General features: G+C 51.5%; 49 protein-coding genes and 1 riboswitch (1 of these 50 running past the window's edge). Of the genes, 14 read left to right on the plus strand and 35 right to left on the minus strand.

What is annotated here, in order from left to right:
* Positions 1-263 precede the first annotated feature (263 nt).
* Positions 264-587: a cupin domain-containing protein gene (locus ACIDF8_RS07775; RefSeq protein WP_412010054.1), complete on the minus strand. Its 324-nt coding sequence runs from the start codon at positions 585-587 to the stop codon at positions 264-266.
* A gap of 100 nt (positions 588-687) precedes the next feature.
* Here ACIDF8_RS07775 and ACIDF8_RS07780 point away from each other — a divergent pair, with 100 nt between their 5' ends.
* The 3 genes from ACIDF8_RS07780 to ACIDF8_RS07790 all read left to right on the plus strand — a co-directional run bounded on the left by ACIDF8_RS07780 (position 688) and on the right by ACIDF8_RS07790 (position 3534).
* Positions 688-1644: an L-threonylcarbamoyladenylate synthase gene (locus ACIDF8_RS07780; protein ID WP_412010055.1), complete on the plus strand. Its 957-nt coding sequence runs from the start codon at positions 688-690 to the stop codon at positions 1642-1644.
* Between the two features lie 77 nt (positions 1645-1721).
* The gene (locus ACIDF8_RS07785) at positions 1722-2081 is read left to right on the plus strand and encodes a hypothetical protein (protein WP_412010056.1); all 360 of its coding nucleotides are present in this window, start codon (positions 1722-1724) and stop codon (positions 2079-2081) included.
* Between the two features lie 349 nt (positions 2082-2430).
* On the plus strand, positions 2431-3534 hold the full coding sequence (locus ACIDF8_RS07790) for a porin (RefSeq protein ID WP_412010057.1): 1104 nt from the start codon (positions 2431-2433) through the stop codon (positions 3532-3534).
* Positions 3535-3593: 59 nt separating this feature from the next.
* On the opposite strand, the gene ACIDF8_RS07795 is transcribed toward ACIDF8_RS07790, so the two are convergent.
* From ACIDF8_RS07795 to msuE, 8 genes are all read right to left on the minus strand, one after another.
* Positions 3594-4382, minus strand: a complete 789-nt coding sequence (locus ACIDF8_RS07795) for an ABC transporter ATP-binding protein (RefSeq protein ID WP_412010058.1) — start codon at positions 4380-4382, stop codon at positions 3594-3596.
* 113 nt (positions 4383-4495) lie between these two features.
* The gene (locus tag ACIDF8_RS07800; protein WP_412010059.1) at positions 4496-5842 is read right to left on the minus strand and encodes an ABC transporter substrate-binding protein; all 1347 of its coding nucleotides are present in this window, start codon (positions 5840-5842) and stop codon (positions 4496-4498) included.
* A gap of 117 nt (positions 5843-5959) precedes the next feature.
* On the minus strand, positions 5960-7027 hold the full coding sequence (locus tag ACIDF8_RS07805; RefSeq protein WP_412010060.1) for a branched-chain amino acid ABC transporter permease: 1068 nt from the start codon (positions 7025-7027) through the stop codon (positions 5960-5962).
* A gap of 25 nt (positions 7028-7052) precedes the next feature.
* Positions 7053-7934: a branched-chain amino acid ABC transporter permease gene (locus ACIDF8_RS07810; protein WP_412010061.1), complete on the minus strand. Its 882-nt coding sequence runs from the start codon at positions 7932-7934 to the stop codon at positions 7053-7055.
* Between the two features lie 22 nt (positions 7935-7956).
* Positions 7957-8745, minus strand: a complete 789-nt coding sequence (locus ACIDF8_RS07815; protein ID WP_412010062.1) for an ABC transporter ATP-binding protein — start codon at positions 8743-8745, stop codon at positions 7957-7959.
* Entirely contained in the window at positions 8742-9896 is a 1155-nt protein-coding gene (locus tag ACIDF8_RS07820) for an AMP-binding protein (protein WP_412010063.1), read from the minus strand. The genes ACIDF8_RS07815 and ACIDF8_RS07820 overlap by 4 nt, the downstream gene beginning before the upstream one ends.
* Before the next feature lie 22 nt (positions 9897-9918).
* The gene (gene sfnG, locus ACIDF8_RS07825; protein ID WP_412010064.1) at positions 9919-11007 is read right to left on the minus strand and encodes a dimethylsulfone monooxygenase SfnG; all 1089 of its coding nucleotides are present in this window, start codon (positions 11005-11007) and stop codon (positions 9919-9921) included.
* Between the two features lie 28 nt (positions 11008-11035).
* Positions 11036-11608 carry an FMN reductase gene (msuE, locus tag ACIDF8_RS07830; protein WP_412010065.1) on the minus strand — a complete coding sequence of 191 codons (573 nt, stop codon included), beginning with the start codon at positions 11606-11608 and terminating at the stop codon, positions 11036-11038.
* A gap of 431 nt (positions 11609-12039) precedes the next feature.
* Here msuE and ACIDF8_RS07835 point away from each other — a divergent pair, with 431 nt between their 5' ends.
* Positions 12040-13272, plus strand: coding sequence for an SfnB family sulfur acquisition oxidoreductase (locus ACIDF8_RS07835; protein ID WP_412010066.1), 1233 nt, complete (start codon positions 12040-12042; stop codon positions 13270-13272).
* A 126-nt stretch (positions 13273-13398) separates the two neighbouring features.
* Here ACIDF8_RS07835 and ACIDF8_RS07840 read toward each other — a convergent pair whose 3' ends face one another.
* The 7 genes from ACIDF8_RS07840 to ssuD all read right to left on the minus strand — a co-directional run bounded on the left by ACIDF8_RS07840 (position 13399) and on the right by ssuD (position 21715).
* On the minus strand, positions 13399-15822 hold the full coding sequence (locus ACIDF8_RS07840) for a TonB-dependent siderophore receptor (RefSeq protein ID WP_412010067.1): 2424 nt from the start codon (positions 15820-15822) through the stop codon (positions 13399-13401).
* Positions 15823-15954: 132 nt separating this feature from the next.
* Positions 15955-16953, minus strand: a complete 999-nt coding sequence (locus ACIDF8_RS07845) for a FecR domain-containing protein (RefSeq protein ID WP_412010068.1) — start codon at positions 16951-16953, stop codon at positions 15955-15957.
* Complete coding sequence (locus ACIDF8_RS07850; RefSeq protein ID WP_412010069.1) at positions 16950-17474, minus strand: sigma-70 family RNA polymerase sigma factor; 525 nt, start codon at positions 17472-17474, stop codon at positions 16950-16952. Before ACIDF8_RS07850 ends, ACIDF8_RS07845 begins: the two co-directional genes overlap by 4 nt.
* Before the next feature lie 209 nt (positions 17475-17683).
* A complete protein-coding gene (gene ribB, locus ACIDF8_RS07855) occupies positions 17684-18388 on the minus strand; it encodes a 3,4-dihydroxy-2-butanone-4-phosphate synthase (protein WP_412010070.1) in 705 nt (234 codons plus the stop codon).
* A gap of 15 nt (positions 18389-18403) precedes the next feature.
* Complete coding sequence (locus ACIDF8_RS07860) at positions 18404-19264, minus strand: amidohydrolase family protein (protein WP_412010071.1); 861 nt, start codon at positions 19262-19264, stop codon at positions 18404-18406.
* 88 nt (positions 19265-19352) lie between these two features.
* The gene (locus ACIDF8_RS07865) at positions 19353-20573 is read right to left on the minus strand and encodes an acyl-CoA dehydrogenase family protein (RefSeq protein ID WP_412010072.1); all 1221 of its coding nucleotides are present in this window, start codon (positions 20571-20573) and stop codon (positions 19353-19355) included.
* 8 nt (positions 20574-20581) lie between these two features.
* Positions 20582-21715: an FMNH2-dependent alkanesulfonate monooxygenase gene (gene ssuD / locus ACIDF8_RS07870; RefSeq protein WP_412010073.1), complete on the minus strand. Its 1134-nt coding sequence runs from the start codon at positions 21713-21715 to the stop codon at positions 20582-20584.
* A gap of 565 nt (positions 21716-22280) precedes the next feature.
* Here ssuD and ACIDF8_RS07875 point away from each other — a divergent pair.
* Together ACIDF8_RS07875 and ribA are read left to right on the plus strand one after the other, a co-directional pair.
* On the plus strand, positions 22281-23321 hold the full coding sequence (locus tag ACIDF8_RS07875) for a sigma-54 interaction domain-containing protein (protein WP_412010362.1): 1041 nt from the start codon (positions 22281-22283) through the stop codon (positions 23319-23321).
* Complete coding sequence (gene ribA / locus ACIDF8_RS07880) at positions 23308-23955, plus strand: GTP cyclohydrolase II (protein WP_412010074.1); 648 nt, start codon at positions 23308-23310, stop codon at positions 23953-23955. The genes ACIDF8_RS07875 and ribA overlap by 14 nt, the downstream gene beginning before the upstream one ends.
* Positions 23956-23998: 43 nt before the next feature.
* Here ribA and ACIDF8_RS07885 read toward each other — a convergent pair whose 3' ends face one another.
* The 8 genes from ACIDF8_RS07885 to ACIDF8_RS07920 form a co-directional block, all read right to left on the minus strand.
* The gene (locus ACIDF8_RS07885; RefSeq protein WP_412010075.1) at positions 23999-24610 is read right to left on the minus strand and encodes a hypothetical protein; all 612 of its coding nucleotides are present in this window, start codon (positions 24608-24610) and stop codon (positions 23999-24001) included.
* Positions 24611-24737: 127 nt separating this feature from the next.
* The gene (locus tag ACIDF8_RS07890) at positions 24738-26147 is read right to left on the minus strand and encodes a putative bifunctional diguanylate cyclase/phosphodiesterase (RefSeq protein WP_412010076.1); all 1410 of its coding nucleotides are present in this window, start codon (positions 26145-26147) and stop codon (positions 24738-24740) included.
* Between the two features lie 224 nt (positions 26148-26371).
* A riboswitch (cyclic di-GMP riboswitch) is annotated at positions 26372-26456 on the minus strand.
* Positions 26457-26634: 178 nt separating this feature from the next.
* On the minus strand, positions 26635-27915 hold the full coding sequence (locus tag ACIDF8_RS07895; protein ID WP_412010077.1) for a c-type cytochrome: 1281 nt from the start codon (positions 27913-27915) through the stop codon (positions 26635-26637).
* A gap of 9 nt (positions 27916-27924) precedes the next feature.
* On the minus strand, positions 27925-30141 hold the full coding sequence (locus tag ACIDF8_RS07900; RefSeq protein ID WP_412010078.1) for a xanthine dehydrogenase family protein molybdopterin-binding subunit: 2217 nt from the start codon (positions 30139-30141) through the stop codon (positions 27925-27927).
* Positions 30142-30143: 2 nt separating this feature from the next.
* Positions 30144-30602 (minus strand): (2Fe-2S)-binding protein, encoded by a 459-nt coding sequence (locus ACIDF8_RS07905; protein ID WP_412010079.1) that lies wholly within the window; start codon positions 30600-30602, stop codon positions 30144-30146.
* Between the two features lie 584 nt (positions 30603-31186).
* The gene (locus tag ACIDF8_RS07910) at positions 31187-34213 is read right to left on the minus strand and encodes an RNA-directed DNA polymerase (RefSeq protein ID WP_412010080.1); all 3027 of its coding nucleotides are present in this window, start codon (positions 34211-34213) and stop codon (positions 31187-31189) included.
* Positions 34214-34604: 391 nt separating this feature from the next.
* The gene (gene ssb, locus ACIDF8_RS07915) at positions 34605-35135 is read right to left on the minus strand and encodes a single-stranded DNA-binding protein (RefSeq protein ID WP_275357292.1); all 531 of its coding nucleotides are present in this window, start codon (positions 35133-35135) and stop codon (positions 34605-34607) included.
* A 4-nt stretch (positions 35136-35139) separates the two neighbouring features.
* Positions 35140-36537 (minus strand): MFS transporter, encoded by a 1398-nt coding sequence (locus tag ACIDF8_RS07920; RefSeq protein WP_412010081.1) that lies wholly within the window; start codon positions 36535-36537, stop codon positions 35140-35142.
* Positions 36538-36615: 78 nt separating this feature from the next.
* On the opposite strand from ACIDF8_RS07920, the gene uvrA reads away from it, so the two are divergent.
* Both uvrA and ACIDF8_RS07930 read left to right on the plus strand, forming a co-directional pair.
* Positions 36616-39444, plus strand: coding sequence for an excinuclease ABC subunit UvrA (gene uvrA, locus ACIDF8_RS07925; protein WP_412010082.1), 2829 nt, complete (start codon positions 36616-36618; stop codon positions 39442-39444).
* A 217-nt stretch (positions 39445-39661) separates the two neighbouring features.
* Complete coding sequence (locus ACIDF8_RS07930; protein WP_412010083.1) at positions 39662-40738, plus strand: AraC family transcriptional regulator; 1077 nt, start codon at positions 39662-39664, stop codon at positions 40736-40738.
* A gap of 173 nt (positions 40739-40911) precedes the next feature.
* Here ACIDF8_RS07930 and andAb read toward each other — a convergent pair whose 3' ends face one another.
* Genes andAb through ACIDF8_RS07960 form a run of 6 tightly spaced genes read right to left on the minus strand, consistent with a single transcriptional unit; the run spans position 40912 to position 46797 of the window.
* Positions 40912-41979, minus strand: coding sequence for an anthranilate 1,2-dioxygenase ferredoxin subunit AndAb (gene andAb, locus ACIDF8_RS07935; RefSeq protein ID WP_412010084.1), 1068 nt, complete (start codon positions 41977-41979; stop codon positions 40912-40914).
* A complete protein-coding gene (gene andAd / locus ACIDF8_RS07940) occupies positions 41976-42449 on the minus strand; it encodes an anthranilate 1,2-dioxygenase small subunit AndAd (RefSeq protein WP_412010085.1) in 474 nt (157 codons plus the stop codon). Before andAd ends, andAb begins: the two co-directional genes overlap by 4 nt.
* 10 nt (positions 42450-42459) lie before the next feature.
* Entirely contained in the window at positions 42460-43743 is a 1284-nt protein-coding gene (gene andAc / locus ACIDF8_RS07945) for an anthranilate 1,2-dioxygenase large subunit AndAc (protein WP_412010086.1), read from the minus strand.
* Between the two features lie 15 nt (positions 43744-43758).
* Positions 43759-44727, minus strand: coding sequence for a SphA family protein (locus ACIDF8_RS07950; protein WP_412010087.1), 969 nt, complete (start codon positions 44725-44727; stop codon positions 43759-43761).
* A gap of 55 nt (positions 44728-44782) precedes the next feature.
* Complete coding sequence (locus tag ACIDF8_RS07955; protein WP_412010088.1) at positions 44783-45568, minus strand: SDR family oxidoreductase; 786 nt, start codon at positions 45566-45568, stop codon at positions 44783-44785.
* A gap of 8 nt (positions 45569-45576) precedes the next feature.
* Entirely contained in the window at positions 45577-46797 is a 1221-nt protein-coding gene (locus ACIDF8_RS07960; protein ID WP_412010089.1) for a dienelactone hydrolase family protein, read from the minus strand.
* Between the two features lie 280 nt (positions 46798-47077).
* Here ACIDF8_RS07960 and ACIDF8_RS07965 point away from each other — a divergent pair, with 280 nt between their 5' ends.
* Together ACIDF8_RS07965 and ACIDF8_RS07970 are read left to right on the plus strand one after the other, a co-directional pair.
* Entirely contained in the window at positions 47078-48592 is a 1515-nt protein-coding gene (locus tag ACIDF8_RS07965) for a flavin-containing monooxygenase (RefSeq protein ID WP_412010090.1), read from the plus strand.
* 54 nt (positions 48593-48646) lie between these two features.
* Entirely contained in the window at positions 48647-48925 is a 279-nt protein-coding gene (locus ACIDF8_RS07970; RefSeq protein WP_412010091.1) for an Lrp/AsnC family transcriptional regulator, read from the plus strand.
* A 257-nt stretch (positions 48926-49182) separates the two neighbouring features.
* Here the strand turns inward: ACIDF8_RS07970 and mtgA are convergent, their stop codons facing one another.
* From mtgA to ACIDF8_RS07985, 3 genes are read right to left on the minus strand one after another with little or no spacing between them, the layout of a single operon-like run.
* Positions 49183-49869 carry a monofunctional biosynthetic peptidoglycan transglycosylase gene (gene mtgA, locus ACIDF8_RS07975; protein ID WP_412010092.1) on the minus strand — a complete coding sequence of 229 codons (687 nt, stop codon included), beginning with the start codon at positions 49867-49869 and terminating at the stop codon, positions 49183-49185.
* Between the two features lie 13 nt (positions 49870-49882).
* The gene (aroE, locus tag ACIDF8_RS07980; RefSeq protein WP_412010093.1) at positions 49883-50713 is read right to left on the minus strand and encodes a shikimate dehydrogenase; all 831 of its coding nucleotides are present in this window, start codon (positions 50711-50713) and stop codon (positions 49883-49885) included.
* 11 nt (positions 50714-50724) lie between these two features.
* Entirely contained in the window at positions 50725-51174 is a 450-nt protein-coding gene (locus ACIDF8_RS07985) for a rhodanese-like domain-containing protein (protein WP_412010094.1), read from the minus strand.
* Positions 51175-51540: 366 nt separating this feature from the next.
* On the opposite strand from ACIDF8_RS07985, the gene glnA reads away from it, so the two are divergent.
* The 4 genes from glnA to ntrC all read left to right on the plus strand — a co-directional run bounded on the left by glnA (position 51541) and on the right by ntrC (position 56189).
* Positions 51541-52950 (plus strand): type I glutamate--ammonia ligase, encoded by a 1410-nt coding sequence (gene glnA, locus ACIDF8_RS07990; RefSeq protein WP_412010095.1) that lies wholly within the window; start codon positions 51541-51543, stop codon positions 52948-52950.
* 126 nt (positions 52951-53076) lie between these two features.
* On the plus strand, positions 53077-53568 hold the full coding sequence (locus ACIDF8_RS07995) for a DUF4124 domain-containing protein (RefSeq protein WP_412010096.1): 492 nt from the start codon (positions 53077-53079) through the stop codon (positions 53566-53568).
* A 109-nt stretch (positions 53569-53677) separates the two neighbouring features.
* A complete protein-coding gene (glnL, locus tag ACIDF8_RS08000; RefSeq protein WP_412010097.1) occupies positions 53678-54781 on the plus strand; it encodes a nitrogen regulation protein NR(II) in 1104 nt (367 codons plus the stop codon).
* A 16-nt stretch (positions 54782-54797) separates the two neighbouring features.
* Positions 54798-56189: a nitrogen regulation protein NR(I) gene (ntrC, locus tag ACIDF8_RS08005; protein WP_412010098.1), complete on the plus strand. Its 1392-nt coding sequence runs from the start codon at positions 54798-54800 to the stop codon at positions 56187-56189.
* Here ntrC and ACIDF8_RS08010 read toward each other — a convergent pair.
* Positions 56186-56857, minus strand: coding sequence for a DUF6445 family protein (locus ACIDF8_RS08010; RefSeq protein WP_412010099.1), 672 nt, complete (start codon positions 56855-56857; stop codon positions 56186-56188). The two genes, ntrC and ACIDF8_RS08010, sit on opposite strands and share 4 nt — an antisense overlap.
* A 95-nt stretch (positions 56858-56952) precedes the next feature.
* A protein-coding gene (locus ACIDF8_RS08015) for a porin (protein ID WP_412010100.1) crosses the window boundary here: on the minus strand, positions 56953-57671 show its 3' portion. The gene runs 550 nt beyond the window's last position; 719 of the gene's 1269 nt are visible here — the last part of the coding sequence; its start codon lies beyond the right edge, outside the window; its stop codon occupies positions 56953-56955.

Below are 57671 nucleotides of genomic sequence, written 5' to 3' on the forward strand. Positions count from 1 at the left end.
TTTTAAAGAACAGTGCCTCGAAGGCTTTTTAAACTTCGCTTCGTTTCAAGCGAAGCGCGCATTATACAGAGGTTTTTATTCCGGTCAACAACTATTTAAAAATCATTTTATACAGTTATTAACCAACTCCGCAGATACGCTTTTCTTACTACACATCTTCAACTAATCTTTCGCTTCGTTGAAGTGAGCCGCGCATTTTACAGCGATCCGCTTTGCGGTCAACCCCTATTTGCGACTCTTACACTTTTGTTACAAATTGATGATTATTTCTTGAAAGCCGCCTTGATACGCAACCAAGTTTGCGTCAACACATTGCCATCCAGATGATAATGCTTATGCAGGGGTTGTTTGACCTCCCAGCTCACCTTAAGGCCTGCCGGAAAAACCACAAAGTCGCCCTTGCCAAAACTGACCGGCGCGCCACCGACCGGGGTCACTACACATTGGCCTTCTAATATATAAGCCTGCTCCTGCTCGTGAAAGATCCAATCAAACGTTGAGACTTCCTTTTTCCAGGTCGGCCACTTGGATACGCCCAAGGCCTTTAATTGTGTTTCGGCAGGATTGTGTTGAACTTGAATTTGCATAATGGACTCCTTGAATCAAAGCGGGCATTTTATAGGAAGCCCGCTTTAGCCGTCAGGGTTTTACAGAGTAAAATACATTTTTAATGATTTGTAAGAGTGCATGATGCGTATCAGCCAGATTGAGGCGATAGAACGATTGCTACGCGGTGAAGTGGTCGCCATCCCGACCGAGACGGTGTATGGCCTGGCTGCAGATGCTCGCAATGACTTGGCCGTTGCCAAAATCTATGCGACCAAAGAGCGGCCAGCCAATAATCCGTTGATTGTGCATATTGGACGAATTGAACAAGTGACTGATTGGGCCAGCACGTTTCCACCATTGGCGCAAAAGCTGGCAGCCGCTTTCTGGCCCGGCCCACTGACATTAGTGTTACCTGCCCGGGAGGAAGTCTCTATGGCTGTACGTGCTGGCGAACCGACCGTGGCTTTGCGCATTCCTGCCCATCCCGTTGCGCTTGCCCTGCTTAACGAGAGTGGCTTGGGACTGGCGGCACCGTCGGCGAATAAATACACGCAATTAAGCCCGACCACTGCAGCGCATGTGGAAGCAGGGTTGGGCGCCAACATTCCCGTGCTGGATGGCGGTGCATGCCAGGTCGGCATAGAGTCGACCATTGTGAGCGTGCATGTAGATACGTGGATGTTATTGCGGCCAGGCATGATAGACGCGGCAGCAATTGCGGCCATCGCAGGCAAGCCCGCTAAGGCACTAGCAGAGACCGATCTCCCCAAAGTACCGGGACAGCATTTGCTACATTACTCCCCACGGACGCCCTGCATGCTATTTTGCTCCACACATGCCATGCGCGACTATGCACAACAGCATCCCAACAGTGCCAGCTTATTATTTAGCGCTGACTTGACCCTCACCGCTCAGGAGATTCACCTGCCGGCAGAACCTGCGCTGGCAGCCGAACAGCTTTATGCGGCATTGCATACCTTAGATGCAGCACAGGCTGAAACCATATTAATAGAGTCGCCCCCTGCCACTGCCGCCTGGGATGCCTTACGCGACCGCCTGCAACGCGCTGCCTACCAAGCCCACGCCGCAAAATGATTGAGTCTGCCAAGCATGGCTGGCACAATAGCGTGCATAGCCGATTCTTTTAACCCCTTTAAGACCAGATTTAAATAATGAAAAACATCTACAGATTCATCATTTTGGCGGGCACCAGCGGATTATTATTTGGCTGCAAAAGCATAGAGTTACCCAGTGTGTTCGACAAAGGCACCAAAGAAGTTCCGCGCTATGGCAAAGAGGCACTGCATTACCAATGTGAAAACTATCAGTCTTTTGGCCTCAAACTTTCTGAAAATGGCGAAGAAGCCTGGGTCATGTTACCCGACCACGAAGTAGCACTGATGCGCGATGCTACCGACAAGCAACACTATCATTATGGCACCATGGATTTGCACTTAAATGGTGACCAGACCACACTGGATGACAGCGATCACTTGCACTTAAAAGCTTGCAAGGCGCCCGAACGTAAATAACCCTCATCGCCTGGCTGCCTTAATTGGCAGCTAGGCCAATTTAGGCATCTATTGGCCTCATCGCATTGCTGCAGCTATATTTCGTAACTACCGCATTTGTGCCAATTGCCACGGATGCAGCCAGCATACTTTTCATCCTCGCCGCTTGCTGATTCAAAGGCAGGCCGACAGCACCTTGCACGCACGCAAGCAAGCCACCCGCGCATAAATCAAACTAAGCAATTGATTTATATGTATTAATTTTCTGGCATAGATTCTGCAAAAGGTCACTCTGGAAAGCAACCTGCGCATCGTAGCGCGGTTGCCTGATCTCCATCTATTGATAACTGATTAATCACAGAGTGCACACATGAACACACAACCAATAAGTCCTAAGCTTCGACAAATTTCTTTATCCATCGGCCTTGCCTTGCTGAGTAACCAAGTCTTTGCCGAAGCCACCCTGCAACGCAACGAAAACCAGTTTATTAATCTCGGCATTGCCTCACGGGTCAGCTTTAGCTCAATTAAAGATGCAGCCCCTAATGGCAAAGACCGCTCAAATGACTTTGAAGTTGAAGAGGCGCGTTTATATACCAACGGTAAGGTGCATGAGAACGTTACCTTCGAGTTTAACTTTGCCCGCAACTCAGCTGACGACAAAATAGAGTTACTGGATGGCCATCTGGGCTTGGAGTTTAACAACTACGCACATTTTTGGGCGGGTCGCTTTTTGCCACCGGCCAGCCGCGCCTCCGCTGCTGCCCCGCTTTATTCCACCACGTTTGACTTCCCGATTGCCGAATTAGGCTCTTACCAGTTTGCAGGCCGTGATAATGGTGCGGTCTTCTTCGGCACCGACAAGAGCGAGGCCTTCAAATACTACGTATCGGCCACTAACGGTCGCCAGGGCGGTTCTAACCAAGCCGACAATTTGTCTTATGCCACCCGGCTGCAATATAACTTCTGGGATACCGAGCCAGGCTTTTATAACCTGGCCAGCTATGATGGTAAAAAATCGATTTTCTCTGTGGGTGGCTCTTACCGTTATCAAAAAGATGGCGCAGGGACGATCCTGAACAAAGGCGATTCCAAATACTGGAACCTGGATGCACGCCTGGAAAAACCGCTCAGTGACGGCGCCGTGCTGGGGGCAGAGGCTTCTTATTACAACTATGACAATGACAATACCGGCGACACCGTCTTACCAGAAGCCAAAGGCTTTTTTGTCAATGGCAGCTATACCTTTGCCGAAAAAGTGGGCATCGGTAAATTCCAGCCTAAAATCATTTACCAGGAATTTAATAATGATACGACAGGCCTGGACCGCAAGCGCGTGGATATCGGCGTGGGTTATTTAATTGACGGTGACAGCAACAAACGCATTGATGTGTTTTACTTCAGGGAAAACCGCAATACGCTACCGGATATTGATGGCATTAAAGCCATCTTCCATGTGGCACACTTTTTCTAGTTATACCCTGCAATAAAAAACGGCCATCATGGCCGTTTTTTATTAGCTGCTATTTTAACTTAGCGACTCCCCAGATAAGAGTCACTTAAGGCCTGGCTACTGGCTATGGTCTGCGCATCCCCTTGTTGCGTGATATGGCCACTCTCGAGCACATATGCATGGTCCGCGTAACGCAAAGCCACGGTGGCGTTCTGCTCCGCCAGCAAAAAGCTCAAGCCTTGCGTCTGCTGTAACTGGTGCACAATCTCAAAAATTTCTTCCACAATCTGCGGCGCCAGCCCCATGGAAGGCTCGTCAAGCAAGATTAGTTTTGGGTTTGCCATCAACGCACGGCCGATCGCCACCATTTGCTGCTCGCCCCCGGAAGTATACCCGGCATAGTTTTTACGCAATAACTTCAGGCGCGGAAAAAAGGCATAAACCTTTTCCAGGTCGTGCGCCAGGCTTTTACCTGAAGGCCTGCGGATAAACGCACCCGTCAGCAGGTTTTCCTCAACGGTTAAATGGCCAAAGCAATGCCGGCCCTCCAGCACCTGTACCAGACCTTGCGCCACCAACTGGCCCGGCGTGGCCCTGGTGATTTCTTTACCGGCATACACAATCCGGCCTTGCACAATTTCGCCGCGTTGTGCCGGGGCCAGGCCAGAAATCGCTTTCAGGATGGTACTTTTGCCAGCGCCATTCGCGCCAAGCAAGGCCACAATAGACTGTGGTTTAACCTCTAAAGAAATATGCTTGATGGCAAAAATGACTTTTTCATAGATCACCTCAATATTGTCCAGCTGCAACAAGGACTCAACCGCAGTCAGCGCTTGCGGCGGGAGGGTGTTTAATTGTGCTTGTGTCATGTTTTACTCCTCAATTGACTGTCGTCGGCAAGGGGCAAGACTTGCCCACGGCAGCAAACTGCAACGGCACACCGCCTAGCGGTGTGCCACGATCATCGTTCTACGATCAGTATTTAGTTGGCAGCAACAACCTCTTTACTGCAATCGCGTGGCGTGATGCCTTTTTCCTTGGCATACTCATGGGAAGATTTTTCAATAATCGGCCGCAGCAACTGGCGATCAGCCTGTACCCAGTCAGAAATCACTTTCCACTTGCTGCCATCCCACTGCTGGAAGCGGACGGCACCGCCGCCTTCATGGTCAGCGCAACTCAGTTTGAGTGGTTGCACCAGGCCTAATGCGCCCAATTCTTTCAAGCGGGCATCATCGAGTTTGAGGTTCTCAAAGCCCCAGCGTACTTCTTCACCGCTCAATGGGCGTTTACCGAATTTGGCTTGCGCCACACGCACGGCCTCCACGTTGAGGATGCCATTGACCACACCCAGGTTGTAATACACATTGCCAAAGCGTTTAGCGTCTTGCAGGTTGCCTTTACCAGCTTTGATCACGTATTGGTTGATGCCTTGCAATACCGGGAAACTGGTACCTGAAGGATGTGTCGTGATTGAGATAAACCCCTTGGCGGCGTTGCCTGCAGGTGCCGCATCATCTTCAGAGTTGCTCCAGATATTGCCGATGATATGGTCGGCCGGAAAACCGGTTTTTTGCGCGGTTTTTAAGGCCACCGGATTCATCACACCCCAGCCACGTAAAATCACCCAATCCGGCTTGATGCGGCGTATTGTCAGCCATTGCGACTGTTGCTCGTTGCCAGGATGCGGCACTTCGAGCAAGGTCAGTTCAAAGCCGTATTTCTTGGCCAGGAGTTCCAGAATCGGGCTGGTTTCCTTGCCATAAGGCGAGCCGTGGTACAAGGTGACAATTTTTTTGCCTTTGAGCTTGTCCAGACCGCCAGATTGCTGGGCAATATAGTTCACGATCGCAGACACTTCGCTGTACGGGTTTAATTGCAGCGGGAAGGCATAAGGGAACACACTACCATCGGTCGAATCGGTACGGCCGTGGTTAATCGTGATCAGCGGCAATTTGTCTGTGGTCGAGCGCTCCAGGGTCGCGTAGGCAATACCCACGGACAGCGGATTGGTCGCGGCCGCCGGTGCGCCGTTCAGGCCTTTTTTCAGGCGCTCGTAGCACTCCACGCCTTTTTCCACGACGTATTCGGTTTCGCACTCACTCCAGGTCAGTTTGACGCCATTGACGCCGCCATCCTTGGCATTAATGTACTGTAAATAATCGATAAAGCCGCCAAAAAATCCAGAACCGCCTGCCGCATAAGGCCCAATGCGGTAACTTTGCAGCGGAAAATACTGCTCATTAGCTGCTTGCACTTGCGTAGACAAGCTGGCAACCCCCAACCCCAATGCCAGCCACAGCCAGCGATGTTTGCTTAAAAATTTCACTTAAATACTCCTTATAAAAATATAGAAATCTCTCTTAATCGTTTTTTGTTATATAAAAGACCGTGTGAGGCTGTTTAACACATGGAAGTCTCCTTCAATCAATTCGTCAGGAACGGCCTAGAAACGTAGCGGCCAGACCCGCAGCCGTTGTTTGGCGGTTTGCCAGACCTTGGCCAAACCGTTGGGCTCTTTGATCAGGAAAAAGATGATCAAGGCACCAAAAATCATTTTTTGGAAATTTTCCAATTGGCCAGGATCAATCGCTCCGGCCAACAGGCTTGTCGATATCTGAGAAAGCAGAATAGGGAACAAGACTATAAAAGCCGCGCCCAGAAAGTTGCCGAGGATACTACCCATGCCACCAATAATAATGATGAATAGGATTTGGAATGAACGTGACAAATCAAAGCCATGCGGCTCAACGGTGCCCAGGTAAGTGAACGCCCACAGCGCACCTGCAATCCCCAGGTAAAACGAGCTGATCGCAAAGGCCAGTAATTTGGTTTTTGGCACAGAAATCCCGATCACGGCGGCAGCTGTATCCATATCGCGTACCGCCATCCACTTGCGTCCGAGTTCGCCACTGACGATGGTTTTTGCCAGCCAGCCTAGCGCCACCACAACCGTCAAGGTCAGCAGGTAACGTCCCGCCGGGGTACTCAAATCTGTGCCCAAGATGTGCAAGGGCGGTGCCGTAATGACGCCGGATGAAGAGTTGTTGGAAAACCAGGAGAATGTGGTGAATACCCATTGCACAAAAAACTGCGCCGCCAACGTCGCCACAATCAGGTAAAAGCCTTTGATGCGCAAGCTCGGCAACCCGAACACCAGACCGACGCCACCTGCCGTCAACCCACCCAAGATCAGGCTGGCAAGCAATGGCAAGCCTTCTAGCCGCAGATGAAAGTTGTAGGTAGCAAACGCGCCTACCGCCATAAAAGCCGCAGAGCCTAAAGACAGCTGGCCAGCGTAGCCAGTGAGCAAATTCAAGCCCAAGCCAGCCAGCGACAGCACCAGCACCGGGATGAGGATGGCGCTAAACCAGTAATCGTTGCCAATGGCGGGGACCACGAGAAAGGCGAATGCCAGTAAGGCTGCAAACGCCCAGCGCTCCTGCTTGAGGCGGAAAAACCGTTTATCCAGCCTATACTCGGTAATAAATTGTCCTGTTTCTTGATACCACATGCTAAGCCTGCCTGCTCTCTATTTTCTAAACACGTTCAATCGCTTTGTCGCCAAACAACCCATAGGGCCGGACCAGCAGAAACAACATCGCCAACACATAGGGAAACCAGTTTTCAATGCCGCCGCCAATCAGCGGGCCGATGAAGACCTCAGCAAGTTTTTCGCTGGCGCCAACGATCAGACCACCGACGATCGCACCTTCAATTGAGGTAAAGCCGCCAATAATCAGCACCGGCAACGCCTTGAGCACAATCAGCGACAGCGAGAACTGCACGCCGACGCGTGCGCCCCACAACATGCCGGCGACCAGGCCGACAAAACCGGCCACCGCCCACACAATCAGCCACAAGCGTTGCAGATGGATGCCCACCGCTAAGGCCGCCAGTTGGTCATCTGCCACGGCGCGCAAGGCAATGCCAATGCGGGTTTTATTAAATAGGACACCGAGCAGCGCGACCAGGCCACCGGCAATGGCCGCCGCGAACAAATCAAACTGTGACAGCAAAATACCAAAGACTTCATACGGCTCGTCGTTGATGCCAATCTCCAGCGCGTGCACTTGTGCGCCCCACACGGCTTGCGCCAGCCCCTCAACGATATAGCTCAGGCCCAGGGTCGCCATGAACAAGGTAATTGGCGAACGGTTCACCAGCGGCCGTAACACCAGCCACTCAATTAGCCAAGCCAGTACCGCCATGGTCAGCAAGGTCAATACAAAAGCGCCCCAGAACGGCACGCCACGCTCGACCAGGCTGACAAAGGTTAATGCCGCGAACAGCACCATAGACCCCTGGGCAAAATTAAACACGCCAGAAGCCTTATAGATCAGCACAAAGCCGATGGCGACCAACGAATACATGACACCCGCCAGCAAGCCACCAGTCAGGACTTCCAGAAAAAAACTCATCTCAATTGATCCTTGTATTGCCTCAGTGTTTGGTGCCCAGGTAGGCGGCAATCACTTCCGGGTTGACGCGCACTTCATCCGGCGTGCCATCGCCGATCTTCTTGCCATAATCCAGCACCACCACATGGTCTGACAGCGTCATCACCACGCCGATATCATGCTCAATCAGCACAATTGTGGTGCCAAACTCGCGGTTGGTTTCACGGATAAACCGGCTCATCTCCGCCTTTTCATCGGCGTTCATGCCCGCCATCGGTTCATCCAGCAACAGCAGTTGAGGCTCGGCAGCCAGTGCACGGGCAAGCTCAACGCGCTTTTGCAAGCCATAGGGCAAACTGCCCACAACGCTGTTACGCCAGGGTTGCAACTTGAGAAAAGCAATCACGCGCTCTGCTTTTTGCCGTTGTGCCAAGGCATCCGCAGGCGCGCGACCTATGTTAAATACCTGCTCCAGCCAACTGCTTTTGACCTTGAGGTTGGTGCCGGTCAGCACGTTGTCGAGCACCGACATGCCTTTAAACAAGGCAATATTTTGAAAAGTGCGTGCCACACCGCGTCTGGCGGCCCATTGCGGATGCATGGCACTACGTACCGCATCCTGGTAGCGGATGCTGCCTTCATCGGGTTGATAGACGCCATTTATCACATTCAGTAATGAGCTTTTGCCCGCGCCATTCGGGCCAATCAAGGCACAAATTTCGCCCTCATTAACTGCAAAACTGATATTGGTGATGGCTTTTACGCCCTTAAAAGATAATGAAATACCGTCTAAGGCCAGTAATGGTTTAGGTGCAGCTTGGGTAGAACTCATATCGCAGCCTTCCATTTGGAGAATCCCCAAAATGCATGGGCCTCATGTGACTCATGCGGAATGACTTGCAACTGGCTGGTTTGCCAGGCAGTGGCTTCCGGCCAAGCCCGCACGTGGATGCCAATGTCAGCAAAAAACTGTGTCGCTTCAGGTGACAAGGGTTCGCCCACCAGCAATGGCACACGGGTACGCCGCAGGCCTAGCACATCCTGCAAGGGCAAGATGACCAGCCAGCGCGCAAAGGCAGCGATCAGCGGCAGCCGGGTTTTGGCTGCACGCAAGGCCCAGGCCACAACCCGATGCTGCCAGCTGCCGGGCAAGGGCCAGCGGGATTGGGTGAGGGCATACAGGCGCTGGTAAGTGGTTGCCGTGCCAGCGACCAGCGTGGGGCCGAGTTCGCGCCTGTCGGTATCCCGGGTCGCCAGATTTTCTGGAAAATTCAGCGTAAAGCCTGCCAATAGCCACGGCGAAAGCAGGTATTTGGCATGACCGCTGGCAGCAAATGCGCGAGCGGCCAAGGCCTCTTCATGTGCTGTCAGTGCCTCCTGAGTGACCAGTTGGCGGCCATTCCTGAGTAGTTCGGCATGGCTCACCTCACTGTATTCCAGCGCATAGTTGGTACTCAAACGGTAAAAGCGGAAGGCAATTTCATCGGCCGTTACCGCAGGCGCAATGGCTTGAATTTCTGCCGTTGCCACCACCTGTGCATAGCTAACGAGCGCAGGATGCTGATACCCGGCCAAGCCGCGCGCATCGGCATAAATCACCACGGCGCTATCGGGTTTGGCAGCCAATACTTGATCCACCTGTGCCTGTGCTTCGGCAAACACAAATTGCGGCCGCAAGGTATGCAATAAATCCAGTAACTGCGGTTGCGCAAAAGCCGGGTCCAGCGGCGCCGCCACGCCGCCCAGCCAATGGGCAGCCAGTGCCAACAATAAGGCCTCGGGCCGCGGCTCACTCAACAAAAATAAAGTGTCGCCCTGGCGAAAACCTTGTTGCTGCAAATACTGTGCGGCCTTTGTGACGTCCTCTTGCACCGCGAGCCAAGAGGTCTGCTGCCAGAGGCCCAGCTGTTTATGCCTGATTGCGACATGATGCGGCCGCTCCACGGCTTGCACCGTCAGCAAGTGGGGTAAAGTCTCTGCCATTGCCTGTTTCCTGCCGTTTCAGTTAAGCCGCTTTGGCCAAGGTTTTAGCTTCCAGCTCACGCACCAATGGCAGCACTTTTTCACCAAAATAAGCGACCTCTTCCTGAAAGTGCAAAAAGCCCGCCAATACCAGATCAACCCCAACGGCCTTCAAAGCGACAATACGCTCGGCAATTTGCTGGGGGGTGCCTATTAAATTGGTTTTAAAGCCATCGTTATACTGCACCAGGTCTTCAAAGCTCGACTTCGCCCAGTTACCTTCACGCTCCGGGCTGGCAGCGCCCGCATTTTTCACTTCATGGCCAAACGCATTCACCGCTTCAGGGTTGGCTTTATCAATAATTTCCTTCAATACCGCTTTGGCTTCTTCTTCGGTATCGCGGGCAATCACAAAGGCATTGACGCCAATCTTGACGTGATGCTTATTGGCCGCCGCCTTGGCGCGTATATCGTCCACCTGGGCCTTGATCCCCTCTACCGTATTGCCGTTGGTGAAGTACCAGTCTGAGACGGCGGCCGCATTATCCCGCGCGGCACGTGAACTACCGCCCTGGAAAATTTCTGGATGTGGCTGCTGCAAGGGTTTAGGCTTGAGTGAGTAGTTACTAAACCGGTAAAAATCGCCTCTGTAAGTAAAGTTATCCTGGGTCCAGATTCCTTTGAGCGCCTCAATAAACTCGCGTGAACGGCGATAGCGTTCGTCGTGATCCAGCCAATGCTCGCCAATCGCCGTAAACTCTCCACGGAACCAGCCGGAGACGATGTTCACCGCAATCCGTCCCTGGGTGAGAATATCAATCGTCGCCAATTGTTTGGCGGCCAGCACCGGATTCCAGGGGCCAGGCAAAATGGCGGCAATCACCTTGAGTTTGGTGGTCGCTGCCAGCAAAGCATGCGAAAAAGACACCGACTCATGCTGGAACTCAGCCCCATAGCCCGCAGTAAAACGAATTTGGCTCAAGGCATATTCAAATCCGGCTTTTTCGGCAATTTGTGCCAGCTTGCGGTTGTAATCGATATCCCAACTGGTGCGCTGCTCAATGTTACTGACCACTAGACCACCACTGACGTTAGGCACCCAATAAGCAAATTTAATGTTTTCTGTACTCATCTTTATATCTCTCCAAAAGTCACTGGATTTAAATGGCTAATAATTTTTCCTGGCTCAACAGCTCGCGATGCTTGAGCAAAGGCAGCGCACGCTCTACCGCAAGATCAATGCGCGCTTTCACCGCCTCACTCTTGATTTGGTAATTTTCAAAATCCGCTTCAACCGCATATACGCCGATTGGCAACGTGACTGCCTGGAAGAAACTGAATAATGGACGCAGCTCATGATCAATAATCAAGGCATGGCGCTCTGTCCCGCCAGTCGCGGCCAGCAGCACAGGCACATCCACCAAGGCTTCGAGGTGCACCAGATCAAACAAATGCTTGAACAACCCACCATAAGAGGCGCGGTACACTGGTGTCGCCACCACCAGCAAATCAGCGGTTTCAATCGCCTGGATATCTTGTTGCACGTTGACTGGCAACGCTTTGGGGTCGTAGGAAGCGACCAGGCTGCCGGCGATTTCGCTTAACTCCACCACGTGCAGATCAATCGGGATTTGCTGCCCCAACTTTTGCGTGATCGCCTGCACCAACGCAGCGGTTCTGGAAGGTAATTTATAGCTGCCGGAGACGGCAGTGACTTTTAAAGGACGGCTCATCATGACTCCTGAAATATCGGTGACTAATGTCGTTTGCACGAAAACTCGCAACCGACTCGCTTGCTAGAGTATTAGCACCATCCATGCCAGGGAATAATATAGTTATATTTCAATGACTTATATAAAAAATCCCTTTTAATAAGTGTTGGATTCCAGCGCTAGTTGCTGATCAACTGCTGCTAAATCAGCAGTTTTCCGCTGCCATGCGGCGCTTAGTCGTGCTTTCGTCTTCCGATGGTTGCTGATTTTGCAGCAGCGATTCAGCAACAAACTGTTTCTATAGAGGCGGCTGCCGGCGCTTTAATTTATATTCTTTTTTAAATTCAATGATTTAGTTATTGGCATATTAAATGCAACAGCATTAACAGACGCGTGGCGCAAACAACATCCCCGTCACGCTTTATTGATCCCTTTTTGAACAAGGAAAGACTATGACTGCACAAGCAAATAAAATTGCGCATTTGCCTGTAAACCTGCCGCGGCAACCCGCGCATTTGATTAAAAGTGACGCCGAAGCCTTGACCGTCGCCAAGCAGGTGGCCAGCGAAATCGCTAAAGAAGCCGCCCTGCGCGACCAGGAACGCCGCCTGCCTCGCAAAGAGCTCGACCTGTTTTCAAGCAGCGGCTTGTGGGGCATTACCGTACCTAAAGAATATGGCGGCGCCTTTGTCTCTAACAAAACGCTGGCAGAAGTGGTAGCCACCGTGGCCGAAGCCGACCCCAGTGTCGGCCAGATTCCACAGAATCATTTATATATGGTGGAAGGCTTGCGCCTGGATGGCTCAGAGTTTCAGAAAAAATACTTTTTTGAGTTGGTGCTGCAAGGCGTGCGGTTTGGCAATGCTTTCTCCGAGATTGGCACCAAGAGCGTCAATGACGTGAAAACCAAACTCACGCCCACCAATAGCGGCTACTTTTTAAACGGCAAAAAATTCTATTCTTCAGGCGCCTTGCTGGCGGACTGGGTGCCAGTGGTGGCCAAAGATGAACACGACAACACCGTGGTGGCATTCGTACCCGCTGGCGCAGAAGGCCTGACCATTATTGATGACTGGTCCAGCTTTGGCCAACGCACCACCGCTAGCGGGACGACCATCCTGGAAAATATTTTTGTGCCCAGCGAATATGTGTTGCCGCATCATTTGGCGTTTGACCGCCCGACCACCATGGGGCCGATTGCGCAGATTATCCAGGCGGCGGTGGATACCGGCATCGCCCGCGCAGCGTTTAAAGATACGCTGCACTTTGTGCGCAACTACACACGGCCATGGATAGATACCGATCTGGAACACGGCTACGAAGATCCGCATACCATCAAGGATATCGGTGACTTGCAGATTCGCCTGCACGCCACCGAGGCCTTACTGGCACGCGCGGGTGAATACATAGACGAAGCGCAGCGTAACCCGAATGAAGACACCGTGGCCGAAGCTTCGATTGCGGTAGCTGAAGCCAAAGTGCTAAGTACCGAAACTGCCTTGCTGGCAGGTAGTAAACTGTTTGAACTGGCCGGCACACGCTCAACCCTGGGTGAGTACAACCTGGACCGCCACTGGCGCAATGCACGTACGCATACCCTGCACGATCCGGTACGCTGGAAATACCATGCCGTCGGCAACTACAGCCTGAACAAGGTGAAACCGCCGCGCCATCCTTGGATTTAATCCAGAACGGTTCTAGCTTAACCACGTAAACAAACAGCCCGATAAACGATCGGGCTGTTTGTTTTGAGGCCTTAGCACAGTCTGCACAAACGGCTATAAAAGACTATGCCTCGAAGTACACACCGTTTACCAGCGATAGGTGGCCGTCAGCATGGCACGCCGTGGCTCGCCATAGTAGCAACTGCCAACAGCGCAATTAGCGATATATTCTTTATTGGCCAGGTTGCGTGCATTGAATGCCAGCGTCCAGTGCTGCAGGTCATACCCGACCAAGGCATCCCATAAGGTATATGATGGAATCCGCTCGGATGCAGAATCAAAATTGCCACGGGTAGAGCCGTTATAGCGTGCACCCAAGCCCACTTTTAACCCATTATTAAAGCGGTAATCACTCCACACCGCGAGCGTGTTTTCAGGCGTGGCCAGCAAAGGCGTGCCTATCTGCTGCGGGTTGCTGCTGGCGGTGATTTCAACCTTGGGCGTATACGTATAGGCCGTAATCAGGTTCATATGTTCAATCGGCTGTGTTTGTATTTCGAGCTCCAGTCCACGCACCTGCATCTGTCCAGTTTGCCGGGGGCTAAAGTTGGGGTCGTAAGTAATAATATTGTTACGTTCCAACTCAAACCATGCCGCACTGTATCTGTTTTTGCTGCCCGGCGGCTGGTAGCGCACACCGAACTCATACTGCTTGCCGGTTTCGGGTTTAAAGCCTTTGCCTGTTTGCGGGTTGATCGTCGTGGTGGGGATAAAAGATTCTGAATAGCTGAAATAAGGCGCAAGGCCATTGTCTGCTAAATAGAGCAAGCCAGCGCGGCTGGTCAATTTATGATCATTGTAGCGATCATCCGTGCCTGCAATACGCTCTGCATTCTCAGTGGTGGCATCGTCGTAGCGGCCGCCCAAGGTTGCAATCCAATGCGAGCCCCATTTGATCTGATCTTGCAGATAAAAACCGGTTTGCGCCAGTTTGATCTTGCTATCCGTATCAGGACTGCCCACAGGGATATTCTGTGCAGTCTCCGGAGCCAACAAATCCAGGTCTGGCGCACTGCCAGAATAGAATTGATTGCGGTCCCTGACCTTTTGGTAATCCAGGCCCGCCAGCAAGGTATGTTGCCAATCCCCCGCCTGAATCCGCCATTGCAGCTGATTGTCTATGGTGAAGGCTTTGATGTGGTCCGGGCTACCGTTCATCTGGCGGGTAATATAGCGATAATTGTCTGCATCAGCTGGTGCTGCAGGATTGACCTGGTTATACCCCAGTCCAAACACCTGCCAATACGCCAAATCTACCTCGCTGTAGCGTGCATTCTGCCTGAAGGTCCACTGGTCATTGAAGCTATGCTCAAACAGATAGCCGACATACCATTGCTTTTGCTCAAAGCGGTTAAATTTTCTATCGCCGACAAAGGTCTTGTAAGGCAACTTTTCTCCCGATGGCGTGCGCAGCAGCGTACCCTGTTCTGGCAAGGCCCCTGCAAAGATCCCGCCATCCGAGTTCATATACTGCGACATGACGGTCAAACTGGTTTTATCTGAAGGCAGAAAGGTAATTGACGGCGCAATAAACACCCTGTCATCCTTCATGCCTTGACGCGGCAAGTCGGCGTCACGCACCAGGCCGGTCATCCGGTACAACACGGTGCCGTCTTCATTAAGCGGCCCCGAAAAATCACCGGCGAGCTGCTCACGCGAGTAATTCCCCAGTTGCATCTGGATTTCTTTGAGTGGGGTCGCGGTGGGGCGTTTGCTGACCACATTGATCAAGCCGCCTGCGGTACTTTGCCCATACAGCACAGAGGCTGGGCCGCGCAGGATTTCGAGGCGCTCAATGCCATAATTTTCGATTCTGCCGGTCGCAAACGTGCCGGCATTGCGCCACGGCAAGCCGTCTTGATAAAAACCGGGTGAATACGCGTCAATGCCACGCAAGGCAATCCAGTCATATCTTGAATCCGGGCCATAAGGCGCCACATTCACCCCTGGCGTATAGGCCATGCCTTCACGCAGGCTTTGCGCACCAATGGCCTGAATAAAATCTTTAGTCACCACCGAGACCGACTGCGGCGTTTCCATCACCGAAGTATCGGTTTTGGTCCCCGTGGCGGACTGTTCGGCAATATAGCCTTTGATTGGGCTCCAGGCCGTTTCTTTGTTGGCCGCGGCTGTCACTTTCACCTCAGGCAAAGTACTTTCCTTGCCCGATTGCGGAATAATGGCATACCGGTGTTCGCCACGATGCTCAACTGCCAGCCCCGAGCCTTTGAGCAAGATTTCCAAGGCCTGCTGTACCGTAAACCTGCCATGCAAGCCCGTGCTGGACTTACCATCGGCCAGCGCAGCGTTGGCGGACAGCATAATGCCCGCTTCGGCGGCAAATCGGCTTAATACCTGGCTCAATGGGCCAGCGGGAATCTGGTACTCCTGCAGGACGGTTTCTTTCTCAGCGGCATGCAGGATAGGCAATGGCGTGATGCTACTGATCATGAGGGTCAGTAACGCCAGTCGGACATGCCGCGCCAGCGGCAAAGTGTGATGCAATTTCATTCAAGCTCCCTGTTGGTTAGAAATAATCTGTTGTTATCTCTAAACCGAAACAGCGCTTTAAAAAGGGAACCTCACCCACAAAAAAAATACAAAACTTCTCGCGTGCCTAATCCCAAACACGATGACAGGCGCTCAAGAAGCAGGCAGCAACTGGATATTGCCTTGTGCATCGGTCTGCTGGCGGATACCCAAACTATGACTGATTTCCTGTAGCACCAGCGGCACGTTGGCAAACGGGTAAGCACCCATTAAGCGTAAATGGGCAATGCCTGGGGCCACTGTCAGTGAGGTCGTATGGTAGCGTGACAACTCGGCCACAAAGTCTTTGAGCGATTGATTATCCGCAATCAGGATGCCGCGGGTCCAGGCTTCACGGGCGGGAAGCGCGGCCTGTACAGCGCCAACACTGTGCCGGTCAAAGTAGGCCTGCTGCCCGGCACGCAGCGTGATGGGGCTGCCTTGTGTTGGCGTAATCGCCACCTGCCCCTCATAGACGGCAAGCAAGGTGCGCTCAGCCTGCTGGCAGACGGTAAAGCGCGTCCCCAAAGCCGTCAAGCGCCCATGCCGCGTATCCACGACCAAGGGCCGCGCTTGCGGATCATGGCCCGATTGCAGCAGTATTTCGCCGTATTCCAGCGTGATACGCCGCAACATCCAGCCATAGGCAACCCGCACCTGCGTGTCGGTATTCAACCAGAGCGTGCCTTGATCCGCCAAGAGCACGCGATGCGTTCTGCCTGCTGGCGTACGGTAGGTGCTGGTGTTGGCGGTAAGTGTCGTCACCCAATCCTGCCACGGACTGTAGCGATGCAGCAGGCTCACGCCCAAGTAAGTGGCGCCTGCCAGGCCGAGCATTTTTAATGCCTGCCTGCGTCCACTGGAATGCAGCAAGGCTTGGTGCGAGGCCGACTTGCTGGCGACGGCATTCAGACTGGAGAAGCTGGCATTAATCGCTTCTACCTCGGCCCATGCGCGCTGGTGGACAGGATGCGCCGCCAACCACGCTTGCCAAGCCTGCCGCTCATCCTGCCCAGGTTCGCCATCACCGAGCACGGCAAACCACTCTGCCGCTTGTTGCAACGCCAGCTGCTCTAAGGGCGGCATTGCTGCCTTGACTGCAGACGGCCTCATGCAGGCTGTCTTTCAGATTGCCATTGCTGGCGCAACAACAGGCAATGCATCATGGCGTTCGCCATATATTTTTTTACCATGCGCTCAGAGACTGCCAGCCTTTCGGCAATCTCCTTGTATTGGAAACCATAAATCTGCGCCAGCAAAAAGGCCGCCTTGGCCTTGGGGTTGAGCCGGCTCAGCATCGCATCCACTTCCAGCAGGGCTTCGACTATCATGGCCTGCTGCTCTTGCGAAATATAAGCAGATTCTTCCTGACTCAGTGCATTGAGGTAACTTTGTTCCAGGGCCTGGCGACGCCACTGGTCTATCATTAAGCCTTTGGCAATCTGCAACAGATAAATGCGTGGCGTATATACATGCTGTAACACTTCCTGCTTTAGCAGGAGTTTGACAAAGGTATCCTGAGCCAAGTCTGCCGCGTGGTGTGCACAGCCGACTTTTTTATTCAGCCAGCGACACAACCAGGGATGATGTGCTTGGTACCAAACGGTGACCGGTAAATGCGGAGAATCTGCCATGGCAGCTCTATCCTCAAATGATAATAATTCTCATTTTAATATTAAGCTAAACAATCGACAAGCCTAAGTTCTGCATATCCCGTTATCAGGAAAAATACACCTTCCATCTAGTGAACACACTCGGTTACTTTGCGTATTTAAGCAATGAAAAAGCCCAACACCAGGTTGGGCTCAATGCTTGCACATATGCCACTCACCACTGCAGACCCTTACCCACTGTAAACCATCGCCGCATCTAACAACCGGCTTTGCTGGCGTGGAATAGCCTGCAAGCCCGGCAGCGCATAATTGAGGTCACGCGCCCGATAGGCTTTCATATCGGCAATGGTGATGATTTTAAGCCCATGTACTTGGGCAAATTTGAATAAATCTGGACGTCTGGCCATGCTGCCGTCGTCATTGACGATTTCGCATAAGACGCCGACGGGCTGCAGACCTGCCATGGCGGCAAGGTCATGCGCGGCTTCGGTATGGCCGGGCCGCTCGAGCACGCCACCACGGCGGGCACGTAGCGGGAAGATATGGCCGGGGCGGTGAAAATCTTCGGCCTGGCTGCTGGGGTCGGCCAACTTGCGCAGGGTCAGGGCACGGTCAGCGGCTGAAATGCCACTGGTGGTGCCATATTTGTAATCCACACTCACGGTAAATGCGGTGCGGAACGGGTCGGCGTTGTGTGTCACCATTTGTGGCAAATCCAGGGCTTGCAACCGTGGCGCGGGCATACCGACGCAGACCAGGCCGCTACTGTGTTTGACCAGAAAGGCCATTTTTTCGGTGGTGATTTTTTCGGCGGCGATAATCAGATCGCCTTCGTTTTCGCGGTCAGTATCATCGACGACGATGACAAACTCGCCGTTGGCGATGGCTTGAATGGCGCTTGCAACGCTATCAAATTGTTGATTTTTTTCTAACATACAGACTCCTTTTACTCACACTGCCAGGCTGAGGTTGAGCACTCTGGCCGCATTTTGATAAAACACTTTTTCAAGCACGGCATCTTTGAAGCCCAGTGACGCAAAATCAGCGATGGTTTGTTTCATAGGGCGGAACGGATATGAGGTGCCAAACAGCAATTGGTCGCCCAGAAACTGGTTGGCGGCCTGCACATACAGCTCGGCGCCAGGCTGGAAAATATACATATCCGGCACCAGGTACAGATTGGGATAACGGAAGGCGGCACCGACAATCTCGTTCACAAACGGGTAATAGCCATGAAAACAAATAATGTTGAGCTTGGGGTATTTGCGCGCCAGCCGTGCCACCGCATTCGGGTGCGCATAGTCGAGGTCTGGCGTGGTTGGGCCGGACATCACGCACACCGGCACACCATATTGTTGGCAAGCGTCATACACCGGGTCAAATAGCGGGTCATCCACTTGCCGCGCAGGCTTGCCAAAGCCCGGCTCGATATTGATGGCTTTAAAACCGTAATCATGGATGGCTTTTTCCATGGCGGCCAAGGTGCTGTCTACACCGCGGCTTTCAATATCCACCGAGCCCAGCCCCACCAACTTTTTGCTATGTTTGACTAGGTCTGCAATCTGCTGGTCATCAATGGTCAGGTCTGGCGTTTCACGGCCGACCACCACTGCAATGTCGATACCGGCGTCGTCTATTTCCTGCAAATAGCCTTCAACGGTGTAGGAGCGGCGGAAATGCTCTGGTTCCAGTGAACCCACGCGCTGATTCAGCCATTTGGCCGTTTCATACGCGGGCGTGTTGGGCGTGGCGCCAAAAAAGTCATGCAAAAATGCAGGACGGTTACGTAAATCTATAATTTTTTGTTTCATATCTATTCTTTAATGATGGAAACACTTCAGCAATAAGCGAGCAGGATGAGGGCCAAGGCGCACGGCTCAGCCATAGCTCATGTGTTTCCTATGAGTAAAAGCTGGGGGTGGGATACTGCCCATTCAGCGCCCAATCACCCAATTCTTTGAATTTGTAATCCACCGGGTCATGCAGGGTATAGACGCGCAAATTACGCCAGAACCGGTCCATGCGCAGTTTGGCGGTGGTGGCGCGGGCACCAGCCACTTCAAAAATACGCGTGGTCACATCCAGCCCGGCGCGGGTGGCCTGCACTTTGGCCGAGAATACGGCCAGCGCCACCTCTCCGCGCTGTGCATCCTCCAGTGCCAAGCCTTTCTGCCAGGCGGCATCAAGCAAAGTTGCAGCATGATCAGCCAACACCGATGACGCATGTAGGCCTGCCCAAAACTCGCCGTAATGCAACAAGGTATACGGATCCTCATATACAGAGGTCGCCAACGAGCCAGCCCAGACCCGGCTGCTGCCACGTGTGTAGTTCGCACCTTCGGCCAGGGCGCCTTCAGCAATGCCCAGGTAGATATTGGTAAAAATCAGCTGGGCCACCAACGAACGCAAACTGGCAAACGGCGAACTGAGCGGCCCTGGCTGCATCAGCAACTCATGGTCTTCCACATGCAACTGGTGAAATTCGGCGCTACCACTGTCGGTCTGGCGCTGGCCAATGTTGTCCCAATCACCCTTGAGCGCGATGCCTGCCCGACTGGTTGGCACTGCGGCCACCAGAAATTTGCCGCTGCCCTCTTCAATCGCGGAAACGATTAAGAAGTCAGAATCCATGGAACCGGAGCAAAAGCTTTTTTGCCCGTGAAACACATAACCGCCGTCTATCTTGCGTGCTACCGTGCGCTGGTCCAGCGGATTGAGGGCATTACCCCACCAAAGGTGCTGTTGCGCAGTGAGCTTGAAATAATGCTGCCATTGCGTCTCGCTGCCATATAAACGGATGGAAGCCAGCATCAAAAACTGGAACGCAAACACCTGTGCAATTGAGCTGTCGACGCGGGCAATCTGGCGGATGATGCGGAAAGTCTGTGTCCAGCTAGCGCCCAAGCCCCCAGCCTGTTGCGGAATCCACAAGCTGAGTAAGCCACTATCACGCACCGCCTGGCGCTGCAGGTAGGGCGTCCCTCCTGCGACATCGCGCTCAACCGCAGTGAGTGCCAGATAGTCGCAAAGCTGTTCTGCACGCTGTTGCGGGGTACCGTGAAAAACAATGCCGTGCTCCGCCTCAGCGGCGGGCTGGCGTAAATTCAGAGCCAAAGTCATCTCCCCCCCTACGCAGCATGCTTAACAGATTGGGCTGCGCCAAACGGGCCGGTGAGGTTGGTGGTGATACTGACTTCCTGCGGAGCGTGCTGCTGTAGCGGCAAAAGCGGGAACAATAATTCAGCGACACGGTAAGCCTCCTCCAGATGCGGGTAGCCTGAGAAAATAAAGTAATCAATGCCGAGTGCCTGATACTCTTTAATGCGGTCAGCCACCTCTTGCGGATTACCCACCAGCGCCGTCCCCGCGCCACCACGCACCAAGCCGACACCGGCCCACAGATTCGGCGAGACTTCGAGCTGGTCACGACGGCCATGATGCAAAGCCGTCATGCGTTTTTGTGCCACAGAATCAAAGTTGGCCACTGCGGCCTGTGCTGCTGCAATCGTGTCATCGGTGACCTGCGAAATGAGCGTCTCTGCCGCTTGCCAGGCTTGCTCGCTGGTTTCACGCACAATCACGTGCAAGCGGATACCAAACCGGATCTGCCGACCTTTGGCTGCAGCCGCCGCGCGGATCACCTTGATTTTTTCAGCCACCGCTGTCGGTGGTTCACCCCAAGTTAAATGCACATCAATATGCTCGCTGCTGAGTTTGATGGCGGCCTCGGAAGCGCCACCGATAAACAACGGTGGGTAAGGTTTCTGCAGGCTACCGGTCGGTAAGCTGGCGCCTTTCACACTTAAATATTCGCCTTCAAAATCCACGCGCTGCTCGCTCAGTACCGAGCGCCAGATAGACAAGAACTCCTCAGCCTCCGCATAGCGTGCATCATGATCGAGAAAGCTGCCCTCGGCTTGCTGTTCGGCCGGGTCACCGCCCGCCACCACATTAATCAGCAGCCGCCCGCCTGAAATGCGATCCAGTGTGGAGGCCATGCGTGCCGATACCACCGGTGAAATAAACCCAGGCCGTGTGGCAACTAAAAACTTAAGCTGGCTGGTTTCATTGATCAGCGCCGAAGAAATCACCCAGGCATCTTCGCAAGAGCGGCCAGATGGCACCAGCACACCGCCATAACCCAGCCGGTCCGCCGCCTGAGCAATCTGCTTCAGATAAGAAAACGTGGCCGGTCTGGCGCCCTGGCTACTGCCAAGATACCGTTGATCGCCATGCGTGGGTAAAAACCAGAATATTTGCATCGACAGCCCTTTACAACCCATTCATCAGAAATAACAGCTTGAAAAGTGCAAAGTCCATGCCACAAATAAAAATCTTTTAATTCAATCACTTAAAAAAATTATTTTTTTGGGTGCTGCAAAATCAGCAACTGGCGCAGCAGGGTTGCTGATTTTGCAGCACCCATGCATCAATTGCAGCAGGCCGTTGTGAAGCAGAGGCATACAGATGTCTCAGGTACCCATGCACAACCGGAAACCTCTTTTTGTTAACCCTATGATTTGATGACATTTATTTTTGCCATCCTCAACGCCCTATCAGCTGTAGTGTGACTGCGGCCTGATTGGCATGCATTCTGCTAATTCAATCAAACAATCAAAGCATTATTTCTAATGAAATATTTATTTATAACTTTAAGGAATATGAATAGCGCCATTACTTATTGGCACGAAATTTCTGTCTGGATTACTGTATCCAGGCTTAACCCAGTGGAAAAACAGTGAGAGCCTCACGATGGCAAATTTACTAGCAAACGATTTTTACGAGACTGAATACGATACGCAGTTTGAGCAACAGCGGCTGTTAACCATGCCTAACTCGCGGGCCATGTCGACTTCGATTCGGGCTACCGCCCAGGTGTTTGAAGATCCGAAGTCGATTGCCTTGCTCAATCGCATCAAGCAAATTGCCCCCAGTGATGCCAATGTTTTGATCATCGGCGAGACCGGCACGGGTAAAGAACTGATTGCCCGCCATGTGCATGCCTTGAGCTACCGTAAATCCAGACCGTTTGTCGCCGTGAATTGCGGCGCATTCTCAGAAACGCTGGTCGAAAGTGAATTGTTCGGTCATGAAAAAGGCGCCTTTACCGGTGCAGTGACTGCCAAAGCAGGCTGGTTTGAAGAAGCCAATGGCGGCACGCTGTTTTTAGACGAAATTGGTGATTTACCGCTGAGCATCCAGGTGAAACTGTTACGTGTGCTACAAGAGCGGGAAGTGGTGCGGCTCGGTGCACGCAAACCGACCCCGATTGATGTGCGGCTGATTGCCGCAACCAATGTGCGCCTCGAAGAAGCGGTGCTGGCAGGAAATTTCAGGGAAGATTTGTTCTACCGCCTGCGCGTTGCCCATCTGGAACTGCCTACCCTACGCAACCGCCCCGGCGATATCTTGCCGCTGGCGGATTATTTTGTAGCCGAATATACCCGGCGGCTGGGCTATGCCAGTATCCGTCTTGATGACTCGGCCAAACAAAAATTATTGCAGCACAGTTGGCCAGGCAATATCCGCGAACTGGAAAATGTGATTCATCACTCATTGCTGATTTGCCGCAACAATGTCGTGCGCAGTGAGGATTTGCATTTGTCCTCAATTTCACTACACCGTCCTAAAGCTGCATTGCAGGCGTTGCCACACGAAACAGAGGTTGATTCGCTGGAGGCCTCACTGCTGCAATTGTTTGAATCAGGCAAAGCCGAGCTGTATGACTATGTGGAGGACACGCTGGTGCGCGCGGCTTATCAGCATTGCCACCACAACCAGGTACAAACCGCCAAGCTGCTGGGCTTGAGCCGCAATGTGTTGCGCGCCAAGCTAATTAAAATGGGAGCGATCAATGCCCTTAAATAATCTTGCACTGGCGCAAACCCTGTCTTCGCAGAGGGGTCGCTTACAATGGAAAGCCAGCGCTCACTTACCCACAGAATATGGGGATTATCGTTTGCATGCGTTTGTCGATGCTCAGAGTGGCCAGGAGCAAATCGCGCTGGTGCTCGGGGAGGTCAGCGCTCAATCCAGGGTGCTCACCCGCGTGCACTCCGAATGCCTGACGGGTGATGTGTTTGGCTCGCAGCGTTGCGATTGCGGCGAGCAATTCAAACGCGCGCAGCAACTGATTCAAGCGCGTGGCAATGGCATTATTCTGTATCTGCGCGGGCACGAAGGACGTGGCATCGGCATCAGCAACAAGGTGCAGGCCTATGGCTTGCAAGACACCGGCTTGGATACGGTAGCGGCAAACCTGGCTTTGGGTTTGCCGGTAGACCAGCGGGCATATGATGACGCCGCGGCGATGTTGCAGCATTTTGCGGTGAAGTCGATTGAGTTACTGAGTAACAACCCAGAGAAGTCACGCGCCCTCACCCGGCTGGGCATCGCGGTGGATGCCGTGACCGCGTTAGAGATCGCGAGTAATCCAGCCAATGCCGACTATCTGGCGACCAAAAAGCATAGACTGGGGCATCACCTGAGTTTAGTGCCTTAGTTAAGTTTAGTGCCTTAAGTCAGTTTTGTCCCTGAGTGCGTAGTTAAACCGGCAAGCGTTGCAATAGCTGCTTAAGCGTAGCCTCGACTGACTCCCGCACGGCAGGTTGTTGTAGCAAAGGCGGCAGTGGCTCGCGTTGCAGGCGTGCCTGCAATGCCTTAAGCTGTTGCTGCAACTGCTGCAGTTTTTGGGGGTCGCGTTGGGGCGGGATTTCAAACTCATTTTGACTGCCATAGCCTTCAAACAGCAAGGTTTCTATCCCCACCACCAACGCCAGAATGCGGTCACCAGCAAACGCCTCATCGAAGGCCAGGTCTATCGCAGCCATGCCCTGCATGCGGCGGATGGCCTCAAACTTCCAGTTGGCTTTGCCATCAAATACCCATTCGGTCATTTCACGCGGCCCGACCTGTGTGCTTTTTGCCAACTCGTCTGGATGTTCGGTATACAGCTGCAACATCAATGCCCGCAAGTCATCGGTATGGTCACTCATGGCTTGCTTGGGGCTGAGCTCAGCGCGCACAACCGAAGAAGGCGCCGCATTTTTTACGGCGCGCGCTTCTGCCTGTGTGATATGCAGGATTGCCCACAAGCTGATTACCCAAACAAAAACCTTGAAGCAGGCAGCCCTGAAGAATGGAGCACTTAAAAGCATGCAGGCCCTTTCACCGTAAACTAAACACGTCAGTTTAATCAACCGGTCTCGGATGGGTCTTGGGAGATTTTCCTTTTTGCTTTCAGCGGTAGGCAAACGTACTGCAGGGATAGAAGATTTGCTCGCGTCAGAACAGGCCTGAAGTTGTGTGCGCCACTGGCGAAAGCAGCGGCGAAGGTAATTGTTCAAAGGCCTGTACAGGTAAAGGTTTGCTGAAAAAATACCCCTGGTATTTCATACAGTCCTTGCTGTGCAGGTATTCGAGCTGTTCTATCGTTTCTACCCCCTCGGCGATCAGGGTCATTTTCAGATGCTTACCCAGATTGACTAGCGTATCGACAATCGCCTGGTCACTTTCATTATTCAGCAAGTCGCGCACAAAGGATTGATCAATTTTTAATTGCTCAAATGGCAGGTGCTTCAAGTAGGTTAATGAGGAGTATCCGGTGCCAAAATCATCCAGCGACCAACTCATGCCAAACGCCTGCAATGCGCGCATTTTCTGGACCGTATCGTCTACCTCGTTTGCCAGCATGCTCTCGGTGAGCTCCAGTTTAATCTGGCCGGGATTGGCGCCGCTGCGCGTCACAATCTCTTGCACCTCTTGCACAAAATCAGGTTGGCGCAGCTGCGAAGTACTCACATTCACCGCAATACTCAAGTGGGATAAATGCGGATGCTCAGACCATTTCACCAACTGCGCACAGGCTTCTTTTAATACCCAATTACCAATTGGCAAAATCAGGCCGGTTTCTTCCGCGGCGGTGATAAACACGCCAGGCGGGATCATGCCCCGCTCAGGATGCTGCCAGCGCAACAAAGCTTCAGCGCCAAAAATGTGGCCTTGCGCATCCACCTGCGGCTGGTAATGCAAACAGAAATGCCCTTTGGCGAGTGCTTCACGCATATCCGCATACAGCCCGCTACGCAAAGTGATATCAGACTGCATCACAATCAAGGCAATCCCTAAAACGCCTAAGGCGGCCAGATTATTCATCCATGCCCCCACCGCCCTGATTTCTGGGTTTGCAATCAAAGACGCCTGCGTAATGCCGATGTCAGAGGAGCCGAAAATCAAACACCCCAATAGCATTACCAACGGAAAAATAACACGCAGATAAATGCCCTCTTTACGGAACACCAGCGATGCCCCTGCGGCAATCGGCAGATAATACATATGCACCGAGCGGACCACGCCGGGCAATGGAACATCGAAAACACAAATGGCGGAAATGACCACCGCCAAGCCATGCGCCATAGAAATAGCTGCCAGGCGATCCTGGCCCGCATTGATCATGGCCACCACAAGAATGCTCAATATCACCAGGGAAAAGTTAAAGGCCATTAACAGCCATTTGCCCTGCCATAGATAGTAGACGCTCCAAGCCCCCCCTAGGATGATGGAAGCCCAGGCACCGATCGCCAGCAACAGCTTCACGCGCAATTGATGCGGGTCTTGGGCAAACTGGAAAAGCTCGCCTTTAAACAGTTTGGCAACCAGTCTCAGTTGTAGAGGAGTGTTTTTAAAGTGTGGCATGAGGCGCGCCTGTCATCCAATTGACCATTGCCAATCCACCACAAACGACTGCGACAGAGGCAGTGCAAGCAAGTCATCTCTCTTTAATAAGTGGTCGATCATAAAGCCCTCATCGGCGGACACCCTCTACGGGCGGAACAACACACATGCTTTGCCAAGACGGCATAGGCCCAGCCCACACAACACACTACTTGAAAGAACTTGATACATTAACCCTTGCGGTAAATGGTAGCCCCGCTGTCATCAGCAACTGCTTTTAGACCGGAAGCTTTGCGTCCCTGCTTTTCAGCAGGTTTGCCTTTTATAATGGTACTTAACAATAGGCGACAAGTTCATCAAAGTTTGTAACGGTTGTCAATCCTCTCGACATTCAATACTGTATGTTTGTCATTAAAAAACCGCTGACAAATCTTTCTCAGCAACAATCATGCATTTTATCTGTGGCAAAAGGCCCCATTCGCAATCAAGCGATGGATAAATGCCACAGTCACTCATGTGCCGAAGCGGGCAGTTTTCGAATGTCTGCAACGGCCTTCGCACTCGTCGGTTTAAGATGATGATTCCAGGCGGACTGCATAAAACTGACTAACTGCGCCACCTCAGTATCATTCAAGGTATCTCTGAACTTTGGCATATTGAAGGGTGCTGCCACCCCTTGCGGTTTTAGCTGAGGCGAGCCATTCAAAATGACATTAATGAGTGAGGAGGGATCTGGATCCATCACAGCCGGGTTACCCGCAAGCGGTGATAAATAAGGGGCAACCCCTTTACCATCTTGTCCATGGCAAGCTGCACAATATTGCTGATAAAGCCTGGCGCCTGGGTAGTTTGTCAATGCTTTAAATTGGGCGAGTGTCGCCGCAGGATGATATTGATAAGTCGTTTGACCTTTATCGTTTGTCCCTTTTATTGTTTTTAAGTAGCTAGCAATGCCCGTTAAATCCTGGATAGACATGCCTTCAGTACTGTTATTAATGACCGTAGTCATGGTGCCGAAAGCAGAGCTATGCTGATTAGCACCTGATTTCAGGTACACAAGAATATCCGCCTCAGACCATCTGCCTAACCCGGTATTATGGTCCCCCCGTAAATTGGTGGCAGACCATCCCTCCAGGGTTTCTCCGCTTAAAAATTGATCTGAGGCATGCGTCAGCCCTTTTTCCTGATAGGCAAAACCGCGTGGCGTATGGCAAGCACCACAATGCCCCAGCCCCTGAACCAAATAAGCACCACGATTCCAGCTGGCATCTTTTGAGGCATCCGCTTGGTAACCATGCTTATCTAAAAACAGGCTATTCCAAATGGCCAAAGGGAACCTGTAATTCAATGGCCAGGGAATCTCATTCGCCCGGTTTGCTTGGCGCACCGGTTTCACGCCGTGCATGAAATACACGTAGAGGGCATGAATGTCGGCATCACTGACTTTGGCATAAGAAGGATATGGCATGGCCGGATAAAGATGATGACCATCTTTTGCCACCCCGCGCCGTAGTGCTTTGGCAAAGTCGGACTCGGTATATTTGCCGATGCCTGTCTCAGCATCAGGCGTAATGTTCGTCGTATAAATCGCGCCCACTGGCGTCAGCATGGGCAGCCCGCCGGCAAAGGCTTTGCCATGAGGAGCCGTGTGACAAGAGATGCAATCGCCTACCCGCGCAAGATACGCCCCTTTTTTGATCTCTGCCGGATTGACGGCAAACACACTCACCGAAAATGTAAAGGTGACGACTGCGAAACCTAATTTCATCAAACCTGAGGCCATGTTCATGGTGGCTCCTTATGCTTTTAGTTGATGCCCGATAGGTAGCTTGCGAATCCGTTTGCCAGTCGCTGAGAACACGGCATTTGCCAAAGCAGCCCCAATCGCCGCAGTACCCGGCTCACCAATCCCCCCCGGCGCCTCAGCGCTTTTAATCAGGTGGACATCAATAGCTGGCGCTTCATTGATACGCAGCATACGGTAATCATTAAAGTTAGTTTGCTGTACACGCCCATGCTCAATGGTGATTTCGTTATATAGCACCGCCGTCAGGCCAAAAATAACGCCCCCTTGAATTTGCGCAATCACGGTATCTGGATTCACGGTCATGCCAGAATCGACAGCAGAGACGACGCGGTCGACTTTAACCTCTCCCTGATCATTGACGGTGACATCGACCACCATGGCCAAGAAACTACCGAAAGCATGCATCACGGAGACGCCGCGACCTTGGCCTTTTGCTAATGGCTTGCCCCAACCACTCTTGCTGACCGCAAGTTGCAAGGCATTTTTCAATCTAGGCGTTTTACCGAGCAGATCCAAACGGTATTTCACCGGATCCACTTTCGCCAAATGCGCCAGTTCATCGATAAAACTCTCGACGACAAAAGTACCGCGTGTGGGCCCAACCCCCCGCCAAAACGCGGTGGGTACATCCCGCGGCTCTACCCGTACATAATCCACATACAGGTTCGGCAAATCATATGGCGGCTCTGCCGACACTTCCACTGCATCCGGGTCTACCCCGTTTTTGACTAACGGGGGCGCAAAGCGCGCCATGATGGAGGAGCCAACGATACGGTGTGACCACGCGACCGGCTTGCCGTTAGCATCCAATCCTGCTGAGATTCGGTCAAAGTAATAGGGGCGGAACATATCATGTTGAATATCCTCTTCCCGCGTCCAAATGACCTTGACCGGGCCCTTTACCTGTTTGGCAATTTTGACCGCCTGCACGACCCCATCAAACTCCAGTCGTCTGCCAAAACCACCGCCGATGAGGAAATTATGCAACCTGACTTTTTCAACCGGAATGTTGAGTGTTTTGGCCGCCATGCCCTGGGCAAACGTCGGAATTTGCGTCCCTACCCAGAGATCACAGCCAGAAGCGCTCACCTCCACAGTGCAATTCATGGGCTCCATCGTCGCATGTGCTAAAAAGGGTTGCTCATACTCTACACTCAGCGTTTTATCCGCCTTTTTGTAGGCACTGGTGGCATTACCTTGCTTTTTAGCCACGGCCCCCGGTTTCTTGGATGCCTCTCGCAGATCATTCACCAAATCACTGGTTTTTACCGCAGTGCTTTTCCCCTCATGCCATTGAATATCCAGTGCGCCCAAGCCGCGCTTGGCGGCCCAAGTATTCGTGGCGATCACAGCGACCGCATTATCTACCTTGACCACTTGCAGCACACCTGGCATTTTCAAGGCGCGGCGGTCATCTACACTTGCCAGCGTCCCGCCGAATACAGGACTGGTAGCGATCACTGCAAACTTCACATTGTCGGGGTGTGCATCAATACCAAACTTGGCCAGGCCATTTACTTTATCAGGCGTATCTAATCGCTTGGCAGCGGTGCCAATGAGTTTGAAGTCTTTAGGGTCTTTGAGAGCGACTTGCTTGGGCACAGGCAGGGTGCTGGCCACTTTGACCAACTCCCCGTAACCCAGTGTTCGTCCGGAGGCATCGTGGTAAACCACGCCAGATTTTGCATAACAGGCAGATTCGGCTACTTTCCATTGCTGTGCAGCCGCGGCAATCAGTAATGACCGACACACCGCACCGGCCTGGCGCATGGGCTCCCATAACGCACGGATGGACGTTGACCCCCCGGTCACCTGCGCTCCGAGCAGCGCATCGGCATACAGCTTTTCATTCGGGGGGGCATGTTCCAGTTTCACAGAGGGGAGATCAACCTCCAACTCTTCTGCCAACAACATGGGAATGGACGTATAAACCCCCTGCCCCATTTCCACCTTGGGCATGATCATGGTGACTTCACCCTTGGTATCAATCTTGATGAATCCATTCGGGGCGAGCACATCCTTACCGGTTTCCAGCTCGCTATAAGGCTGAGTTTGCTTGCTTTGGCTCAATGCAGGCAAACTGATACTCAGCAGCATCCCGCCAGCAGTCGTCGCACTCACCGTCGCGGCAATTTTAAGAAAATCACGTCGCGGAGGATTGGAAACCGTATATTTGTCGGCCAAGCCCTGGATAAGCCCTTGTGACATAACTAGACCCCTTCCTTAGCAGCCACCTTGATAGCGGCGCGTATACGTGGATAAGTGCCGCAGCGGCAAATATTGCCGGCCATGGCGGCATCAATTTGCGCGTCATTCGGATGAGGGTGCTGGTCAAGCAGCGCGCAGGCAGACATGATCTGGCCCGACTGACAATAACCACACTGCATCACCTCCAGATCTAGCCAGGCTTTTTGCACAGCCTGACCTGCGGGAGTTTCCCCTACCGCCTCTATGGTGGTGACCTTTTTACCGGCCACGGCCGAAATGGGTAATACACAGGAACGTGTTGCCTGCCCATCCACATGCACCGTACACGCGCCACACTGCGCGATACCACATCCAAACTTGGTTCCGGTTAAACCGATGATGTCTCTGATCACCCAAAGAAGCGGCATATCAGCGGGTGCATCCACTTGGTGGGTGATGCCATTAATATTCAGGGTTGCCATCTATGGCTCCTTCCTTGAAAACCTACGACTACTTGTGATTTTTATTATGAAATACGATTATTCATTGAAATAAATTAATTCACGAATAACTCAAGAGTGAATTAATTTAAACCCCGAATCAAGTATAAATTTATGAAATTCTTGCCTAAAACAATTTTACCTTTTGCTGTAAATCGCCATTACGCTCTTTCAAGAGATTAAATACGCTCCACAACCGATTAAGTTTGGCATCCTCCCAATTAGGATAAAGAGTCACGGGGCTCGTGCGAAACCAATGATTCTTTTGCCCTTCTGGAATATTCTTAGGTTTGGAAAAATAAAAAGGCCCTGTAAAAACAGGGCATTATCTAATTTCAATCAACACCATTCATTATTGTGTCGATCAGAACGATCTCTATCACAATAATAATCCTTAGAGCTTCCTAACCTATTGAATGAATTAATATAAATTTGTGGCCATTTAAAGAATGGCCTTGAGTTTTATTGAAAAAGCTGCTCAATTGAGTTGTCCCTTTGCTTTTTGGTCAACAAGATTTGCATTGCCCCAATAAAGTCAAATCAAGCAAACGTTGAATAAAGCGGAACTACTTTCCCTGTTTTCGGAGATGCGAAATTTCGTATCCTATTGGGACCGGTTTGAATTTGCACTTCTTAGAATGTCGTGACTGTTCTCTTCGTAATGAAAGGTGATCGATCTCGCCCAAAACGTAATAATCACTGACTCCCCCCTTAACCTGAACTACATCACGCAAATAATCTTTTACAGCAGGAGCCCTGAGACGGCTATCGCCATAAATTCGGTTGTTTACTTGTGCAACATATGCATGTAAATCACCGGCTGTTGCCTCTACCAGAGAGGCAAACGTCTTAGTATCAGAATTCCACTCCAAAGCAAACAACGCATCAATTTTCCCACGAAGCCGATGTCTATGCTCGATATTGGTCAAGTCACTGCAGATCAGAACTGAAAAGCAAAATCCTCCATGCACGTAAAGCGTAGGCTTTGAATATAGACCTGAGGGCTCAAAAAACCGACCACGCTTTCCGAGCTTTAATTTGTCTAAGCCGGCTTTTTCACCATGAGCAGGAAAGAACTTAGGCTGTAACCTAGGAATGTGGCTATTGTATCCAGGCCAATTTGTAACTAACGAGATCAAGCTATCATTACGCAGCTTTCCTGTAGTCCGATCTAAGTGATATTCCACCCCAGCCAACAGCGACACTCCATTTGTTGCCAATTTTCTCGCTACCCTCAAGGCCCATCTCAGTGGAATACTTAGCTCCGGAAAAACAATGTAATCAGGCTTCTTAGACTCTCGAAGAATCCGGTTTATTAAACCGTTGAGATTTACATATCGTGCTAATGAGCGATCGTGATTTCCTTTTGCAGCATTTTCCCACTGCTGCTCAGTTGTTTCAAAACTGGTAATTGCTGTGCGAACTAAATTCGATGATTGCCTAGGGACTATAAATGTTACAGGTCCATCATCCGATGGGAATTCTGGTGCAATACCTAAAAATGAATTAGATGCTACTCTTGCACCACGTAAAACAAGTATTGCTTGTTTAAATAAGATCGGATCAGACAAGACACTTGGGGCAACCAGCGCAATTTCATCAATACGTAGAGGACGAGTTGGGAAAGCAAGAGCAGGCCAATGAGGAGACTTAAGGTTGGTTAACATCCGTCGAAAACGACGGATACCACCAAGCCTGATCTTTCGCCTAATTTCCATCTGACGAGGAATTGCCGGACCTTTCTCGTCATTTTCTTGGCTTAGATACCAATAATCTTTATATGGGCGACGCCCCCAATCGGCCAAAAGAATCTGATGGACACATGTCTTAAGTCGGGGCAAAGTGGATGGAATCTTAATACCAGCATCCAATAATCTCAATCTATGTAACACATTCAGATAACGATTATTTAGGTCTAATGAACGCTCAGTCGCTGCCTGCAAGCCGGTCTGGATAAACGCACGCGCATACTGTCCCAAGCACAACTTAAATTTAGACAATTGATTAGCTTCGCCAACAGTAGTAGTGTTTTCGACTAATTTTGAAACACCTACAAGACAGTTAACAAGTTGAGTAGCTTCGTTAAGATCTCCGCTGGCGAGCATCAACCCAAAAACTCTCGGCAGATAACCGAAAAAATCAAAAAAACCTGTCGGCGTTAAGACATGTCTTTTAATTAGATCGTAAAATTCTTTGCGTACATCACTCCATGACTCTGGGCGTAGATCATCGGAGAAGGCTTCCAAGTCTCGGAGTAATAGAGATACCCCTAACCGCTTTACCGATACTACGTCTGCCTTTCTAAGTGCATCCACCTGTAAATTGGCCTCAGGGGTTGCAAGCAACGCCTTAGATGCCATTCTAACTCCTGTTGTTGGTACAGCAGGAAGCAAGCGATACTCGCTCGATTGAATACGAATATTTTCTCGAATATGTTGTATCAGGTCGAGACCATGCGCAGACGATAGTGCAAATATCTTCTGCTTTTTCCCGACAAAAAGAAGTTTTGAGTCCTTTGCATAGGGTAGGTTAAGCTGCAAGGATGGAGCATTTGTTCCATTACTTTCTAAAATCAATCCTGGCTGTAAAGCATCTGCTAATTTTTTAGTTACCTGTTTTGCTGTTGTCAACGACTCAGAATTTTCAAAAACAAGAAATATATCGTCGACGTATCGACCGTAATAGAGAGGCTTCAGGAGATCGACGACATCATTGTCGAAATTTGCTAGCAAGACATTTGCGATAATCTTTGAAGCTGAAAGCCCTACCGGTATCCCACCTTCTGGCCTTTCAACATAATCTGGAGTTGATCTATACCAAGTGTCGATGGCAATCAAAAGCGCTTCTGTAAACAAGATTTCTTGTCGAGAAAGCTTCAACTTTATGGATTTTAAAAATCTATCTCTTAGAAGAAACTTAGGCGATACACGATGATAAAACTGTTCAATATCCATAGTGATTGCCAAAATGTTTTTCCCAGCCTCCAAAGAAGACTCCATTGCTGATAAACCATTTTCGCGCCAGGTACGATAAGCTGAAAAATAAGGAGAAAATAGTCCGGTTGCCGTCAAATTCAATGCTGGTTGTTTAACCCTCGAATCACCAAACTGGCCATATGAACGGCGCAATTGATTCCCATACGACACTTTAGGATTAATTACCCCGTCGAACAGGTGTCCAACTTTCATTATCCACAGCGCGGAAACAATCTGAAAATCGACTGTCGGGCGGATGATTAATCGTAATTTGGCAGGTACTCGAACATTGGATTCGTGAAACCTCTGCTCCCAGTCAGTCATAGGATCGAGTGCTCTAAAATGTCCATCAGCCTCACTGTCCCATATTGATGAATCGATAGATTTTGGCAGATATGCAAAGTCGCCTATGAAGCTCAGCTCTGATGCCCAGGCAAAACCAGTAGTTAGCAGGTTTTGATGAAGTTTAGTAAGATTTTCATGAAGACTTTGCTCATACTCAGTAAATGCAAGGGCATGGAAATGAGTATTTTCATAGTAAGCCTCAACCTTAGCCTTACGATAAGCTACATAGAGATCGCCAAGGCTAATGAATCTCCCTGTCAGTCGCTCCTTCATGTACTACCCCTTTAACACATTGTTTTGACTTTTGTTCTTATTAAATATATAAACTTTGCCAACACAATAAAATTAAGACGCTTATAAGCGTTTCAAGGTTTATTGTCAGAATAAAAAGGGAGGGCCACATATACTTCCAAAATAATCAATGCTTCCAATTTTCTTCGACGAACTTACCTAATTTTTTATTTAAGTAGCTTTTAAAAAGTTACTATTATGTGATGATCTTACAGTAATTGAATAGATTACTCGCTCATGCATGATAATGTAAAATTGCAATAGCATATCTATATCTACAACAGTTGAAGCAGTAGTACTTCTAAGAGTAATAAAGCCCTGTAAAAACAGGGCTTTTCTATCTTTTACTCTACAGTATTACTTATTGTGAGTCTCAGAACGGAATATCGTCATCAAAGTCGTCAAAATTGCCAGCGGGCTTGCTAGCAGGCTGGAAGGCATTGCGGTTTGCACCACCAGCGGCGTTACCGCTGCCCATAGCAGGTTGCTGTTGGCGTGGTGGGGCCTGGTTGTAGTCGTCCATGCCGCCGCCTTGATCCATCTCACCGCCGTCATAGGAGGCGCTGCCGCCTTCACGGCCAGTGCCTAGCATTTGCATCTGGTCGGCGACGATTTCGGTGCTGTAGCGGGTGACGCCATCTTTTTCCCATTTACGGGTTTGCAGGCGGCCCTCAATATACACCGGGCGGCCTTTTTTCAGGTACTCACCGGCGATTTCGGCCAAACGGCGGTACATGACGATGTTGTGCCATTCGGTTTTTTCCTGGCGCACGCCGGATTTGTCTTTCCAGTTTTCGGTGGTGGCGATACTGAAGTTAGCCACGGCCTCACCGTTTGGCATGTAGCGCACTTCAGGGTCACGCCCGAGATTGCCCATCAAAATCACTTTGTTGACTGATGCCATGGTGTTACGACTCCCCTATTCGATTCATGATTGCTTGCGACAATGCCGCCTGAAATGCTTTGCTGCGCTGATTTTCCAACTTTACCATGAGCATGGTTTCTGAGGGAATGGCGACGACTTCATAGACGCCGTCCATCGCACGGATATCTTGCACCAGCTTGGCGGCTTGCTCGTCATTATACCCTGCTTGCAGATGGAACATTTTGGTTTTGACGCTGGGCGGGGCTTGCATGCCGAGCGCCAGGCCAAACCAGATCAGCATGAGGATGGCACAGAAGACAAACACGGTGCTGCTGCCATAGGTGTGTGAGAGCCAGCCACCGAGGGCTGCGCCTAAAAACATGCCAAAAGATTGTGCGGTGTTGTGCACGCCCATGGCGGTGCCTTTGGCAGCCACGGGTGCCATTTTGGAGATGAGTGACGGTAACGAGGCCTCAAGGATATTAAACGCCACAAAATAGGAGAACAGTGTGGCGACAATGCCCCATAAGCTGTTGAGGCTGAACATAAAGGCGATTTGCGTGACCAGCATGAGGCCGACGGCGCTGATAAACACCGGTTTGAGCTTGGCTTTTTTCTCGGCATAAATAATTGCGGGCACCATTAAGACGAATGAAATCAGCAGCACTGGTAAATAAATTTTCCAGTGAGAATTTTCGTTCATGCCGGTGCTGTGCTTGATGGCAAACGGCACCACCATGAACATGGCCATTTGGGCGCCATGGAGGCAAAAGGTGCCAAAGTTCAAACGCAATAATTGCGTATCGCGTAATACCTCACCAATTTTGGCGGGGACGGCTTGCGCATCCGAGTGAAAGTGCCCATGCAAGGGCTCAGGCACGGCAAATTTGACGACGCCAATGGCGAGGATGGACAGCACGGCGGTGAGCCAAAAAATCCCTGGCACGCCTATCCACTGATTGAGGATAGGCCCGGCCACCAGTGATACCGCAAAGGTCACGCCTATCGTGGCGCCTATCATGGCCATGGCCTGCGTGCGGTGTTCTTCGCGGGTAGAATCGGCCACCAGCGCAGTCACCACGGCAGAAATCGCGCCTGCGCCCTGAATGGCGCGCCCGACAATCACCATGTAAATATCTGCGGCAGTCGCGGCAAACACACTGCCAATGGCAAACATGACTAAACCGAGATAGATCAGTTTTTTGCGGCCGAAACGGTCAGAAGCGATGCCAAACGGTAACTGGAAAATCACTTGCATGAAGCCATAAGCGCCGAGTGCGAGACCGATCAAGGTATGGTTGTCGCCGCCTTGCAAGGTTTCGGCATAGATGGCAAAAATAGGCAGGATTAAAAACATGCCCAGCATACGTAGCCCATAGATAGAGGCAAGGGCCGCGGTGGCGCGGGTTTCTATCTGGGTCATTTTTTCGGAGAACTGCATGAATCTTTTAAGAAAACTTGGCTTAATTTCAAATAATTGCGTATATTATCAGGTTGGCTGTCTGTTCGTGAAAGTATCATGGAATTTATCAAAATTCGCGGGGCGCGCACCCATAATCTCAAGAACATCAATCTGGATATTCCGCGCAACCAGCTGGTTGTGGTCACTGGCCTGTCAGGCTCAGGAAAATCTTCACTGGCTTTTGATACCTTGTATGCAGAGGGACAGCGCCGCTACGTCGAAAGTTTATCCGCGTATGCACGCCAGTTTTTGGCACGCATGGATAAACCGGACGTCGATTTGATCGAGGGCTTATCGCCAGCCATCTCCATCGAACAAAAATCCACTTCGCACAACCCACGTTCCACCGTCGGCACCGTCACTGAAATCCACGATTACCTGCGTTTGCTGTATGCACGTGCCGGGGATCCTGAGTGCCCCGACCATGGCATCAAGCTTGAGGCGCAAACCGTGAGCCAGATGGTGGACAGTGTGCTCAAGTTGCCAGAAGACACCAAGCTGATGATTTTGGCGCCCGTGGTCTCTAACCGTAAAGGCGAGCAGCTTGATTTGTTTGATACGCTCAAGGCCCAAGGTTTTGTGCGCTTGCGCATTGATGGCAAGATCTACGAAATGGATAGCCTGCCGCAGTTGGCAAAAACTACCAAGCACAGTGTGGACGTGGTCGTCGACCGGCTTAAAGTGCGCGAAGACATGAAGCAACGGATTGCTGAATCCTTTGAAACCGCCTTGCGGTTGGCAGATGGCAAAGCAGTGGCGCTGGAGATGGATAGCGAAAAAGAGCATCTGTTCTCGGCCAAATTCTCTTGCCCGGTATGTGACTACTCACTGGCCGAACTCGAGCCGCGTTTATTCAGCTTTAACAACCCGATGGGCGCTTGCCCCAAGTGTGATGGCCTCGGTCAGGTCACGTTTTTTGATCCAAAGCGCGTGGTGGCTTTCCCGCATTTATCGCTGGCCAGTGGCGCGATTAAAGGCTGGGACAAACGTAACCAGTTTTACTTTCAGATGCTGGCCAGCTTGAGCCAGCATTATGACTTTGACTTGGAAGCACCGTTTGAGACGCTACCGGAAGAGACCCAGCAAATTCTGCTGTATGGCTCTGGCCGCGAGCAAATCGCCTTTAAATACCTCAATGAGCGAGGCACCTTCTTTAGCAAGTCGCATACCTTTGAAGGCATTATCAATAACCTGCAACGCCGTTACCGCGAGAGTGACTCGACCGCGGTGCGCGATGAGCTGGCAAAATATATCAATGCGACTGCCTGCCCGGATTGTGGCGGCACTCGTTTGCGCAAAGAGGCACGCCACGTCAAGGTCGGCGACAGAAACATTCACCAGATTTGCGAAGTGCCGCTCAAGCAAGCGCTGAATTTCTTTGAGACACTACAACTGAGCGGGCAAAAACTGGCAATTGCCGACAAAATTGTTAAAGAGATCGAAAGCCGCCTCAAGTTTTTAACCAATGTCGGCCTGGATTACTTGTCGCTGTCGCGCTCGGCAGAAACCCTGTCTGGTGGCGAAGCACAACGTATCCGCCTGGCCTCACAAATTGGCAGCGGCCTGACTGGTGTCATGTATGTGCTCGATGAGCCCTCCATCGGCTTGCACCAGCGCGATAATGACCGACTGCTGGAAACCCTCAAGCGCCTGCGTGACATTGGCAACAGCGTGATTGTTGTCGAACATGACCAGGATGCCATTCAGCTGGCAGATTTTATTGTCGACATTGGCCCTGGCGCGGGTGAACATGGCGGCAATATTGTGTCGATTGGCACGCCGGCCCAGATTGAAGCCGACCCCAACTCATTGACCGGGCAATATATCAGCGGCAAAAAACAGATTACCTTCAAGCTGCCACGCACACAGCCAGACCCCAAGCGCATGATCAAGCTCAATGGCGCCAGCGGGAACAATCTCAAAGACGTCAGTATTGAGATTCCGGTCGGCCTGCTGACTTGCGTCACGGGCGTTTCCGGCAGCGGAAAATCGACGCTGATCAATGACACGCTTTACCGCGTGGTCGCCGCACACCTGTATGGCAGCAGCACTGAGCCTGCCCCGCACCAAAGTATTGAAGGCCTGGAATTTTTTGACAAGGTGGTCGATGTTGACCAAAGCCCGATTGGCCGCACACCGCGCTCCAACCCAGCGACGTATACTGGCTTGTTTACGCCGATCCGAGACTTGTTTGCCAGCGTGCCGGAAAGCCGCGCACGCGGCTATGGGCCAGGCCGCTACTCGTTTAACGTCAAGGGCGGCCGTTGCGAAGCCTGCCAGGGCGATGGTGTGATCCGCGTGGAAATGCACTTTTTACCGGATGTGTATGTGCCTTGCGATGTCTGCAAAGGCCAGCGCTATAACCGCGAAACGCTGGAAATCCAGTTCAAGGGTAAAAATATCCACGAAGTACTGGCCATGACAGTGGAGCAAGCGCACCAGTTTTTTAATGCGCAACCGGTGATCGAGCGCAAACTGAAAACTTTGCTCGACGTGGGCCTTGGCTATATCACGCTGGGACAATCAGCCACCACGCTGTCTGGCGGTGAGGCCCAACGGGTCAAACTGGCGCTGGAACTCAGCAAACGCGACACCGGCCGCACGCTGTATATCCTAGATGAACCGACCACCGGTTTACACTTTGCCGATATCCAGTTATTGCTGGACGTGATTCACCGGTTGCGAGACGCGGGCAATACCGTGGTCATCATCGAACACAATCTGGATGTGATCAAAACTGCTGACTGGCTGATCGACATGGGTCCTGAAGGCGGCGATGGCGGAGGCGTGGTGGTCGGTGTCGGTACGCCGGAAACACTGGCAGAAAACAGTGCTAGCTACACGGGCCGCTACCTGATTCCACTGTTAAAACAGCTGAAATCCTGATTTTATCTTCCTGCTTAACCAGCCAGGCCTGCAATTGCACGCCTGGCTTTTTTCTATGCCCCTGCGTCATTGGGGTGGTATGCATCTTGCTATCTTTAAGACCTATAACAGTAAAAATTTCTTTTTAATCCAGATAGATAGCTGATGTTATCCAAAAAGTGCAGCTACTATCCGGATACTGCAGATCCTCAGGCCTGAGGGAAGAGAGAGGCGCACCATGACTGTGTTAGGCAGCACTATATTGGAGCAAAGCAGACTGGACCAATCCAGCCGCACGGACCACCGTGTGTCGGCCCTGATTGCTCAGCTGGAAACGACATTATTTAATGACGATAATCGGCTGTTTTGTTCGTCGGACATGGATGAAGTACAACAGACCGTAGGCGATATTTTCAAGCCTCACCGCCTGAAAATCCGCGACCACCGCGAGCATGGCATTGCCAGCATGCATCATGTGCGACAAGGCGCCTTGTCTTTAAACCGCTTGCAGTATCAGCATGAAGTGGTGATAGACCCCGACCGGTTGAATGATTTTTTTCTGGTGCATATCCCGATGAATGGCAGTTCCACCATCCGCTGCGGCAATCACCGCTTCTTGTCTACGCCAGACAATGCTTCGCTGGTGTCACCGACCTTACCGCTGGAAATTGAATGGGAGGCGGGCAGCGCCGATGTTATTTTGCGCATAGAACGCGCCCGCCTCGACAAACACTGTGCCCAGCACTTAGGGCTGCAGCAGTTAGAAAAACCGCTGGAGTTTCATCCTGACTTGCAACTGCAAACCGCCGCCGGACAGTATTTTTTAAGGCTGGTGAGCATGCTGGCGGACAATATGCAGAGCCCGTTTCCGCAGTTAAGCGAACCCATCGTGTTTGAGCAGTTTGAGTCCACCCTGTTTAATGCCCTGCTGTATGGCCAACCTCACAATCTGTGTATGAAAGCCCCGATTACCAATATTGCGCCGTTCTACATCAAGCGGGTAGAAGACTATATTCATGCCCATACCGCCGATAGCATGACCATAGAATCGCTGGCGGCGGTTGCCGGGGTCAGTGCCCGCACCTTGTTCGCGGGCTTTCAGCGCTACCGGGGCTTGAGCCCGATGGATTACCTGCGGCAAGTCAGGCTGGACCGCGTGCGGGAGATGCTGTTATCGGAACAAACGGCACACCTGTCAGTGACTGAAATCGCCATGCAATGGGGATTTAACCACATGGGCCGGTTTGCGATTGATTATAAAAAACGCTTCGGCGAATCACCTTCAGCCAGCCGCAGGTTTGGGCCTGGGCATTGATGCTCAGTGAGCAGTAGCCATCATCAGACCTCATGGCTAGACCTAAGTCCCACGATGACCTAAGTCAGGTGATGGGCGCATCACAGCGCAATGTGCTGAAGCCTTGCGGATGGCACCGTGTGTCGCGCTTTTAGCTAGCGTAATGGCTGGTTAATCAGCGCGACACACGTGGTTTATGCGGCCTGTCGACGGTCGGCTTGCGAATAGAAGGCATCGGCAAAAAATGCCGTGGGTGCCAGGCCTTGTGCGACAAAGCGCTGGTTGGCAGTGGCCACCATCGCTGGCGAGCCGCAGGCATAGACCTCAAATGGCTGTAAGTCTGGCCAGTCTTGCAATACCGCATCCGTGACATAGCCTTGCCGCCCCTGCCAGGACGTCGCTGTGGTGGCAGACAATACTGGCACGTAATTAAACCAAGGGTAGCGGGTGGCCAGGTCCAGGCATTGGCTATGCTGGTACAAATCCGGCAAAGTGCGTCCGCCCCAATAGAGCGTCACGGGAACCGTATTGCCTGCAGCAATCAGCGCCTCCAGCATGGCCTTGACCGGGGCAAAGCCGGTGCCGGTCGCGACCATGATTTTTGGCTTCTGCGTTGCCTGCAGCGTGAATTGCCCATGCGGACCATCAATCGTCAGTGGCGTGCCCGGTGCGAGCTGATGAAACAGCTGATCGGTAAACAAGCCACCAGGCAGATGACGGATATGCAACTCCAGCGCATCGGCTGTGACTTGGGCCAGGGAATAGCTACGGCGCTGGTCGCCAAGCAGGATGTCAATATATTGCCCGGGCTGGTAAGCAAAGCGGTGTGCGGCAGGCAATTGCATGCCCACCAGCGCTACATCCGGCGCGACTTTATCAATGCTGGTCAACACCACCTCCAGCGGCACAGATTTGGCGGTGGCTGGCGCGGCATCCGCCTCTACAGCCACCTGCACGCGGCCCTCATGTATCCTGAGCGGGAAGCTGCGCACCGCCTCGGTCACCGGCGCGCATTTGGCGGCCCCGGTACGGATATCAAACAAGCCTTGATGCAAAGGGCACTCGACACAGCCATCTTCCACATAGCCTTCAGATAGCCGCGCCACGCCGTGGGTGCACAAATCATGCAAGGCGAATAACTGATCCTCTAGCCGGAAAATGGCCAGCTGCATGCCACCTGCCTCAACGGCAACTGGTTCATCCTCGCTAAAGTCTTCGACGTCGCCTATGTCTGTCCAGCGGTGTAAATGAACGGTACTCATATCGGCGTCGCCAGCAAGGTTTGTACACGTGAGGTGTCATACACCACCTGCCGCTTTTTAAAGCGCCAACCCTGGTCAGTCCGCACAATCTGGTCGATGTAGCGGCCCGTCTGATACACCTGCGATTCGCCATTTTGCAGCGTTTGCACCACCACATAGCTAGACTCGGCCTGCACTTCATCGCCATTGTTGGCTTGCAACACCAGGCCTGAGGTCATATGCCGGTAGGTGTGGCTCTCAAAAATATTGGCATGGCGCAAGGAGGTGACGCGGTCTTCAAGCATATTGCGGTTGTCAAAATAAATCATGCCTATGGGCAAACCCGCATCGAAATTTTCTTTAGGCACAATGCTGTAGTGGCAGTCTTCGGTAAAAAACTGTGGCCAGCGCTCCAATTGGTCGTTATCCAGCGCCGCAATATAGGCCTGCTGTAACTGTTGCACTTCAAACCAGGTTTGTAATTCTTGCATGCTGTCCTCCTTAAAAACCCATCAGTTGCTGATAGCCCACCCAGAAGCGGCGGATCAGGCTTTCGGTGATCAGCGTGTCCTGCTGGTCGGGTTGGTCTTTGCTCATTTCAATCACCGAGCAGGCATCACCATCGCGCACGGTGCCACGTTGTACCAGCTCGGTCGCTTCGGTGTCTTCCATCGAGATATACCCCGCCGGACCGACTAGATTGGCCTGTTTGAGCCGCATGGCGCGCAATTCCGGCGTGTCATCCACATAGCCAAAAAAGTGGAAAATCAGCTCGAAATTATTGGGGCCTTTGGCCAGCAACTGCCGCGCCACCAGCGTATTGTGGATTTGCTGTACCACCAATTGCGGGAAAATCGGCTGGATGTGATTGGTGGTCAGTTCCTCATACTCCTGTATCTGCCCGAGCAGGCTGTCATCCTTGAGCTGAAAGCCTTCATCAAACGAACGGATGGCCTGCGCCTTGTAGGCGTCAGCAGTTTGCACCTCGTTTTTGGTCGCGGTGATGATGCTATGCAAACCATGCGTCGAATCGGGAATCGAACGCGCCTTCATGCCAACCCGGAAAATATTGAAGGTGGTATGAAACAGGTGCAGCAAACTGGCGTGATAAGGGTCTTTGACGTTTTCCAGATACAGCTTCCAGTTAGATTTAGAGTATTGACGGGTGCAGCCCAGATACTCAATCGGCTTGTGGAAAATACGGTCTATCCACGGCCGCATTTCAGGCCCGATATAGTCTGGCAAAGGCGCCACCGTGTCGCTAAAGGTGGCAAACACCAGGCCTTTATAACTGTCTACCCGCAGTTGCTTGAGACCGTGCTCTTTCGGGTTAAAGTCTTTGGGCATGCCAGACATGCCTTTTTGCCCACGGCGAAACGGCACGCCCTGCAAATTGCCCTCGCAGTCAAAACTCCATTGGTGATACACACAGGTATGCTCACTGGCATTGCCGCGCGCCTGACGGCAGACTTGTGCGCCGCGGTGCGCACAGCGATTCACCCAGGCGGCCAGTCCGCCTTCTTTGGTACGGGTCATCACCACCGGCGTATCCCCAACAAACGTGCTTTTAAAGTCGCCGGGGTTGGGGATTTCGGCTTCCAGCCCGAGAAAACTCCAGGTTGGGCCACGGAAAATGCGTTCTTGCTCTAGCTCATACACTGCTTGTGAGCTGAACACAGCGTAGGGAATACGCGAACCGTCATCGGTCGGAAATTTAAGTAAAGGCTCAGAAGACTGTGATTTACCAAGATGGAACTGGACGGCTTGTGCTTGAATAGCGTTCATATTGACCTCGAATCCTTAAAAGTGATGCACAAAACGCAGGTTGTAACGTTCACCTTCGGTACGGTTTTTCACCGCCATTTCATCGTAGAAGTTAAACATCAGATGATCCTGCTTGGAAAAGCTGTACATGCCCCCCACGCCCAATGCCAATACTTGCTCGCGACGCCCAGACACGTCATGACCGTTCATTTGAGTATCGGTCGTTTGCTTGAGGTAGTAACCGTTAACGCCCAAGCGCAGTTGCGGTGTAAAGGCATACTCCATGGCAAAGTTGGTATGAAACGCCTGCCCGGCACGTGTACTGGTGGCACCAAGAGCCTGAAACCCTCGGTTGGGATCATCATTTTTGCCATTCCACAAATAGTGGGCACGCACAGAGGCAGTCCATTCTGGTGTGAAAAAATAAGTGCCTGACCAGTAAGGGTTGAACGACCAGGCATTGCTGCCCGGGTTGATTTCGCGGTTAGCGCTGTATTCGCCCGTGGGCAAAATAAACTGTAATTCAACACGCTGCATAAATTTGGGGCCGTGCTCGCCCATGAGGGTTGGCCACTGCAAGAAGGGACCAACCAGCAAATCACCCATGCCACTGTCACCCGCCTTGGGGAAGGCATTAGAGGCGGCGCCATAACTGGTATGCGGGCTGACCACCGGCACAATCACATCCATGCCCAGATTAGCCCCGGCGACTTCGATATCCGAGATATACAGTATTTGCGACAGACTGACGGTAACATCCACTTTGGGGTTAGGCAGGCCTAGACTATTGCCCGAGTTATCCTTGAACTTGTCGGCATGGTATTGCTGTACGTATTGGCTGAAATACCAGCCGTTGCCTGCAGGCGGGGCACCATCCAGAAAGCTGGTAAACCCAAGGTTGATTGGAGGCAAATCGTAGGCGTGGGCGAACATGGGTAAGCTGGTGGTGGCCAGTGCCAGACCCAGTGCGCTAAGGGGTTTACTGCCTGAGGAGAGGAGGTTCATCGAGGGGTTCCTTTCAGAGTGAGATTCAATCGTTTAAAAAATCCGGGTGTAAATATCAATCCGCCAGCTTGGGAATGGCGGGCTCTGCCTGCTCGGGACCCATGGCGCTGTAGCCGCCATCGACGGCATACACGGCGCCCGTGACAAACGAGGCATGGTCCGAGCATAAAAACAGCACCACATCGGCGACCTCCTGCGGGTCACCTACGCGCTTCAAGGCATGGAATGGTGCAGCGACGGCATCCGTTTTGGCGCGGTTGCCGCCCGTCAGCTCGTCCATGACGCGTGACCAGATCCAGCCGGGTGCCACGGCATTGACGCGGATATGGTCTGGGGCCAGGTCAACCGCCATGCTGCGGGTCAGCTGTTCAGTGGCCGCTTTGCTGGCCGGATATAGCCAACGGCCGGTTTGCGCAGCGCTGGCTGAGATGCTGGAAAAATGCACGATGGCGCCACCGCCACGCTGACACATCGCCGCATGGCAAGCCTTGGCCAGCATGACACTGCTGACCAGGTTGACGTTGTAACTGAGCAACCAATCCTCGCGGCTGGCAGCAAAGCCGTTGTCCACATAGCTACAGGCCAGGTTGACCAGGAAATCTACACCGCCAAAGGTGTGTTGCGTGGTCGCCACCAGCTGTTGCAAGGCGGCATCATCGGTAATGTCTGTTTGTAAAAACAGAATGTCAGCGCTGATGCCAGCCGCCACCGTCGCCCCACGTGCATCAATATCCACCGCCACCACTTTTGCGCCCGCGGCGTGGAAGGCTTCTACCACGGCCGCACCGATCAGCGTGGCGCTACCGGTGACGATGACAACTTTGTTTGCGATACCTTTCATGGCGCACCTCATGCATTGGCACTGAGTGACCAGTTGGCCATCAGCGTGTTGGAAGGAAGGTTAGGGTCCAGCAGTTTACGTGCTTGCTCTACCCCGCAGATGGCGGGCACCAGGGCGGGATCAAGCAACCCGGCTTGCACCAGTACGCTGGCCTGATCCCAGTAAATATGTTCGTTAAACAGCTTGTCTCCACGGAAAGTCACCACCACCAGCATGGGGATTTCAATCCGGCGCCCGGTCGGCGGCACATTCGGCAGCAACCAGTCAATCTCGCAGTCATGCGTAAAACTGAGCACAAACTCATCCACCATGCGGTCCGCACCAACTACGCGTGAAATTGGCGTCATTTGCATGTCTGCCGGGTTATTGTGGATAAAGTGATGCTGATAAAAGCGACGCAGCATGGTGTAGCCGACCCCGCCCGTCATGGTGGGCACATGATTCACATATGGCTGGGCGACCATGGTGGTCATGGTGGCATCGGCATCGCGGGTGGCAAATTCGAGCGCAAAGTGATGATCTGCAATTGCGCTCAGGTCATAATCAGGCCCTATGGCTTTGCGCAAGGCGCCCAGGGTGCGGCTATATGCCATCTGTGCCGAGGGGGCGTGGTAATGCGCACCGGCCAGGCGGGCAAAGGCATGGTCCACGCCCGCATACACATAGGTCTTAACCAGTGGCTGTGCAGTGGCCGCGGCCAGAATCGCGGTTTGCGCCGCGGGAGGGCAGAAGGCATCCTGCTCAGCCATATGCAGGGTTAATGGGCAGCGTAGCGCAGCCATCTGTGGCAAGGCCTGCTCTATGCCTACTCCATAATAGCCCACCGCCACATCCGCATCAGTCTGGCTAGCCGCCAGGTAAGCCAGTTTGCCGCCCAGGCAATAGCCCAGCACCCCCACCTTGCCACTGGCCCCTGCCATGCCACGCAAACAGCTGATGGCCAGTTGGACATCCTGCATGCCGATGGCTTCATCAAACTGCTGGTAATAGCCCAACGCGGCCGGCATGTCTTCTGCCGCATCGGTCAGGGTAATGCCAGGCTGCAGGCGCCAGTACAAATCAGGCACCAGCACCATATAGCCCTCTTCGGCATACAGGTCGGCAATGGCCTGCATATTGGCATTCACGCCAAAAATTTCCTGGCACAACACCAGGCCCGGCCCGCTGCCGGTGGCTGGCAGTGCCAGATAGCCTTTAAAGGCCGGGAATTGCGCGCTGATTTCTATCATTTGTCCCATTTTTCGTCTCGCTTGCTCGGTTGAAGGGTGGGAAGGCAAGTGATCACCTTCGTTGTGGTTGCTACTTTCTCGCAGCGCAGACGGCGGAGCTATCCGCTCCGTGCAGTCACTATCCGCATTGCGCAACCAAATTCAGCACGCATGCAAGTTGTTGCCGAACGCGGATAGTGCAGGCAGTTTCTGGATAGTCGGCAAACCTTGCTCGCTCAATACTGCAGCCGACGATACAGGGATAGGCCCTGTATGAATTTTTAAGCGCAAAGGAAACCGTATGAATATTGCGATTGTGGGTGCCGGGTTTGCCGGTTTGAGTACAGCAAAAGTGCTGACTGCATTTGGTCACCAGGTCACGGTGTTTGAGAAGGAGGCTGATGTCGGCGGGGTGTGGAGCGCCTCCAGACGCTACCCTAACCTGACCACCCAAAATGTGAAGTCCACCTATGCCTTTTCAGATTTCCCCTATCCCAAGCATTACCCTGAGTGGCCAAGTGGCGAGCAGGTGCAGCACTATCTGGATGCCTATACCAAGCAGTTCAATTTTGCACATTTGATTGCATTGAATACCGAAGTGAAATTAGCCCAACCGGTAGGAAAAGGCTGGCAACTCACCGTCAAGACCGAAGGCAAAGCAGAGGAAACGCGACATTTTGATTTTTTAATTGTCTGTAACGGAATTTTTTCGCAGCCCATGATCCCGGACTATCCGGGTGCAGCCGAATTTACCGCCGCAGGTAGCCGTATTTGCCACACCAGCGAGTTCAAGGAGCTTGCAGATGCCAAAGGCAAGCATGTGCTGATTGTGGGCTATGGCAAATCTTCTACCGATGTGGCACAAGCGGTTTGCCAGCAAGCGGCGAGCACTACAGTGGTGGCCAGACATTTGATCTGGAAAGTGCCAAAACGACTCATGAATGTGCTCAATTACAAATACCTGTTTTTGACGCGCATGGGTGAAGGCTTGTTTAAATATATCCGCCTTAAAGGCATAGAGCGCTTTTTGCACGGCATCGGCAAACCGATCCGTAACAGCATGCTGAATCAGGTGCAGTGGGTCATCAACCGCCAATGCCGCCTCGAAAAACTGGGCCTCAAGCCTGACCAGCCACTAGAATCGATTGCGCGCAGTACCGTCAGCCTGGTCACCGAAGGTTTCTTTGAAAGCGTGGAGGCGGGTCATATTGACGTTGCCAAACAAAACAGTATCACAGGCTTTAGCATTGAGCATGGCGTGCGTTATGCACATTTAACCGATGGCCGCCGTTTGCCAGCCGACATTGTGATTTGCGGGACAGGCTGGCATCAGCGTGTGCCTTTTTTGAACGATGACGTGATGAAACATGTGACCGATGCAGAAGGTAATTTTGTGCTGTACCGGTCGATGGCACCGGTTGGCATGCCAGGTCTGGCGTTTAATGGTTATAACTCTTCATTCTTTAGCCAGCTCAATGCCGAAGTAGGCGCTTACTGGCTGGCCGACTGGATTGGTGGAAAGATGAAGTTGCCGACCGCAGAGGCGCAACGCAGCACAATCAAAGAACGTCTGGCATGGATGGAAGCGCGTACAGAAGGCAAACACTCCAAAGGCACCAATATCATTCCGTTCTCACTGCATCATATTGACGAGCTGTTATCGGACATGCGCCTGCCGCTGGGCGTCGCGACCCGCTTCAAGCAGTGGTTTTTACCGATTGATCCGGCCGATTTTCGGTATCTGCATAAGGCCCTGCTACGGCGCCATCAACCTGATACCGCGCAGAAGATGCCGGTACAGACGAAAACTGTTTGAATGCTGTGTAAGCTCCGCCATTGATTGGCGGAGCATGTCATAAGGAGAGTCTTGATGATGACCTGTATTATGTTGGTGAACGCTGAGCGTCAACAGATGGCAACCGTGGCAGAATCCCTGGCATCGTTAGCACAAGTCACAGAAGTTTATTCGGTGAGTGGTCAATATGACCTGGTGGCCATCATACAAGTCACCGGTCCCGAGGCGCTCTCAGCACTGGTGACTCATCAACTTGCTGCCATCAGCGGCATAGTGAGAACCGAAACCATGCTGTCACTGCGCACCTACCGCAAGCAGGATCTGGATGCCATGTTTGATATCGGCACCAGTTAAAGCAGCGACGTGCAAGTCATTAGACAACCGAGGAATGCGCCTTAAAAAAATACGGCCAGTTAACCTGGCCGTTACCTCACACCCTTGTAAAACATCTCGCTGTCAAAGGCTAAGGTCAACATGCAACCGGCCTGGCGATGCACTTGCATGCACCGCCTATGAATCTGATCGATAAGAATATGATCAGGCAAATCCATTGATAGCAAACATTGTATGTGGGAGTGTTTCACGTTAATACCTAAATCAGGCGCATAAAATCAGGGTATTTTGACTAATCGCATGCGTGCCTGAATGGTGGCGCTATGCCGATTCAAAAACCGCGTACTGCGATGCAAATCATAAAAGCGCGGATTCGGAATCATGGCCGCAAGTCTAGCCGCCTGCACGGGCGCAAGTGCATAGGCGGAGGTGCGAAAATAGTGTTTGGCAGCCGCTTGCGCCCCAAATACGCCATCGCCCCATTCAATCACATTAAGGTAGATTTCGAGAATACGGCGTTTACTCATTAGCTTTTCAAGCATGAAAGTAATCACCGCTTCTTGCGCTTTGCGCCAAGGCGTGCGGTGCCCGGATAAAAACAAATTTTTAGCCAATTGCTGACTGATGGTAGAGCCGCCGGCGACGATTTTGCCCTTCTTGAGATTTTTCTCAAAAGCGGTTTCGATGCCGACCCAGTCAAAGCCTTCATGCTCAACAAACTTGCTGTCTTCGGCCGCAATCACTGCGCGTTTTAAGTGGTTGCTGATTTTAGCGTAAGGGACCCACTGCTGTTGCAGTGTTGCCCCCGGATGACTTTCTTGCATCACCTCGAGTCGCGCCTCCATAAAAGCAGTGGTTTCCGGGTTGTGGTCTACCCACCACAAAATATGCGCGAAAATCCAAACCTGATACAGCAATACCCACAGTAAAAACAGGGCAAAAAACAGTTTAATGCTTTGTTTCATGACGCAAGGAAGATTAGCGGAATGCCTGAATCACAGGGGCGGTATCAGGACGCAAGCCATGCCAGATAAAAAAGGCTTCTGCCGCCTGCTCTATCAACATGCCCAAACCATCCACCACTTTTGCACCTGCCAGACGGGCCTGTTGCATGAATGGCGTTTCGCGGCCATACATCATGTCATACGCCAGGGTATGCGCGCCAAACAGTTGCGATGAAAGGGAGAGTGGTGTGTCCGTCAAGCCAGCAGAAGTGGCATTGATCACCACATCATATGGTTCATTGAGAGGTGCATTGAGATCTGTAAAGCTTGTGACTGCCAGAGAGACGTCAAACTGCTGCGCCTCGGTTGCAAACTTCTTTAACATGGCTTGCGCCTTGTCCTGGCTGCGATTAGCGACCGTTACTTGCGCCGGGCGCTGCGCGATCAATGGCAACATCACGCCTTGTGCAGCCCCACCAGCACCGAGCAGCAATATTCTTTTTGCGGCCAAGGCTGTCTGATGGTGTTTGAGAATGTCATTGACCAGGCCGCAACCATCGGTATTGTCGCCCTGAATCTGCGCTTGGCTAAAACTGAGGGTGTTCACAGCCCCAGCCGCTTGCGCGCGTTCAGATAAAGTCTGGCTAAGGTCAAAGGCTTCAAATTTAAATGGCACCGTGACATTCGCCCCTAAATAGCCTTGCTGCTGCAATTCTTGCACTGTAGCCAGGAAACCATCTAGCGGGGCCAACACTTTATCGTAAACAATGGTCTTGCCAAATTGCTGTGCAAACGCCTGGTGAATCAATGGGGATTTGCTGTGCGCAATCGGGTGACCAATGACTGCATATTTCTCAACCGACATAAGCTGCTTGCCTAATTGGACCAGGGCAACCCTGCCTGTTTCCAGCCGTTGATCAGGGTTCGTTGCTTGGCTTCATTGGCCTCGCCTTCAAAGCCTTCAAGCATGTTATAGGCATTGGCATATCCGAGTTTTTGTGCCAGTAATGCGGCATTATGGCTGCGGCCGCCGGTGCGGCACATAAAGACGACGGTACGTGCAGGATCAACCTGCGCTTGTAACTGATCGGCGAAGTCCGGATTGGCAATCATGCCGGGATAAAATGCCCATTCCAGATGCGTCGCCATGGGCACCCGCCCTACCAACTCCAACTCGGCACGTGAGCGCACATCCACCAACACCGCATTTTGATCTTGACTGATTAGCGCATACGCCTCCTGGGGCGTCATCGCGCCGGCATACGGCAAACCATTTTGCTGAGCACGCTGAGCGGCTTGTTGCAAGATTTTCTCAACACTTTCCAAAGGACACCTTCGTTCTTTTAATAAGCTAGTCAAACCGCGAGTATACCTGTGAAAGTCACGCAAGCGCATGGAGCACCATTTTTGTGCTCAATTTGTTGTTGAGCACCTTTTTGGTGCGTATTGATTTTGCTTTTTTATGTCAGATATCTCATATCCATGCAAAATGCCTGTTTTTGGGTGGCATGCTTCCTGCTACTATTACATACTAAGATTCAATGGAATTCGTAAACCAAAAATTCCACATATCTATTTGTTTTGCTAGTTTGTGTTTTTATATTTGCTCACGTTCCGGGACATCCGCAACATGTCCCTTTTTTGCGTGCGCAAGTTGAATCATTTTAGATCTTGATCACTGAGGAGAATGTAATGTCCGTTGCAAACGTAATGAAACTGGTTGCGGAAAACGACATCAAATTTGTTGATTTCCGTTTTACCGACACCAGAGGTAAAGAGCAGCACGTGACCGTGCCAGTGTCTGCCTTCGACGAAGATAAATTTACCGAAGGTCACGCCTTTGATGGTTCTTCCATTGCTGGCTGGAAAGGCATTCAAGCCTCTGACATGCAATTGATGCCTGATGCAAGCACCGCATTCATCGATCCATTTTTTGACGAACCAACCTTGGTTCTGACCTGCGACGTAGTAGACCCTACTGATGGTAAAGGCTATGACCGTGACCCACGCTCCCTGGCAAAACGCGCTGAAGCTTACCTGAAATCCAGCGGCCTGGGTGACACTGCTTATTTTGGTCCAGAGCCAGAGTTCTTTATTTTTGATAGCGTTCAGTGGGATGCCACCATGGGTGGTAGCTTTGTGAAAATCAACTCAGAAGAGGCCGCATGGTCCTCAGGTGAAAAATTCGAGGGCGGCAACACTGGTCACCGTCCAGGCGTTAAAGGCGGCTACTTCCCAGTGCCTCCTGTCGATTCATTGCACGACATCCGCTCTGCCATGGTCATGACCTTAGAAGAACTGGGCGTGCCTGTTGAAGTGCACCACCACGAAGTGGCAACAGCAGGTCAATGTGAAATCGGTACTAAATTTGCGACCTTGGTACAGCGTGCTGACTGGACGCAAATCCTGAAATACGTAGTGACTAACACTGCACACGCTTACGGTAAAACTGCTACATTTATGCCTAAACCAATGTTTGGTGACAACGGCTCCGGGATGCACGTACACCAGTCCGTATGGAAAGATGGCAAAAACCTGTTTGCAGGTAACGGCTATGCAGGCCTGAGCGACTTCGCTCTGTACTACATCGGCGGTATCATCAAGCACGCACGTGCATTGAACGCGATTACCAACCCAGGCACCAACTCATACAAGCGCTTGGTTCCACACTACGAAGCACCAGTGAAATTGGCTTACTCCGCTAAAAACCGTTCTGCTGCGATTCGTATTCCATTTGTGCATTCAGACAAAGCACGCCGTGTTGAAGCACGCTTCCCAGACCCGATTGCTAACCCATACTTGGCTTTCTCAGCCTTGTTGATGGCTGGTCTGGATGGCGTTCAGAACAAGATTCACCCAGGTGAACCAGCGACTAAAGACTTGTACCATCTGCCACCAGAAGAAGATGCATTGATCCCAACGGTATGCTCATCTCTGGAACAAGCATTGGAGTATCTGGATAAAGACCGCGAGTTCTTAACACGCGGCGGCGTTTTCTCAGATGACTGGATTGATTCATACATTGCATTGAAAATGGAAGAAGTCACTAAACTGCGCCAAACACCACACCCAGTGGAGTTTGGTCTGTACTACTCCTGCTAATCAGAAGAGATTGCACTAAAACAGGGCAGCCCAGGCTGCCCTGTTTTTTTATGTGCGCATTTGTCCGTCAACGCTTTTAGGCAAGCAGACGTTGATACCCTCAACAATCTACTCTAAACTATTGCCATGAAAAGACTTTTTTACCTATGGCCGTTTCTGTTGGCATTCAATACTGCAAATGCAGATATTTATAAATATACCGACAGCAATGGCGTCACCACCTACACGAATATCAAGCCTGAAGGTAAAAGCAAGGCGGAACTGATTATTAGCGGACCAAAAATGGCAGAGCCCCCGCCGCCAGCCAAAGAAAAAAAATCTACGGCCAAAACCCCTTCTCCGGCCGACTTTCCCAAAGTTGACAATCAAACACAAAACCAACGCGACCAAAAGCGGAGAGAGTTGTTGATGAACGAACTTTCTCAAGAAAAACAAGCACTTGATAATGCTCGACTCCTCTATGAAGAAGCGCAGAATACGCCAGAAGTCTATAGAGGTGCCAATGGAAAAACGTTTAGGAATGTCGCCAAGTATGAAGAAAAACTGCGCGTGATTGAGGCGGAAATTCAGGCACATGAGCGCAATATCGAGCTGTTAAATAAAGAGCTCAACCTTTAAATGCACCATTTTGGGGGCTTGCTCAATCATTTTTACGCTTCTTGTAAGAATTGGCTTGGGTTTTGCTTTAAAACAGGGCGTGATTCACTCTTTTTAACAAACTCAGAACATGGTACAGAAATCTCCCAATGGCTTTAACGGTCTCGAGCACATTGCCACGGCAGTGATTTTGCTCAACAACCGGCTCGAAGTCACTTATGCGAACTCAAGTGCGGAGATTTTGTTTGCATTCAGTGCCAACCAGATTCAGGGCGCACATATTCATGACGTGTTTATTAATTGCGAAATCCTGCAAATGGCGGTGACCAACGCCATTCAAACACAAAGCCCTTATCGTGAGCATGAGTTCGCGCTGACCACCCAACGCGGCCATACCACGGCTGTTACCTGTACCGTAACGCCTATCTCAGCCTCCTTCAACCAAACGCCTGAGGACATGCTGATTCTGGAATTTGTGCAAATGGATCAGCAATTGCGTATTGCCCGTGAAGAACGCATGCTGATACAACAACAAGCTAACTCTGAGCTATTAAGAAATCTGGCGCATGAAATCCGTAACCCACTCGGTGGCTTACGTGGGGCAGCACAGTTGCTTGAGTTTGAGCTACCCCAACCTAGCCTGAAAGAATATACACAAGTGATTATCAAGGAGGCTGACAGGCTGCATAGTCTCATGGATAGGCTGCTGGCACCGCATCGTGTGCCCAAATATGAGCCTACCAATATTCATGAGGTGCTGGAGCGCGTACGCAGCCTGCTACTGGCCGAATCGCCCAACCATATCCGCGTGATCCGCGACTACGACACCAGCTTGCCTGAACTGATTGGTGATCGCGAGAAGTTGATACAAGCCGTACTCAATATTGCGCGTAATGCGGCACAGGCCATGCAACAACATCAGACTGAAGGCGCGAGTATTACCTTACGCACGCGAGCTGAACGGCAGATCACACTCGCCAGAAAACGTTACCGCGTAGGGATTCATTTAGAGATTATTGATAATGGCCCAGGGATTCCTGCCGGCATTAAAGAGCGTATTTTCTACCCACTGGTATCCGGTCGGGAAGGCGGCACAGGCTTGGGCCTCGCCTTGGCACAAACCTTTATTACACAGCACCATGGCATGATCGATTGCGACTCGCAGCCGGGTAAAACCATCTTCCATATATTGCTACCGATTGAAAGTACGCAATTAAAATCATCCGTACAATAATTCACGAGAAACAGCTATGAAGCCAATCTGGATCCTAGACGACGACAAATCCATCCGCTGGGTGTTTGAAAAAGCCCTGGCACGCACCGACTTTGATTTCAAAACATTTTCCTCCCCGGCTGAAGCCCTCAACGCTTTAAATCGTGAACAACCCCAAGTCATCGTCAGTGACATCCGCATGCCCAATGGCTCGGGCCTGGACTTTTTATCCGAGGTGAAGCAGCGGTATCCTGAAATTCCGGTCATTATCATGACTGCTTACTCGGACTTAGAGAGCGCGGTCGCGGCATTTCAGGGCGGCGCATTCGAATATCTGGCGAAACCATTTGATGTTGACCAAGCCATCGAAATTATCAAACGTGCGGTTGAAGAAAGCATGCGGCAATCTGTCGAAGCCGTAGAAGACACTGGCCCATCGCCAGAAATCATCGGCCAGGCACCCGCTATGCAAGAAGTTTTCCGTGCCATTGGCCGCCTCAGCCGCTCGCACTCAACAGTGCTCATTAACGGCGAATCAGGCAGTGGTAAAGAACTGGTCGCCAGTGCGCTGCATAGACACAGCCCACGTGCTGACAAGCCATTTATCGCCATCAACACCGCCGCGATTCCTAAAGACTTATTAGAATCCGAATTGTTTGGTCATGAACGCGGCGCTTTTACTGGAGCCGCTGCAGCCAGACGTGGCCGCTTTGAACAGGCAGACAACGGCACTTTGTTTCTGGATGAAATTGGAGACATGCCTGCAGATTTGCAAACAAGATTATTGCGTGTCTTGTCCGACGGCCAGTTTTACCGGGTAGGCGGACACCAACCGATTAAAGTGAATGTACGCGTGATTGCAGCCACCCACCAGGACCTTGAAGAGCGCGTAAAACAAGGCTTGTTCCGTGAAGACCTGTTTCACCGCTTAAACGTCATTCGCCTGCGCTTACCGCCTTTGCGTGAGCGCAGGGAAGATATTCCGTTGCTGACCAAACATTTTCTCGCCCACAGCGCACAGCAATTAGGCGTTGAACCTAAACAGTTATCGCAAGCGGCCATTAAGTACCTAATGTCAGTCAACTGGAGCGGTAACGTTCGCCAGCTTGAGAACGTCTGCCACTGGCTCACCGTCATGGCCCCAGGTCAAAACGTGGACGTCAATGACCTGCCCCCAGAGCTGAAAGAAGATACCGGAAAACACAGCAGCGGCGGCTCATGGCAAGAAGCCCTCGCACAGGAAGTCACCGACGCGCTCAATCGCGGGGAAACCAATATTCTGGACGCCAAAACCAAAGAGTTTGAGCGTATCCTCATCACCCGCGCCCTCGCCCACACCGATGGCCGCCGCATTGAAGCCGCCAATCAGTTGGGCATGGGGAGGAATACACTTACCCGCAAAATACAAGAGTTGGGGATTGATGATTAAAGAGCTTGATTCTTCACTCGCAAAAGCGGGAAAGAGCTTTCTTTGTTAGCATCAATCTTGGTAATAAAAAACACCTGTGCCAGTCGCGAGTCTTGTTTTGTTTTGCCAAAAAACTGATTGGCACAATGGTGGATATCCCCCTCAAACAGAATCAATGAATTATAGACGTTATTGACTCGAACAATTTCGTCGAACATATTGTGATAAGTGAAGTCAATTGGCTCTTTACGCTTAAAACGCTCGTCATTCTCTTTAATCAGCTTCCAATATAGATCCTCATCATAACTGCCATTCTTTCTGAATAAAGAAGTCCCCGAATCTAATGGAGCATCGGGTGTTAAATAAAGCACACCTGCAAATACGGTATTTTGATCCTGATGGATAAGCCCGTGACCATATTCACCCTCAACAATTTGAAAACTTGTATTGATCTGCCAGCGCATTACATCATGCTCAGGCAAATGAAATACGCTGATTAATTTTTTACAGACCTTCTCGTATAGCGACTGACTCAACTCACGCAGCTCTTTAGTCCGACTCCCAGGAAATACATAATCTACCCCTTTAATTTCATGGCAGTAGGTGTATTTCTGCGCTAAAGCATATTTTCGGATGTCATCTGGATTTTCATAAAAATCTGAGATTACAGTTACTGGATAAAGCTTCATCTCTTTTGCTCTTACAATGATAGTTCAATAAAAAACGGCAACCGAAGTTGCCGTTTTATCTGACTCTTAATTTAAGCAGTTAAACTGCAATTAAATTAGAAGAACAGAATACCGCCCAAAGCGATAGTTTTGCCTTTACCTTCCAAAGAACCAACTTCAGACTTAACATCGCTGTACTCAGCAACCAAGTTCAAGTGTTTGGTCAAAGGATGATAAGCACCAACTGTCCACATTTCATCTTTCAGGTCTTTACCAACTTGACCAGCTGCGATTGCATCACCGGAGTTAGCTTCCAGTTTGCTTTGACCCCAGCTTACGCCCAATTTAGTACCCACACCTGGAATAGTGTATGTACCTTGTACGTAACCACCTTTGGAATCACGGCGTTTACCAGTAATATCATAACCACCGTTCATTTGAACAGTTTGACCAATACCACGGCCGTCATAGTAGTAACCAGTCAAACCAAAATCAGCAACCTTGACAGTGGCGCCAATATCAAACGCGCTAACACGGCTACCGCCACCTAATTGAACTGGTGTAGGTGTTGCACCGTTATTCAATTGTTCAATTTTTTGGCTAATGAAGCTTGCCCAAACTTTACCAGCTACATCACCAGTCCACTCGTAAGATGCTTTACCTTCGAATGCTGGCTGGCTACCACCACGATTAGTAGAAACTGCTGAGTTCAAACCAACATCAATTGCGTTGAATGCTTGAGTAGCACCGACTGTAAATTGGAAACCGTTCCAATTTGGTGATGTGTAAGCTGCTTGAGCTTTCCAGTCTGCATAAACGTAACCAGTACCAATAC

The organism is Methylophilus sp. 3sh_L, assembly GCF_046766015.1.
In the GTDB taxonomy this organism is placed as follows: domain Bacteria; phylum Pseudomonadota; class Gammaproteobacteria; order Burkholderiales; family Methylophilaceae; genus Methylophilus.

Bases quoted from the DNA above. Each gene is read 5' to 3' on its own strand.
- ACIDF8_RS07775 (WP_412010054.1), bottom strand. From the start codon at position 587: ATGCAAATTCAAGTTCAACACAATCCTGCCGAAACACAATTAAAGGCC.
- ACIDF8_RS07780 (WP_412010055.1), top strand. From the start codon at position 688: ATGATGCGTATCAGCCAGATTGAGGCGATAGAACGATTGCTACGCGGT.
- ACIDF8_RS07785 (WP_412010056.1), top strand. From the start codon at position 1,722: ATGAAAAACATCTACAGATTCATCATTTTGGCGGGCACCAGCGGATTA.
- ACIDF8_RS07790 (WP_412010057.1), top strand. From the start codon at position 2,431: ATGAACACACAACCAATAAGTCCTAAGCTTCGACAAATTTCTTTATCC.
- ACIDF8_RS07795 (WP_412010058.1), bottom strand. From the start codon at position 4,382: ATGACACAAGCACAATTAAACACCCTCCCGCCGCAAGCGCTGACTGCG.
- ACIDF8_RS07805 (WP_412010060.1), bottom strand. From the start codon at position 7,027: ATGTGGTATCAAGAAACAGGACAATTTATTACCGAGTATAGGCTGGAT.
- ACIDF8_RS07810 (WP_412010061.1), bottom strand. From the start codon at position 7,934: ATGAGTTTTTTTCTGGAAGTCCTGACTGGTGGCTTGCTGGCGGGTGTC.
- ACIDF8_RS07815 (WP_412010062.1), bottom strand. From the start codon at position 8,745: ATGAGTTCTACCCAAGCTGCACCTAAACCATTACTGGCCTTAGACGGT.
- ACIDF8_RS07820 (WP_412010063.1), bottom strand. From the start codon at position 9,896: ATGGCAGAGACTTTACCCCACTTGCTGACGGTGCAAGCCGTGGAGCGG.
- sfnG (WP_412010064.1), bottom strand. From the start codon at position 11,007: ATGAGTACAGAAAACATTAAATTTGCTTATTGGGTGCCTAACGTCAGT.
- msuE (WP_412010065.1), bottom strand. From the start codon at position 11,608: ATGAGCCGTCCTTTAAAAGTCACTGCCGTCTCCGGCAGCTATAAATTA.
- ACIDF8_RS07835 (WP_412010066.1), top strand. From the start codon at position 12,040: ATGACTGCACAAGCAAATAAAATTGCGCATTTGCCTGTAAACCTGCCG.
- ACIDF8_RS07840 (WP_412010067.1), bottom strand. From the start codon at position 15,822: ATGAAATTGCATCACACTTTGCCGCTGGCGCGGCATGTCCGACTGGCG.
- ACIDF8_RS07845 (WP_412010068.1), bottom strand. From the start codon at position 16,953: ATGAGGCCGTCTGCAGTCAAGGCAGCAATGCCGCCCTTAGAGCAGCTG.
- ACIDF8_RS07850 (WP_412010069.1), bottom strand. From the start codon at position 17,474: ATGGCAGATTCTCCGCATTTACCGGTCACCGTTTGGTACCAAGCACAT.
- ribB (WP_412010070.1), bottom strand. From the start codon at position 18,388: ATGTTAGAAAAAAATCAACAATTTGATAGCGTTGCAAGCGCCATTCAA.
- ACIDF8_RS07860 (WP_412010071.1), bottom strand. From the start codon at position 19,264: ATGAAACAAAAAATTATAGATTTACGTAACCGTCCTGCATTTTTGCAT.
- ACIDF8_RS07865 (WP_412010072.1), bottom strand. From the start codon at position 20,573: ATGACTTTGGCTCTGAATTTACGCCAGCCCGCCGCTGAGGCGGAGCAC.
- ssuD (WP_412010073.1), bottom strand. From the start codon at position 21,715: ATGCAAATATTCTGGTTTTTACCCACGCATGGCGATCAACGGTATCTT.
- ACIDF8_RS07875 (WP_412010362.1), top strand. From the start codon at position 22,281: ATGCCTAACTCGCGGGCCATGTCGACTTCGATTCGGGCTACCGCCCAG.
- ribA (WP_412010074.1), top strand. From the start codon at position 23,308: ATGCCCTTAAATAATCTTGCACTGGCGCAAACCCTGTCTTCGCAGAGG.
- ACIDF8_RS07885 (WP_412010075.1), bottom strand. From the start codon at position 24,610: ATGCTTTTAAGTGCTCCATTCTTCAGGGCTGCCTGCTTCAAGGTTTTT.
- ACIDF8_RS07890 (WP_412010076.1), bottom strand. From the start codon at position 26,147: ATGCCACACTTTAAAAACACTCCTCTACAACTGAGACTGGTTGCCAAA.
- ACIDF8_RS07895 (WP_412010077.1), bottom strand. From the start codon at position 27,915: ATGAACATGGCCTCAGGTTTGATGAAATTAGGTTTCGCAGTCGTCACC.
- ACIDF8_RS07900 (WP_412010078.1), bottom strand. From the start codon at position 30,141: ATGTCACAAGGGCTTATCCAGGGCTTGGCCGACAAATATACGGTTTCC.
- ACIDF8_RS07905 (WP_412010079.1), bottom strand. From the start codon at position 30,602: ATGGCAACCCTGAATATTAATGGCATCACCCACCAAGTGGATGCACCC.
- ACIDF8_RS07910 (WP_412010080.1), bottom strand. From the start codon at position 34,213: ATGAAGGAGCGACTGACAGGGAGATTCATTAGCCTTGGCGATCTCTAT.
- ssb (WP_275357292.1), bottom strand. From the start codon at position 35,135: ATGGCATCAGTCAACAAAGTGATTTTGATGGGCAATCTCGGGCGTGAC.
- ACIDF8_RS07920 (WP_412010081.1), bottom strand. From the start codon at position 36,537: ATGCAGTTCTCCGAAAAAATGACCCAGATAGAAACCCGCGCCACCGCG.
- uvrA (WP_412010082.1), top strand. From the start codon at position 36,616: ATGGAATTTATCAAAATTCGCGGGGCGCGCACCCATAATCTCAAGAAC.
- ACIDF8_RS07930 (WP_412010083.1), top strand. From the start codon at position 39,662: ATGACTGTGTTAGGCAGCACTATATTGGAGCAAAGCAGACTGGACCAA.
- andAb (WP_412010084.1), bottom strand. From the start codon at position 41,979: ATGAGTACCGTTCATTTACACCGCTGGACAGACATAGGCGACGTCGAA.
- andAd (WP_412010085.1), bottom strand. From the start codon at position 42,449: ATGCAAGAATTACAAACCTGGTTTGAAGTGCAACAGTTACAGCAGGCC.
- andAc (WP_412010086.1), bottom strand. From the start codon at position 43,743: ATGAACGCTATTCAAGCACAAGCCGTCCAGTTCCATCTTGGTAAATCA.
- ACIDF8_RS07950 (WP_412010087.1), bottom strand. From the start codon at position 44,727: ATGAACCTCCTCTCCTCAGGCAGTAAACCCCTTAGCGCACTGGGTCTG.
- ACIDF8_RS07955 (WP_412010088.1), bottom strand. From the start codon at position 45,568: ATGAAAGGTATCGCAAACAAAGTTGTCATCGTCACCGGTAGCGCCACG.
- ACIDF8_RS07960 (WP_412010089.1), bottom strand. From the start codon at position 46,797: ATGATAGAAATCAGCGCGCAATTCCCGGCCTTTAAAGGCTATCTGGCA.
- ACIDF8_RS07965 (WP_412010090.1), top strand. From the start codon at position 47,078: ATGAATATTGCGATTGTGGGTGCCGGGTTTGCCGGTTTGAGTACAGCA.
- ACIDF8_RS07970 (WP_412010091.1), top strand. From the start codon at position 48,647: ATGATGACCTGTATTATGTTGGTGAACGCTGAGCGTCAACAGATGGCA.
- mtgA (WP_412010092.1), bottom strand. From the start codon at position 49,869: ATGAAACAAAGCATTAAACTGTTTTTTGCCCTGTTTTTACTGTGGGTA.
- aroE (WP_412010093.1), bottom strand. From the start codon at position 50,713: ATGTCGGTTGAGAAATATGCAGTCATTGGTCACCCGATTGCGCACAGC.
- glnA (WP_412010095.1), top strand. From the start codon at position 51,541: ATGTCCGTTGCAAACGTAATGAAACTGGTTGCGGAAAACGACATCAAA.
- ACIDF8_RS07995 (WP_412010096.1), top strand. From the start codon at position 53,077: ATGAAAAGACTTTTTTACCTATGGCCGTTTCTGTTGGCATTCAATACT.
- glnL (WP_412010097.1), top strand. From the start codon at position 53,678: ATGGTACAGAAATCTCCCAATGGCTTTAACGGTCTCGAGCACATTGCC.
- ntrC (WP_412010098.1), top strand. From the start codon at position 54,798: ATGAAGCCAATCTGGATCCTAGACGACGACAAATCCATCCGCTGGGTG.
- ACIDF8_RS08010 (WP_412010099.1), bottom strand. From the start codon at position 56,857: ATGAAGCTTTATCCAGTAACTGTAATCTCAGATTTTTATGAAAATCCA.